Origin of the sequence: Chenggangzhangella methanolivorans, assembly GCF_019797865.1 — a bacterium.
GTDB lineage: Bacteria > Pseudomonadota > Alphaproteobacteria > Rhizobiales > Methylopilaceae > Methylopila > Methylopila methanolivorans.
Genome location: NZ_CP081869.1, coordinates 1,292,029 through 1,349,699, shown reverse-complemented (window position 1 = coordinate 1,349,699; position 57,671 = coordinate 1,292,029). Strand labels below are relative to the sequence as shown.

The window sequence follows — 57,671 nt, the reverse complement described above, 5'->3', positions numbered from 1 at the left end:
GGGCGAGCGCATCCGGGATAAGATCAGTGCCTCGAAGAAGCGCGGCATCTGGGTCGGTGGGGTCGTGCCGCTCGGCTATCGGGTCGAGGCGAAGAAGCTGGTGGTCGACGAAGCTGAAGCCGCGACCGTCAGACAAATTTTCGATCGCTATCTCGCGCTTGGATCGCTGAGCGCTCTCCAAAAGGAGCTTCGGGAGCAGGGCGTCGTCACGCGTCAGCGGATCCTTGCGTGCGGCAAGACGATCGGCGGCGTGCCACTGACAAATGGTCCGCTCGCGCATCTGCTGGCGAACCGGGTCTATCTTGGGGAGCTCAACCACAAAGGCATGAGCTATCCTGCCGAGCACCCAGCGATCATTACAACGTCACTGTTCCAATCGGTCGCAGCGAAGATCTCTGAGAACCGGAACGGCCATTGCACGAAGCGATCGAGCTCCGCCGCGCTGCTGGTCGGTCAGCTGTTCGACGATCGCGGGCATCCGATGACCCCAAGCGTCACAAACAGGAAGGGTGTTCGGTATCGCTACTATGTGTCCTGCGTCGTCGCGCAGGGGAGGGGAGATGAGGCCGGATCGATAAAGCGCATCTCAGCGCCGCAAATCGAAAACGCGATCATCGCGGCGCTTCGTGCGAGATCAGCCGAAAGCTTCGATGAGCGGGAACTGGTTGCTGAACATCTCAGCCGAGCGATCGTTGCTGCGGATGGCGTCGAGCTCACTCTCGCCAACGGTGACTCGATTCGCATCCCTTCGCCAAAACGATCAAGCGCCCAAAGCATTCTTGGGCTGGCGAACGACTCTGCTCTTCCGATGAAGGCGGAGGCGCGCGCCGTCCTGCTCAGGTGGATCGCGATCGGTCGGCAATGTGTCGCAGAGCTCGAGCGAGGCCGAACTATCGATCTCGATCAATTCGCCGAGCGTCGCGGATGCACCCGGCGTCACGTCGAGCGGATGATCGATTACGCCTTCCTGGCTCCTAGCCTTGTGAAGGCCATCGCGGATGGCCGTTTACCTCGCGGCGTCGCCGCCAAAGCGCTCGCCGACGCTCCGATGATCTGGTCGGAGCAGTGGCGGATGATCGGTTTCGAACAGCCCGCAGCCTGAGCTTCCTACGCTCGGTCAAATCCTGAAACCCAAGAAGTTTTCCACAGCCTGGCGAGCCGCGAGGTCGTCTGGCCGGCCAGTGCATCGTCGCGCGGGTACGACATGGCTTTGCAGGACCGGAGACCAGCGCGCTCGAAAGCGGATATCGCGGCTTATGACGACTTCTAGAGACCGGTAATGCGCCTCGATCGCCCGCTAAGTGGCGGGAACTGCGACGTTTTTCGTGCGACCGACAGAACCGAAATTTTCCGAGAAATGTTTGGTGGAGCCAGGCGGAATCGAACCGCCGACCTCTTGAATGCCATTCAAGCGCTCTCCCAACTGAGCTATGGCCCCACCCGGGGTGCGGTCCTTCGAAAGCGCGGGGCTTGGGATCCGCCGCGCGAAGAACCGGACATTTCTAACTCGCTTCTTTCGAAGCCTTCAGCCCGTCCGCGGCTGGCGCCGGGAGGGCTTGCGCCGCGTCGGGGTCCGTCGCGGCGCGTCTCTCAATCACAGTTCGCGGGGCTGTTCAAGCCTCGTCGTCTTTTTCTCTGTCGCCGATGATGTCGGTGACGTCGTCGTCGCCTTCGTCGTCGGCCTCGAGGAAGCTCTCGTCGTCGTCGTCCGAGTCGTCATCGTCGTCCGAATCGACGTCGACGTCCTCGTCGTCATCTTTTTTGGACGACGACTTCTTGGTCGCGCCGACGGTCTCCTCGTCGGCGTCCTCGAGCGAGATCGCCTCGGCGTCCTCCTCCTCGTCGACTTCCGGCTTCTCGACGTCGTCGTCATCGTCGATCGGCGCCGGCTTACGGCTTCGGCGCGCGCCGAACGGGCGACCGCGGCGGCCGAAAGCAGGCTCACGGCCACGAACGTCGCCCCGCATTTGGGACAGGTGATCGGGTCGCGCATCAGGTCGTAATATTTGGAGCCGCAGGACTGGCAAGTCCGCTTGGCTCCGAGTTCTGGCTTGGCCATTCAGTCGTTCCAGGATCTCGAAGCGAGGCGGTGGATTGACGTGGGCGGACCGGACTGTCAAGAGCCCACCGGCTTGCCCAAGGCGAAAGCCGCCGACGCGCCAGCCCATTTGGCCGGCCCCCCGAACGTCCAGCGGAAGAGCGAGAAATCTTGTCCTCCCTAGAGCCCGCACCTGCTCGCGCCCGCCGTTCCGGCGCGCTCACCGGCCGCGTCCGCGCCCCCGGCGACAAGTCGACGTCGCACCGCGCGCTGATTCTCGGCCTGCTCGCCGTCGGCGAAACCCGGGTGGAGGGGCTTCTGGAAGGCGACGACGTCATCGCGACGGCGCGCGCCGCCCGCGCGCTCGGCGCCGAGGTGGAGCGCCTCGCGGCCGGCCGCTGGCGGGTGAGGGGCGTGGGCGTCGGCGGACTGAAGAGCCCGGCCGGGACGCTCGACTTCGGCAACGCCGGCACCGGCTCCCGGCTGATGATGGGCGTGGTCGGCGGCTCGAACGTCGAGGCGACCTTCGACGGCGACGCCTCGCTGCGCTCGCGCCCGATGCGCCGGATCCTCGATCCGCTCGAGAAGATGGGCGCGACCGTGGTCTCCCAGGCCGAGGGCGGGCGCGTGCCGCTGACGATCCGCGGGCCTGAGCGCGCGATTCCCATCACCTACGAGACGCCGGCTCCGTCCGCTCAGATCAAGTCCGCGGTGCTTCTCGCCGGCCTCAACGCGCCGGGCGTCACCACGGTGATCGAGCGCGAGGCGACGCGCGACCACACCGAGCGGATGCTGCGCGCCTTCGGGGCGCAGGTGACGGTGGAGCCCCACGGGGCCCATGGCCGCGCGATCCGCCTCGTCGGCGAGCCCGAACTGAAGCCGACCGAAATCTCCGTGCCGGCCGATCCGTCGTCGGCGGCGTTTCCCCTCGTCGCGGCGCTGATCACGCCGGGCTCGGAGGTCGTGATCGAGGGCGTGATGACCAATCCGCTCCGTTCGGGCCTTCTGACGACGCTCATCGAAATGGGCGCGGACGTCGCCTTCTCGGAGGAGCGCGAAGAGGGCGGCGAGCAGGTCGCGGACCTCATCGTGAAGGCGAGCGCGCTCAGCGGCGTCGACGTGCCGGCCGAGCGCGCCCCGACCATGATCGACGAGTATCCGGTGCTCGCCGTCGCCGCGGCCTTCGCGACCGGCGAGACGCGGATGCGCGGCCTGCACGAACTGCGCGTGAAGGAAAGCGATCGGCTCGCGGCGGTCTATGCGGGCCTGGTAGCCTGCGGCGTCGAGGCGCGGATCGAGGGCGACGACCTGATCGTGACGGGGCAGGGCGGAGTCCGGGGCGGCGGCGAGCCGATCGCCACCCATCTCGACCATCGCATCGCCATGAGCTTCCTTGTGATGGGCTTCGCCTCCGACCAGCCGGTGGCCATCGACGACGCCGCCATGATCGCGACCTCGTTCCCGGACTTCATGCCGCTGATGCGCGGGCTCGGGGCGGCGATCGACGTCGGCGGGCCGGAGGGCGGGCGTGATCGTGGCGATCGACGGGCCGGCGGCCTCGGGCAAGGGCACGCTCGCGCGGCGCATCGCGGCGCATTACGGCCTGCCGCATCTCGACACCGGCCTGCTTTACCGGGCGGTCGCGGTGAAGCTCATCCACCGCACCATGCTCGACGACGCCGAAGCCGGCGCGGAAGAAGCCCGCCGGCTCGATCCGGCAGGGCTCAACGATCCGGAGCTTCGCAGCGAAGCCGCAGGGGCCGGCGCCTCGGTGGTGTCGGCCTATCCGCAGGTGCGCCAGGCGCTCGTCGAGTTCCAGCGCCGCTTCGCCGCGACGCCGCCCGGCGCGGTGCTCGACGGACGCGACATCGGCACGGTGATCTGCCCCGACGCCGAGGTGAAGCTCTATGTCACGGCCTCGGCCGAAGAGCGCGCCCGCCGGCGCGCGCTGGAGCTCCGCGCGCGCGGCGAGACCGTGGACGAGGCCGAGATCCTCGCCGACATTCGCGCCCGCGACGCCCGCGACATGGGCCGGACCTCCGCGCCGCTGAAGCCGGCCGAAGACGCGGTCCATCTCGACACGACGGAACTTGACGCCGACGCCGCCTTCGCCGCCGCGATCGCGATCGTCGAGCGGCGCACGAAGGCCGCGTGAGAACTGGCTGAGCAGGACAGGGGAGTTCCGACCACAGCGCCGTCCCGCTAGGGTTGAAGGGCTGACCTCAACCCGACGGCCGCTGAGAAATGCTCCCGAAGCTCTACGCCCATGTCTTTTCCTCCTACTCCCAGAAGGCCTTCATCGCCTTCTGCGAGAAGGACGAGCCGTTCGAGCTTCGTCATCTCGCGCCCGAAAATCCGTCCGCGGGCGAGGAATGGCTGAAACTCTGGCCGATCGCGAAGTTTCCGGTGCTCGAGCACGACGGCGAGACCGTCGTCGAGGCGAGTTCGATCATCGAGTGGCTGGAGCTGCGCCGCCCCGACGGACCGAAGATGATTCCCGACGATCCGCGCGCGGCGCTTCAGGCGCGGATGCGCGACCGGATCTTTGACGCTTACGTCATGGAGCCGATGCAGCGGATCGTGTTCGACCGGCTGCGTCCCGAGGGCGATCGCGATCCGCACGGCGTCGCCAAGGCGCATGAGATGCTGGGCAAGATCTACGACTGGCTCGACGGCGAGATGGCCGCGCGCGAGTGGGCGGCGGGCTCGGAGTTCGGGATCGGCGACTGCGCCGCCGCGCCCTCGCTGTTCTACGCCGACTGGGTGCAGCCTTTCGACGGGCGCAAGCACCTCATCGCCTATTACGAGCGGTTGCGCGCCCGGCCGAGCTTTGCGCGATGCGTCGAGGACGCGCGGGCGTGCCGCGACTTCTTCCCCGGCGGCGCGCCGAAGGACCGGGTGGGATAGGCAAGCAAGGCGCCCACGAATGTCGTCGAAGCTCTCCTCCTTCGTTGCGCGCCGTCCCCTGATCTGCTAACGACCGCGCGTCCGGAAAGGCGGGTCGCTCGCTTGGGCCGCGCGAGGTTTCGCGTCGCGGCCGCGAGGGGCCCGTTTCTTCGGATTGGTTCTTCGGACGCGCGCGTCCCGGCGCCGGCCTGCTTCCTTCGGGAGGCGGACACCGGACCGCGGCGGCCGACAGGGCCTCAAGATCAACCCGAACGCCGGCGCCGTCAGCCCGAAGAAGGGCACCAGGAGATTTAATGAACGCCACTGCTGCCGCGCCCTCGCGCGACGATTTCGCCGCGATGCTCGACGAGTCCTTCGAGCGCGCCGACTTTTCCGAAGGCTCCGTCGTCAAGGGCGTTGTCATCGCGATCGAGAAGGACATGGCCGTCATCGACGTCGGCCTGAAGACCGAAGGCCGCGTCGCCCTCAAGGAGTTCGGCGCCACGGGCCGCGAAAGCCCGCTGAAGCCCGGCGACGTCGTCGAGGTCTATCTCGAGCGCGTCGAGAACGCGATGGGCGAAGCCGTCCTGTCGCGCGACAAGGCCCGCCGCGAAGAGAGCTGGGTCAAGCTCGAGGTCGCCTTCAACGACAACCAGAAGGTCGAAGGCGTCATCTTCAACCAGGTCAAGGGCGGCTTCACGGTCGACCTCCAGGGCGCGACCGCGTTCCTGCCGCGCTCCCAGGTCGACATCCGCCCGGTGCGCGACGTCGGCCCGCTGATGGGCACGCCGCAGCCGTTCCAGATCCTCAAGATGGATCGCCGCCGCGGCAACATCGTCGTGTCGCGCCGCACCGTGCTCGAAGAGTCCCGCGCCGAGATGCGCCAGGAGCTGGTCCAGAACCTCGAAGAGGGCCAGGTCATCGAGGGCGTGGTCAAGAACATCACCGACTACGGCGCGTTCGTGGACCTCGGCGGCATCGACGGCCTGCTGCACGTCACCGACATCGCGTGGCGCCGCGTCAATCACCCGACCGAGCTGCTGCAGATCGGCCAGCAGGTGAAGGTCAAGATCATCAAGATCAACCACGAGACGCACCGCATCTCGCTCGGCATGAAGCAGCTGCTCGAAGATCCGTGGCAGGGCATCGAGGCCAAGTACCCGGCCGGCGCCAAGTTCGCGGGCCGCGTGACCAACATCACCGACTACGGCGCGTTCGTGGAGCTGGAGCCGGGCATCGAAGGCCTGATCCACGTCTCCGAGATGTCGTGGACCAAGAAGAACGTCCACCCGGGCAAGATCGTCGCCACTTCGCAGGAAGTGGAAGTGATGGTGCTCGAGGTCGATCCTGTGAAGCGCCGCATCTCGCTCGGCCTCAAGCAGACCATGCAGAACCCCTGGGAGGCGTTCCTCGAGAACCATCCGGTCGGCTCCGAGGTCGAGGGCGAAGTCAAGAACAAGACCGAGTTCGGTCTGTTCCTCGGCCTCGACAACGACGTCGACGGCATGGTCCACCTGTCGGATCTCGACTGGAACCGCGCCGGCGAAGTGGTCATCGAGGAGTTCAAGAAGGGCGACATCGTCCGCGCCCAGGTTCTCGACGTCGACGTCGAGAAGGAGCGGATCTCGCTCGGCGTGAAGCAGCTCGGCGGCGACCCGTTCGTCGACACCACCGGCGAGATGCGCAAGGGCTCCGTGGTGACCTGCGAGGTCATCGAGGTGAAGGAGGGCGGCCTCGAGGTGAAGATCTCCGAGACCGAGCTCACCGCCTTCATCCGTCGCGCCGACCTCGCCCGCGAGCGCGGCGACCAGCGTCCGGAGCGTTTCGCCGTCGGCGAGAAGTTCGACGCCCGCGTCACGCAGTTCGACAAGAAGGCGCACAAGATCGCCGTCTCCATCAAGGCGCTGGAAATCGCCGAGGAGAAGGAAGCGGTCGCGACCTACGGTTCGTCGGACTCGGGCGCTTCGCTCGGCGACATCCTCGGCGCCGCGCTCAAGAAGCGCGAAGGCGGCTCGGAAGACTGAGCTCTTTGAAACGCGGGGCGCTCCGGCGCCCCACATCGATCGATCAGAGGGCCCGCGCGGAGTTTCCGCGCGGGCCTTCGTCGTGTTAGGTCATCGTCTCGAAGCGTCCTGAGAGACGCGGTTTATCGCGAGACATGATCCGATGCCCCTCGACGCCGACGCCATCCTGGATCGCCGGGCGCTGCGACGGCGGCTCGCCTTCTGGCGCATCGGCGCGATCGCGCTCGTCGGCGTCGCGATCGTGGTCGGCGCGCTGGCTTACGGGGCCGGCGGCGAGCGGCGCGCGGGGCCCCGCGGAGCGCATATCGCCAAGGTCGCGATCTCGGGCGTCATCTTCGACGACGAGAAGCGCTCGAAGCTCCTCGCCGACCTCGCCAAGAGCGACGCCAAGGGCGTCATGCTGATGATCGACAGTCCCGGCGGCGGCGTCACGGCCTCCGAGGACATCTACGAGGCCGTGCGGCTGATCGCCAAGGATCGCCCGACGGTGGCCGTGGTGGGCACGCTCGCGGCCTCCGGGGGCTATGTCGCGGCGATCGCGAGCGACCACATCATCGCGCGCAAGACCTCGATCACCGGCTCCATCGGCGTGCTGGCGCAGTTCCCGAACTTCACCGGCCTCCTGAAGACCGTCGGCGTCGAGGTCGAGAGCGTGAAGTCCTCGCCGCTCAAGGCCGCGCCCTCGGGCGTCGAGCCCACGAGCCCGGAGGCGCGCAAGGCGCTCGAGGCGCTGATCCTCGACTCATACGCCTGGTTCAAGGGCGTGGTGGGCGAGCGGCGCGGCCTTCAGGGGCAGGCGCTCGCTTCGGTCTCGGACGGGCGCGTCTTCACCGGCCGCCAGGCGATCGATCTCAAGCTCGTCGACGAGATCGGCGGCGAGCCCGAGGCGCTGGCCTGGCTCGCCGGCAAGGGCGTCGACGCGTCGCTGCCGGTCAAGGAGTGGAAACCCAAGGGCGACGGCCCGTTTGGGCTCGGCGCCGCGGGCCTTGCGGCGGCTTTCGTCGACGCGCTCGGCTTCCCTGGCCTCGCCGCTTCTCTCCGTCGAACGGGGGAGGGCGTCGTCCTTGACGGTGTTTTGGCCATCTGGCACCCTGCGGCCTGATTTTCCGTACAAGTCCCTATACTTAGCGTCTCTGCACGAAACCTTCGCACTGCAGGGGAGCGGTGAATGATCAAATCAGAACTCGTCACCAAGATCGCGACGCTCAATCCGCATCTCTACCAGCGGGACGTCGAGAACATCGTCAACGCCATCCTCGACGAGATCGTCGACGCGCTCTCGCGCGGCGACCGGGTCGAGCTTCGCGGCTTCGGGGCCTTTTCGGTGAAGGCCCGTCCGGCCCGCGTCGGGAGGAACCCGCGCACCGGCGAGCACGTTCCGGTCGACGGCAAGGTCGTGCCGTTCTTCAAGACGGGCAAGGAGATGCGCGTGCGGCTCAACAAGGACGAACTCGAGGCGGGCGTGCCGGCATGAGGTTTCGGCGTTTTCTCGCCGGGCTGATCGGCATTCCGCTCGCTCTGTTCATCATCGTGTTCGCGGTGGCGAACCGGCAGTCCGTGACGGTCGGCTTCGATCCGTTCGCGCCGACGACGCCGGCCTTCTCGATCGACCTGCCGCTGTTCGCCGTGGTGCTCTTGTCGGTGATGCTCGGCGTGCTCGTCGGCGGGATCGCCTCCTGGGCGCGCCAAGGCAAGTGGCGCAAGGAGACCCGCCGCCGCCGCATCGAGGCCGAACGGCTCGAGGCGGAGACCGAACAGGCTCGCCGGGAAGCCGCCGCAGCGCGCCGTCAGGCCGCCGCGACCGCCGCGTTGCCCGCGCCGCAGAAGGCGGCGTGAGGGCGTCGAGCGTCATTCCTGTCGAAGCGAAGAGCCGGAACCATTTTTCGAGTGGGCGATTGAAGCGCCGCGCGTCGTCCCGGCCTTGAGCCGGGACCCAGAACCGACGCCGTCTGTCGGAATCCCGACGACCGCGCCTGATCCTGAAACTGCGGTGCTCATGGGTCCCGGCTCAAGGCCGGGACGACGCAGGGTGGTTCTCAAGCCAGTTTCTGCGCACGATCCCGGCTCGGCCTGCGACCGTCCGGGATGACGCGGCGGCTTCACCCGGCCTTGCCGCTCCCGACGTCCGGATCCATCCGCTCCACCACGATCTTGCCCACGATCGTCAGCAGCGCGATTCCGGCCAGAACCGTCGCGGCCGCGAAGGCGCCGGCGGCGTTGTAGTCCTGATAGAGCAGCTCGATCTGGAGCGGCGCCGTGTTGGTGACGCCGCGAATCGAGCCCGAGACCACCGAGACCGCGCCGAATTCGCCCATGACGCGGGCGTTGGTGAGCAGCACCCCATAGAACAGCGCCCAGCGGATGTTGGGCAGCGTCACCGAGAACAGCGTGCGCCAGCCGGACGCGCCGAGCGAAAGCGCCGCCTCCTCCTCGGTGGAGCCCTGCGCCTGCATCAGCGGCAGGATCTCGCGCGCGACGAACGGCGCGGTGACGAACAGGCTCGCGAGCACGATCGCCGGATAGGCGAACATGATCTTGATCCCGGCGTCCTGCAGGTAGGGCCCGAACCACCCTTGCGCGCCGTAGACGAAGAGATAGGCGACGCCGGCCACGATCGGCGAGATCGAGAACGGGAGCTCGACCAGCGCGGTGAGGAGGCCCTTGCCGCGGAATTCGAACTTGGCGATGGCGTAGGCGGCCGCGATCCCGAAGGCCGCGTTGATCGGCACCGCAAGGAGCGCGGTCGCCACCGTCAGCCAGATCGCGTGACGGGTGTCCGGCGTCGCGAGGTTGCGAGGTACGTCCCGACGCCGAGCTTGAGCGCCTCGTAAAAGATGACGGCGAGCGGCCCGACGATGACGAGCGCCGCCGTGACGATCACGAGACCGAGGATCAGCGGCTTGGCGATCGGGCCGTCGCCGACGCGGGGACGGCGGTTCATGGCGCGGCCGGCCATCACTGCCCCTCCCGCGCGTAGCGCAGATGCCAGAGCTGGATGGCGTTGACGACGAGCAGCATCACGAAGGCCGCGCCCAGCATCACCGAGGCGATCGCGGCGGCCGCCTGGTAGTCGTACTCCTCGAGCCGGATGAAGACGAGGAGCGCGGCGATCTCGGTCTTGAACGGCTGGTTGCCCGCGATGAAGATCACCGCGCCGAACTCGCCCAATGAGCGCGCGAACGCGAGACTGCAGCCGGCGAGGAACGCCGGGAAGATCGCGGGGAAGATCACGCTCCAGAAGGTGCGCAGCTGGCCGGCGCCGAGCGTCTCGGCGGCCTCCTCGGCCTCCGACGAGAGGTCGGCGAGCACCGGCTGCACCGAGCGCACCACGAAGGGAATGCTGGTGAAGGCCATCGCGCACATGATGCCGAGCGGCGCGTAGGCGACCTGAATCCCGAGGGGGGCGAGCGCCGCCCCGTACCAGCCGTTGGCGGCGAAGAGCGCGGTGAGCGCCACGCCCGCGACCGCGGTCGGCAGCGCGAACGGCACGTCGACCAGCGCGTCGAGCAGGCGCTTCCCCGGAAACTCGTAGCGCGTGAGCGCCCAGGCGAGGCCGAGGCCGAAGACGGCGTTGAAGACCGTCGCGCCGAACGCGGCGAGCACCGTGATCTGGAACGAGGCGAGCGAGCGCGGGCTCGTCACGACCGCGAGATAGCGCTCCCAGCCCATGCCGGAGGCCTGGGCGATGAGGGCCGCCAGCGGCAGCAGCACGATCAGCCCGAGATAGGCGAGCGTGAGCCCGAGCGCGAGGCGAAAGCCGGGGAGGGGGGAGCGGGACATCAAGGGCCGAACAAGCGTGATCCCGGACGGCGCGTCCGCGCCAGGCCGGGATCGTCAGAGTGAAGCGCCTTATACGGAACGCGATCCCGGATCGCGAGCCCGCTGCCTTGTCCCGGACTTGATCCGGGACCCAGACACGCTGACGTTTGCGAGATGAGCGGCGCCGTCGCAGCTCAATCGTGAGACCGGTTCGGTTCTGGGTCCCGGAGCTGATCCGGGACACTGGGTCCCGGATCAGCTCCGGGACAAGGGCGGCGTCACCGCCCCACGAACACCTGGTCGAGCTTGCCGCCGGACGCGAAGTGGGTCTCGCTCGCCTTCTTCCAGCCGCCGAACACCTTGTCGACGGTCAGAAGCTCGACGGCGGGGAAGCGGTCCTTGTTGGCTTCCATGATCTTCTCGTCCTGCACCCGGTTGTTGAAGGACGCGATGATCTCCTGCCCCTTCGGGCTGTAGAGATAGTTGAGGTAGTCGTTGGCGATCGCCGTCGACCCGCGGCGCGCCGCGACCTTCTCGACGACCGCCACCGGGAATTCGGCCAGAAGGCTCACGGGCGGCACCACGACGTCGACCTTGTCGGCGCCGTACTCCTTCTTCACCGCGGCCGTCTCCGCCTCGAAGGTCACGAGCACGTCGCCGATCTGGCGCTCCACGAAGGTGGTGGTCGAGCCGCGGCCGCCGGTGTCGAACACGGGCACGTTCGCCAGCAGCTTCTTCACGAAGGCGTCGGACTTGGCCTCGTCGCCCGCATAGGTCTTGAGCGCGAAGGCGTAGGCCGCGAGATAGGTGTAGCGCGCGTTGCCGGACGTCTTCGGATTCGGGAACACGACCTTGACGTCGTCGCGGATCAGGTCGTCCCAGTTCTTCACGCCCTTCGGGTTGCCGGCCCGCACCACGAAGGCCGGCAGCGAATAGTAGGGCGAAGCGTTGTTCGGGAACTTGGTCTTCCAGTCGGCCGCCACCAGGCCGCCCTTGTCGGCGAGGAACTGGACGTCGAGCTCCTGGTTGAAGGTCACGACGTCGGCCTCGAGCCCCTCGAGGATGGCGCGCGCCTGCTTGGAGGTGCCGCCATGGCTCTGATTGACGGTGATGTCCTTGCCGGACTTCGCCTTCACGTCGGCGGAGTACGCCTTGTCGATCGCGACGAAGAGCTCGCGGCCGATGTCGTAGGAGACGTTGAGGATGGCGTTCGGCTCCTCGGCGCGGACAGGCGCGGCGGCGAGCAAAGCGACGCCAAGGGCGAGGGCGGCGCGGCGGGAGAAGGCGGACATTTCTGGCTCCGGTCGTAAGGCGCGCTCGGGCGCCCGGAATTCAGGCGATATTTAGACCCGGCGCGAACGGCCCGCAATCCAAAACCGATATGTTCTATGGAATTTAGTAAAAACCAAAATTGACTTGTGTATTTGCGGCCGGGAGAGCCCTTCACCACATGGGATCGGCGACCTGCGCGCTTCGAGACGGCCGCGTGCGCGGCCACCTCACACTGAAGAACGTCCCGCCTGCCAGTCCAAGACCCTCCTCCTGCTGAGGAGGCTTCTGTAAGAAGTCGTCTCGAAGCACGCAGTTCGGCTTTGCAGAGCTCCAAATGACCGTCGCGATAAAAATCTGCGGGATTTCGACCGAGGACACGCTCGACGCCGCGCTCGACGCCGGGGCCGACGTGGTCGGCTTCGTGTCGTTTCCGAAAAGCCCGCGCCATGTCGAGCCGGACCGGTTGGCGGCGCTCGCGGCGAAGGTCGGCGGGCGGGCCAGGGTCGCGCTGTTGACCGTCGACGCCGACGACGCGCTGCTCACCGCGCTGACCGCGGTCGCCGCGCCCGACATCCTCCAGCTTCACGGGTCGGAGACGCCTGAGCGCGTGGCCGAGCTGAAGGAGCGCTACGGCCGCGAGATCTGGAAGGCGGTCGCGATCTCGGACGCCTCCGATCTCGCCCGCGCGGAGCCTTATTGGGCGGCGGCCGACCGGGTTCTGTTCGACGCCAAGCCGCCGAAGGGTTCTGTGCTTCCCGGCGGCAACGGCGTCGCCTTCGACTGGGGCCTGCTCGCCGGCCTTGACCCTAAGCGCCCTTCGTGCTTTCCGGGGGCCTCAACCCCGGCAACGTCGCGGAGGCGTTGCGCGCCACGGCCGCTCCAGTCCTCGACGTCTCGTCCGGCGTCGAAAGCGCGCCCGGCGTGAAGGATCCGGAGCGGATCGCGGCCTTCGTCATGGCCGCCCGCGCCGTCCCTGCCTGAAGAGTTCGAAAGGTCCGCCCGTGACGGCGCAGCCCGAGCCCAATTCCTTCCGCACCGGCGCCGACGAGCGCGGCCGCTTCGGCATCTATGGCGGCCGCTTCGTCGCCGAGACGCTGATGCCGCTGATCCTCGACCTCGAGAAGGCCTACGCCGAGGCGAAGGACGATCCCTCGTTTCTCGCCGAGATGCGGGCTCACCAGACCCATTACATCGGCCGCCCGAGTCCGCTGTATTTCGCCGAGCGGCTCACCGAGCATCTCGGCGGCGCGAAGGTGTATCTCAAGCGCGAGGAGCTGAATCACACCGGCTCCCACAAGGTGAACAACGTCCTCGGCCAGATCCTGCTGGCTAGGCGCATGGGCAAGAAGCGCATCATCGCCGAAACCGGCGCGGGCCAGCACGGCGTCGCGACCGCGACCCTCTGCGCGCGGTTTGGGCTCGAATGCGTGGTGTTCATGGGCGCGGTCGACGTCGCCCGGCAGGCCCCGAACGTGTTCCGCATGAAGATGCTGGGCGCGACCGTCGTTCCCGTGCAGTCCGGCGCCAAGACGCTCAAGGACGCCATGAACGAGGCGCTGCGCGACTGGGTCACCAACGTCGCCGACACCTTCTACTGCATCGGCACGGTGGCGGGCCCGCACCCCTATCCGACGATCGTGCGCGACCTGCAGTCGGTCATCGGCGACGAGACCAAGGCGCAGATGCAGGAGGCGGAAGGGCGCCTCCCCGACAGCCTGTTCGCCTGCGTGGGCGGCGGGTCCAACGCGATCGGCCTGTTCCATCCCTTCCTCGACGACCGCTCGGTCGAGATCTTCGGCGTCGAGGCCGCGGGCTTCGGCCTCGACAAGCTCAACGCCGCCTCCATCGCTGGCGGCCAGCCGGGCGTCCTGCACGGCAACCGCACCTATCTGCTGATGGACAAGGACGGGCAGATCGAGGAAGGCCATTCGATCTCGGCCGGCCTCGACTATCCGGGCATCGGGCCGGAGCACGCCTGGCTCAACGACGTCGGCCGCGTGACCTATCTCTCGGCGACCGACGAGGAGGCCGTGGAGGCCTTCCAGGTGCTGTCGAAGCTCGAGGGCATCATCCCCGCGCTCGAAAGCGCCCACGCCATCGCCAAGGTGCTGGAGCATGCGCCCAAGCGCCCGAAGGACCACCTGATGGTCGTCAACCTCTCCGGCCGCGGCGACAAGGACGTGCCGCAGATGGCCGATCGCCTGGGAATGCCGCTGTGACCGTCCGCATCGAAGCCCGTTTCGCGCAGGCCGCCGCCGAGAACCGCGCGGCGCTCGTGACCTTCGTCACGGCCGGCGATCCGACCACGCGACCTCGCTCGAGATCCTGAAGGCCCTGCCGGCCGCAGGCGCCGACGTGATCGAGCTCGGCATGCCGTTCACCGATCCGATGGCCGACGGCCCGGCGATCCAGGCCGGGGGCCTGCGGGCGCTCAAGGGCGGCGAGACGCTCGAGAAGACGCTTCATCTCGTGCGCGACTTCCGCGCCCATGACGCCGACACGCCCATCATCCTCATGGGCTACTACAATCCGATCTACATCTTCGGCGTCGAGCGCTTCCTCGCTGAGGCCAAGGACGCCGGCGTCGATGGGCTCATCGTGGTCGATCTGCCGCCGGAGGAGGACGACGAGCTCTGCCTGCCGGCGCTGAGCCAAGGCATCGCCTTCATCCGCCTCGCCACCCCGACCACCGACGACGCGCGGCTGCCGGCAGTGCTCAAGAACACCGCGGGCTTCGTCTATTACGTCTCCGTCACCGGCGTGACCGGCGTCGCCACGCCCGACTTCAACGTCGTGGCCTCCGCCGTTTCGCGGCTGAAGCGCCACACCAGCCTGCCCGTCGCGGTCGGCTTCGGCGTGAAGACGCCCGAGCACGCCGCCGCGATTGCGGCCGGCGCGGACGGCGTCGTGGTCGGCTCGGCGCTGGTCGAGGCCGTGCGCCAGAGCCTTGACGGCGAAGGCCGGGCGACCCCCGGAACGGTCAAGGCCGTCACCGATCTCGTTTCGGCGCTCGCCGCCGGCGTCAGGCGCGGCCGCGCGGCGGCTTGACGCCGCCCCGCCGTAAGCTCAAGGCTCTGCCCCCATGAACTGGCTCATCAACGTCGTCCGCCCCAAGATCAACAGCCTCTGGGAGCGCCGCGAGGCGCCCGCCGAGAATCTCTGGATCAAATGTCCCGAGACCGGCCAGCTCGTCTTCCACAAGGACGTCGAGGCCAACGACTGGGTGATCCCGGGCTCCGGCCATCACCTGCGCATGGGCGCCAAGCAGCGCCTCGCCGCGACCCTCGACGAGGGTTTCGAGGAGATCTCGCTCCCCGAGGTCGCCCACGACCCGCTGAAGTTCCGCGACGAGAAGAAATACGCCGACCGACTGAAGGACGCCCGCACCAAGACCTCGATGCAGGACGCGGTGAAGATCGCCGTGGGCGCGATCGACGGCGCGCCGGTCACGGTCGTGGTGCAGGACTTCGACTTCATGGGCGGCTCGCTCGGCATGGCGGCTGGCGAGGCCATCGTGAAGGGGCTCGAGACCGCCGCCGCGCGCGGCACGCCGCTGGTGCTGTTCGCCGCGTCCGGCTGGTTCGCGCGCCGGCAGGGCGCATCCGCATGCAGGAGGCCCATGCCGCGCACCCCCGCGGTTGCAGATGCTGCGCGAGGCCAAGAAGCCCTACATCGTCGTGCTGACGAATCCGACCACCGGCGGCGTCACGGCGTCCTACGCGATGCTCGGCGACGTCCACATCGCCGAGCCCGGCGCGCTGATCGGCTTCGCGGGCCCGCGCGTCATCGAGCAGACGATCCGCGAGAAGCTGCCGGCCGGCTTCCAGCGCTCGGAATATCTGAAGGACCACGGCATGGTCGACATGGTCGTGCACCGCAAGGACATGCGCGCGACGCTCGCCAGGCTCTGCCGGCTGCTGTCGGGCGGCGCCGTCGCCAAGGCGCCGCATGACGACCAGGCGTCGGAGGAGGCGCAGGCGACGGCCGCCCACGCGTGAGCGCGGCGCGTTCTGAACCTGCGGTCGAGCCCATGGGCGGCAGCGACGCGTATCTGGAGCGCTTCCTCGCGCTTCATCCCAAGGAAATCGACCTCTCGCTCGGCCGCATCGAAGAGCTGCTGAGCGAGCTCGGCGGCCCGCATCGCGCGATGCCGCCCGCGATCCAGATCGCCGGCACCAACGGCAAGGGCTCCACGACCGCGTTCCTGCGGGCGATGCTGGAGGCGTCCGGCCGCCGCGTCCACGTCTACACCTCGCCTCATCTGGTGCGGTTCCACGAGCGCATCCGGCTCGCCGGAACCTATGTGGACGGGACCGTCTGGCCGCGACCTTCGAGGAGGTCGAGCGGGTGAATGGCGGACGGCCCATCACGCTGTTCGAGATCACCACCGCGGCCGCGATGCTGCTCTACGCACGCGAGCCCGCCGACGTTCTGCTGCTCGAGGTCGGCCTCGGGGGGCGTTTCGACGCCACCAACGTCGTCGAGAAGCTGCTCGCCAGCGTCATCACGCCGGTGAGCCTCGACCACCAGAAGTTCCTGGGCGACGACATCGCCCAGATCGCCCATGAGAAAGCCGGCATCCTGAAGAGCCTCCCCCGCGGTGATCTCGCGTCAGGAGGGCGCGGCGCTCGAGGCGATCGAGCGCGAGGCCGCCCGCGTCGGCGCGCCGCTGTCGATCTCGGGACAGGACTGGCAGGCCCGCGAGGAACGCGGCCGCCTCGTCTTCGAGGACGGCGACGGTCTGCTCGACCTGCCGCTGCCGCGCCTCGTCGGCCGCCACCAGATCGAGAACGCTGGCGCGGCGATCGCGGCGCTCAGGGCGTCGTCCGCGCTGAAGACCGAGACCGCGGCCATCGAGACGGGCCTCGGCTCCGTCGACTGGCCGGCGCGCATGCAGCGCCTCGCCTCGGGACGCCTGCCGACGCTCCTGCCTGCCGGGTCCGAGCTCTGGCTCGACGGCGGCCACAATCCCGACGGCGGCCGTGCGATCGCCTCCACCCTCGCCGAGCTGGACGAGCGCTCTCCCAAGCCGATCGTGATGGTGGTGGGGATGCTCAACACCAAGGACTCCGACGGCTTCCTCGAGGCCTTTGCGGGCCTTGCGGGGAGGGTCTACGGCGTGCCGATCGGCTCGTCGACGGCCGCCCGTTCTCCCGATGAGGTCACGAGCGCGGCCGAGCGCGCGGGGCTTGCGGCCGAATCCTGCGGGTCTGTCGAGGAAGCGCTCGCGCGCATCAGTCGCGCCGCCGGCCCGACGCCGCCGCGCGTGTTGATCACCGGCTCGCTCTACCTCGCCGGCGAGGCGCTTGCGGCGAACGGGACCTGGCCAGGCTGATCCCAGCTCGAGCCTCGCCGTCATGCCCGGCGAAGCCGGGTATCCACGACATTCTTGCCGCGCCGCTCTCCGATCACGTCGTGGATGCCCGCGCGAAGGCGCGGGCATGACGGTGGAAGCGACCGCGTCTCAATTTCGGTCATGCTGAGCCCGCCTCATCCTGAATGGGACCCCGGCTCGCGCGTCGCTCCTGCCGCCGTGGCGCGGGCCTCAAACAAAAAGCCCCCGGATCGCTCCGAGGGCCTTTCAGACGCCGTCTCCGGACACGCCGGTGGTGGGATCAGCTCAAACCGAGGTCTCGATCCAGCTGACGAGCTTGGACTTCGGAGCCGCGCCGCGCTGGGTCGCGACATGCTCGCCGCCCTTGAACATCATCAGCATCGGGATTGCCGAGATGCCGAACCGCGTCGCGGTCTCGGGATTCTCGTCGACATTGAGCTTCACGATCTTCACCTTGCCGGCCATCTCCTCGGAGATTTCCTCAAGCGCCGGGCCGATCGCGCGGCAGGGGCCGCACCACTCGGCCCAGAAATCCACCACGACGGGTTCGGCGGACTTCAGGACGTCGTTCTCGAAGCTGGCGTCGGAGACTTTCGCGGTCGCCATGGGGGCACCTTTCTCATAAAACGGGCGAGCCGACCCCGACACCCGGGGCGGGCCCGCCGCTGCGTTGCCCAAAACGTATGGACGCCCCCAAGGGCCGTCAAGGAAGCGCGACGTCGATCCGATCAAGCCTGGGGACGACGGTCCACAGGATCGCGGCGCGCACGGGGCGGTTGGGCCAGATCGCGGCCAGAAGCTCGGCGTAGGCCTTGAGCTGCGCCGCATAGGCCTCGGGCGCCGGCGCGCCGTCTTCCGGCGGCTTGCGGTCGGTCTTGTAGTCCACCACCAGAACCTCGCTGTCCGTCACCGCCAGCCGGTCGACGCGGCCGGAAACCGGACGGCCGTCCGCGAGTCGCCCGATGATCGGCACCTCTCCGCGTCCCTCCGGGGCGAACACTGCGGCGAAGGCGGGGTCGTCGACGATCGCGAGCGCGGCGCGGCGAACCGCCTCCGCCGCCTCGGCGTCGAGCGCCGCCGCCCCGCGCGCGACGATCCGCGTCGCAGCCTCCGCGCGGCGCTCCGGCGCGATCTCGGGCAAGGCCTTCAGAAGCCTGTGGAGAAGCACGCCGCGCGCGCGGCCGGCGTCGGCGCCGGGCGATCTGGCGAAGGCGCGCGCGGTCTCGTCCTCCGCCACCAGCGCCGAGGGCGACAGCGGCCGGCCGGGCGCAGGCTCGAACGCCGCGGCCTCGCCGAGCCAGGCGGGCGGCGGCGCTTTTTCTTCCACGGCTTTCGGAAGCGGCGCGAGGTCGAGCGCGAGCTGCGGCGCCGAGCCGGATCGCAGCCGCAGGATCGGGCCCGCCTCGGTCTCCAGCGTCTCGACCCCGGCCGCGGCCGCAAGCCCCTCGCGCACGAGGTCGTACCAGGCGCCCTCGGGCCGCGCCCGCCGATGTCGTGGCCGCAGACGACCAGCCGGTCCTTGGCGCGCGTCATCGCGACATAGAGCAGGCGGCGATGCTCCTCCTCGGCGCGGCGGGCGCGCTCGGCCCGGGCGGCCTCGAGCGCGGGCGGATCGTCGTCCTTGCGTCCGGCCCAGACCGGGATCGGCGGCGCGTCGTGGCCGGCGTGGAGGCGGGGCGCTGCGAGCAGCGCCGATCCGCGTCCGGAACTCGCCGGGCCGCAGGTGTCGGCCCAGCACAACGAATTCGGCCTCCAGTCCCTTGGCGCCGTGCACAGTCATCACCCGCACCTCGCCGGACGAGACGTCGAGGTCGCGCTTGATCTCGGCCGGCGCCGCCCGCATCCAGCGCAGGAACCCGGCAAGCGTCGGAGGATTGGACCGGGAGAACGCCTCGGCGAGGTCGAGGAACGCGTCGAGCGGATCATCCACCTCCGGTCCGAGCCGGGCGCGGAAGGCGCGCCGCCCGCCGGCGCTCGCCAGCAGGAAGGCGAAGAAATCGAAGGGCGATCGTTTGCGCGCCTCGGCCGCGAAGCGCCGCACCCTCTCGGCCGCCGCCTGCGCGCGCGCCGCTCCCTCTCCGAGCGCGTCGAGCAGCCGCGCGCCGCCGCGTTCGGGCGCGACCGCCATCAGGTCGTCGTCGTCGAGGCCGAACAGAGGGCTCTTGAGCGCGCAGGCGAGCGCAAGGTCGTCGTCGGGCGTGACGATGGCGTCGCCGAGCGCGAGCAGATCCATGACCGCGATGTGCTCGCCGACGACCAGCCGGTCCGCGCCCGCGACCGGCACGCCGAGCCGCTTGAGCGCCCGCAGCACCGCTTCGAACAACGCCTTGCGCTGGCGGACGAGCACGAGGATCTCGCCCGGCGCCGTCTCGCCGGCGTCGATCGCGCGGCGGATCTCGGCCGCGATCTGCTCGGCGAGCCGCACCACGGCGCTCGTCGGGTTCACGCGGTCGAAGGGGGCGTCCCAGGCCTCCTTGGCGCGCTCGGCCTCCTCTGCGACCACGATCGGCCAGAGCTCGACCGAGCCGAGCGCGGACACGCGCGTCGTTTCGTGATGTGTGCCCACCCCCTCGTCGGAGGAGAGACCGGCGAACGCCTCCTTGCGGGCGAACACGGCGTCGACGGCGTCGAGAACGGCCTTGGCCGAGCGGAAGCTCTCCTGAAGCCGCACGTCGTGGAAGGCGCGATCCACGCCGATGTGCGAGACCTCGTAGGCCTTGCGGGTCGCGCCGAAGGCGGCGGGCTCGGCCCCCTGGAACGAGAAGATCGACTGCTTCTCGTCCCCGACCGCGAACACCGTCCGCTCGACCGCCTCGCGGGCGCTCGATCCAGACAGGAAGTCCTCGGTGAGCTTGCGGACGATGTCCCACTGCTCGGGCGCGGTGTCCTGCGCCTCGTCGACGAGGATGTGGTCGAGGCCGCCGTCGAGCTTGAACAGCACCCAGGCGGCGTCCGCGCGCGACAGCAGCGCGCGGGCCCGCAGGATGAGGTCGGCGTAGTCGAGCAGGCCGCGGGCGGACTTGCGCGCCCCATAGGCGCCGATCGCCGCGTCCGCGAGGGTGAGCAGCGCGTGGGTGCGCTCGACGATGACGGCGGCGCGGACGCGCTTCACGAGCTCGGCCACGCGCAGGAGTTCAGCGTCGAGCAGGGCCGCCAGCCCGGGCTCGGCCTTGCGGGTCGCGGCGGTCACGAAGGCGCGTTGCGCGCGCGGCTGGCCAGAGCCGGTGAGGAAGACCGAGAGATAGGCGGCGCGCCGGTCCTTCTCCGCCTCGGCCGCCGCCGCGCGGGTGAAACAGTCCGCGAGCTTCACGTCATTGGCCGACCCCTGCGCAAGCGCCGCTGCGATCGAGGGCCATTCCGACGAAGACAGGCCGCCGGCGAGGATCTCGCGTTCGAGCGCGTCCGCGCTGTCGGTCGGAGCGAGGCCGAACATGACGCGCAGCTCCTTCGCCGCGCCGTCGGCGTCGTCGAGACCGCCCTCGACGAACAGCCGCGCGATCGCGTCGCGGCGCGCCACCCGCCTCGGCGAGCGCCTCGTCGATCGTTCCTTCCGCATGGCGCGCCACGAGGCTTGCGAGCGCCCGCCCGATCGGCCGGTCGGGATCGCGCGCGGCCTTGGCGAGGGTCGCGGCGCGCGCCTCCGCCATCAGTTCGGCCTGGTCGCGTTCGTCGAGCTCGGAAAAGCCCGCCGGCACGTTCGCCTCGAACGGGAACTGGTGCAGCAGGCGGCCGCAGAAGGCGTGGATCGTGTAGATCTTCAGCCCGCCCGGGGTCTCGAGCGCCCGCGCGAACAGCTTTCGGGCGCTGGCGAGCCGTCCGGGCGAGGGCCGCGCGCCCTCGACGCCGGCGATCTCGGCCGCGAGCGTCTCGTCGTCGACGGTCGCCCAGCCGCGAAGCCGCGCCACGACCCGGTTCTGCATGTTGGCGGCGGCGGCCTTGGTGAAGGTGAGGCAGAGGATCCGCGAAGGGTCCGCGCCCGCAAGCAACAGCCGCACCACGCGCTGGACCAGCACGTAGGTCTTGCCCGAGCCGGCGTTCGCCGACACCCAGGCCGAGCTCGCGGGGTCGGAAGCGAGCGCCTGCCGTTCGAGCGTCTTCGCCGAGGGGCCGCTCATTCCGCCTCGCCCTCCGCCGCGCCGCCGGTCGCCGACCATTCCTTCACGCGCGCAAGATGGGCGTAAGGCCCGTCCGGACGCCGCAGGAACTGGGGGTGGGACAGCGAGCGGTAGGGCTCGCGCGGATCCTCGAAGCGGTTCACCACCGCCTTGAAGCGCGCCAGCGCCTCGATCGCGACGGCGTCGGGCGAGAGCTCCTTGGACCGCAGTTCGACGGTTTCGCCCGCGGGATCGCGGCCCGCGAGCTTGATCAGGCTCAGTTCGCCGATCGGACTTCCGGCGTGGGTGACCGTCGCAAAGCCGCCCTCGCGCAGGATCGCGCCTTCGAGCGGAAGCTGCGGGGCGAAGCCGGCGAGCGCCTGCTTCGCGGTCGGGACAGCGCCGGTTTTGTAGTCGAGCACCGAAAACGTCCCGTCGGCGAAGGCCTCGATGCGGTCGGCGCGGGCGGTGAGCTCGAACGTCCGCCCGCCCACGGTCTCGAAGCGGTAGGCTCCGTCGCGCTCGACGAAGACCTCCGTGACCTGGGCCGCTCGGGCGCGGTGGAAGCCGAGCGCCCAGTCGGCGACGGCGACGAAGCGCGGCCACCAGAGCGTTCGCGCGTCGTCGCGCTCCAGGAGATCGCCGAACGCGTCGACGCCGAAGGCGAGCAGCCGGTCGAGCGCCTGCGGATCGTCGAGCGGGACGGCCTCCTTCACGAAAGTCTCGAGCGCCTTGTGGATCACGTTTCCGAGGTCGCCGGGACCGGGTTCTGGTCCGACCGGCTGCAGCTCCTCGAGCCTCAGGATGTGGCGGGCGTAGATCGAATAGGGGTCGCGCAGCCAGGTCTCGACCGCCGTGACGCTCAGGCGGCGCGGCCGGGCCGCGAGCGGCGGCCGGGGCTCCGGCGGCCGCGGGGCGGGCTCCCGCTCGGCGTCGTCGAGCCGTTCGGCGAATGCGAGCAGGCGGCGTCCTCTGGCCAGCGCCGCCTCATGCGCCGGACCCGCGGCGACGGCCGCCAGCCGCTGCAGCCAGCGCGCCGGGATGGTGGGCGCGCCTCCGACCTTGGCGGCCCGGGTCAGCACGACTTCCGGAGCGCCGAGCCCTTGCGAGAAGTCGTGCGCCGAGAGGCCGATCCGCCGCTCTGGCGGGGCGAGGCCGAGCGCGGCCCGCAGGGGGCGGTTGATCCAGGGGTCGGCCTGCGGCACGGGCGGCCAGACGCCTTCGTTCAGTCCGCCCAGGATCACGAGGTCGAAGCTCAGGAGTCGCGCCTCGAGCGGCCCGAGGATCCGCAGGCGCGGATGGCGGTCGCGCGGCGGTCGCAGCGCCCGGCCGGCGAGCAGCGCCTCGAGGACGCCCGGAAAGGCGAGGGGAGCGATCGGGTCGGCCTCGGCCGCGCCGCCGCGCAGCTCGTCGAGCGTCTCGTGGACGGCCTCGACATCCTCGCCCTCGGTCCCGGCCAGCGCTTCGAAGGCGCCCGACAGCGCGCCCACAAGCCGTTCGAGCGGAGCCTCCGCCTCCGCCGCGACTCCCGCGAGAGGGGCGAGCGCGGTTTCAAGGCGTTCGACCAGCGAGGCGGCCGCGGCGAGGTCGTCGGGTCCGAACCGGCGCGCGACGCCGCGCCGACGGGGCGGGGCGTCGTCGGCGGCGTCTGCGGGCTGCGACGACAGCGCTGCGAGCGCGGCCCGAAGTCCTTTGAGGCCGGTCGCCGGCCACATCGCGCGGAAGACCGCGACGTCGAGCGCGTCGACGGCCCGCGGCGCCTCGGAGGCGAGGCGGCAGGCCGGCGCGCGCAGCAGCGCGAGCAGGGCCGCGGGCGTCGGCGCGAGCGCGGCCTCGGCCGCAAGCCGCAGCAGCGCGCCGGCGGGCGTCGAGGCGAGAGGACGGCCGGCGCTGTCGTCGACCAGGACGCTCCAGCGCTCGAGCTCGGCGGCGACGCGCGCCGCAAGGGCCCGGTCCGGCGTGACGAGCGCCGCGGTCTTGCCGGGCGTCGCGACCGCCTCGCGCAGCGCCACCGCGATCGCGGCGGCCTCCGCGCGGAACGTCGGCGCCTCGACGATCGACACGCCGTCGAGCGCCGCCGCGACATCCGCCGGCGAGAAGCGCCGCGTCGCCCAGGCGTCGGTCGTCTCGGCCGGCCGCAGCGCGTCGGCCGCAAGCCGCGCCCTGAGGCCGAGCGCCGCCGCGGCGCCGCCAAGCTCCCGGACGTCCTCGCGGCGGATCTCTAGCGTCTCGAGCAGCTGCGCGAGCCCGCGCTGGGGATGGCCGTAGAGGCCCGGCCCGCGCCCGGAAACGAGCTCGCGCCAGGCCGCGTCTTCGAGCCCGTCGCGGTCGAGGCCCGGCAGCACCACGGCGCCCATGGGGTGGGTCGAGATCGCCCTCATCAGCCGCCGCACCGCGGGCGCGGAGCCGGTGGAGCCCGCGGCGATCACAGGTCCGCGGGAGGCTGCCACGCGACGGGTCGCGGCCTCGATCTGGAGGCGGCGGCGCGCGCTCGGATCGAGTTCTCCGCGCTCGGCGAGGTGCTCGGGCCAGCGCGCCAGCGCGACCCGCAGGAACGCCTGGGTGATGGCCCAGTACTGGTCGTGCTCACCCGGAATCAGGGCGTCGAGCGCGCGGGCGTCGACCTCCTCGGTCTCGATCGCGTCGATCAGGCTTTCGAGGTCGCCGGCGAGGTGGATGGCGTCGGCGGCGGTCGAGGGCACCAGCGGCCCGTCCTCGGGGCGCAAACGCAGGACCGAGCGGTCGAGCGCGCCGGCGAAAGCCTTCACGAGCCGCGCGAGCGCGAGCCGCCGCGCGAAGGGTTGCGCGGCGGAGGGGAGGTCTCCCTCCGCCTCCTCGAGCGGCTCGACCACGTCGGCGTCCTCGTCGACGTCTCCAAGCGGGGCGATGCGCGGAAGCAGCGTCGCGCGGCCGTCGAGCGCCTCGAGAAACGCGTCGCGCAAGGCGCGGGCGGCGCGCCGGGTCGGCAGGAAGACGGTGGCGTCGGCGAGCGCGATGGGGTGGTGGCGCGGCGCGAAGCCCGGCACGAGCGCGCCGTCCAGCAGCCCGGCGACGAGCGTCGGCAGGAACGCCGCGCCCGGCGCGATCGTCAGGACGTTGGCGCGGGGAGAATCGACCGGCATGGCGCGCAGCATAGCGCGGGCGCGGGGCGTTTTGAGAGGGCGCAGGCCTCTTGTCCCGGGCTCGAGCCGGAATCCGGACGCGCTAACGGAAACCGGAAGAAAAGTCGGCGAAGTTGGAGATCTTTAGCGGAAGGCGTCTCGGTTCTGGGTCCCGGCTCAAGGCCGGGACGAAGGCGGCGCGCTTAAGCCGCCGACGCCGCGATCGCCTCCTCGGCTTCCAGGATCGCCTGCGGCGTGCCGACATGCAGCCACAGGCCGTCGAGCCTGAGGCCGAACAGGCGGTCGGCCTCGATCGCCTCGTTCCAGAGACGGTTCAACGAGAACGGACCTTCCGGCGCATTGGCGAAGGCCGCGCGGCTCATGATGGCGACGCCCGCATAGGCGAAGGGCGTGACCTCGCGCTCGGGCCGGCGCCTCAGCCGCCCGTCTTGCGACAGGAAGAAGTCGCCGGCGCCGTCGAAACCGACGCTCGCGGTTAGCGCCGCGACGAGGAGGAGGGCGTCCATGCGCGCCGGGTCCCAGACTTCCCGCATCCGCTCGACGTTCTGGCTGGCGCCGTCGAGCCAGAAGGTGTCGGCGTTCAGGATGAAGACCGCGTCGCCGGCAAGGCGCGGCAGCGCCTTGACCACGCCGCCGCCGGAGTCGAGCAGCCTGTCGCGCTCGTCCGAGATCTCGATCGCCGGAGAGGTCCGGCCGGCGAGATGGGCCTCCATCTGGTCGGCGTGGTGGTGGACGTTCACGACGGCCTTGGCGATCCCGCCTTCGGCGAGCTTGTCTAGCACATGGTCGACGAGCGTCTTGCCGCCGACCTCGACAAGCGGCTTCGGCTTGCTGTCCGTGATCGGCCGCATGCGGGTGCCGAGGCCCGCGGCCAGCACCATGGCGTCGGTGGGAGCGCTCACGCCGGTTGATCCGCAGGCGGCATGCGCTCGGCGTACCAGGCCGCGAGCGGGGCGAGGTCGGGATGCGCGAGGTTGGCGTCGAGCGCGCGGCGCAGGCGCGGCAGGTGGCGCAGATAGCCGGGCTTTCCGTCGCGTTCGGCCAGACGGACGAAGATGCCGAGGATCTTGGTCGCGCGCTGGGCCCCGAGCGTCGCATAGGCGCGGGCGAAGTCGCGCGGCTCGAAGCTCGGGTCGGCTTTGCGGCGCGCCGCGAGATAGCGGGCGGCGAGCTGCATCTCGAGCTCATCGGGAAGGTCGACGCGCGCATCTTGGAGCAGCGAGACGACGTCATAGGCGGGCGGGCCCATGCAGGCGTCCTGGAAGTCGATGACGCCGAGGCGGAGGATGCCCTCGCGGTCGTCGCGCCAGGTGAGGTTCGGCGAATGGTAGTCGCGCAGCACCCAGGTGCGGCCCATGGCGAGCACGGGCTCCAGCGCCTGCCGCCACAGTCCGCGGAACGCTTCGCGCGCTTCCGGATCCGGCGAGACGCCGGTCATGCGCGGCAGATACCAGTCGCAGAGCAGCTCGCATTCGATCAGGAAGGCTGGCGCGTCGTAGTCCGGCAGGCGGTAGAGCTCGCCGCCCACGGGGGTCTCGGCGGGAACGGCCTTGGCGTGGAGATCGGCGAGCAGGTCGGTCGCCGCCTCGTAGCGGCTCGCGATCGGCGAACCGAGAGCGACCACCGGCTCGACGCCGACGTCCTCGACCAGCAGGAAGCCGGTCGTGAGGTCCGCGGCGTAGATCTCCGGCGCGCCGTAGCCGAGCGCGCGCAGGCCGTCGGCGATGGCGACGAAGGGTTTTGAGTCGAGCGCGAGCTTGGCGAGCTCCGAATAGCTCCTGCCGTCGCGGATCGCGACGCCCGGCGCCCTGGCGGGCGCGTCCATCAGGATCGCGGAGCGGTCGCCGAGCGTCAGGCGCTCATAGAGGCGCGTCGAGGCGTCGCCCTGGATGTGGTCGCGCCGCGCCGCGCCCCAGCCGGCCCTGTCGAGGAAACGCTGGCCGTCGCGCAGGCGCTTCAGCCGCTCGACGAAACGCCCGTGGCCGGTGATGGCCGCGGTGCGCGCGGTCGGCTGGTCGGCGAGGCTGAGCTCGATCTGGAGGCGGTCGGGCGGCAGCACGGGCCCGAGCCGGTCCGGCCATTCGACGAGCACGATGGCGTCGTCGCCGGCCTCGTCCCAGCCGAGTTCCTCCAGCTCGTCCGGCCCGGAGAGCCGGTAGAGGTCGGCGTGGACGATCGGGCCGCGCGGCAGGTCGTAGGTCTGGAGCAGCGTGAAGGTCGGGCTCGGGGCTTCGAGCTCCGGATCGCCGGCGCGGGCGCGCACGAGCGCGCGGGCGAAGGTGGTCTTGCCGACGCCGAGCTCGCCGCCGAGCGTCACGAGGTCCCCGGGCTTGAGCGCGCGCGCGATGAGATCCGCGAGCGCCTGGGTCGCGGCCTCGTCGGGAAGCGGCAGCTTCCATTCCGGCGACGCGGCGGCCTCCGCCGCGCGGGCGGCCGCGGTCGCGGCTTGCGTTCTGGCGGCGGGACCCTTCATCGGACGGCCTTGATCGCGGCGCCGCCAACGGGAAAGCGGCAGGTTACGACGGTGCCCTCGCCGGGCGCCGACTGCAAGGCGACCGTGCCGCCATGAAGCTCGACGAGCGAGCGGACGATCGAGAGCCCGAGGCCGACGCCGCGGGCATGGCTGCCCGCCGACTGGCTTTCGAACCGGTCGAACACGCGCTCGAGACGCTCGGGCGGGATGCCGGCGCCGCGATCGGCGACGCGCAGCACGACTTCGTTGTTCTCGCGCATGGCGCTCACAAGCACCGCGACGCCGGGCTTGGAGAAGCCGATGGCGTTGGCGAGCAGGTTGAACAGGATCTGGCGCACGCGCTTTGGGTCGCCCTCGAAGGTTCCGACATTCGGCGCGACCTCGATCTCAAGCCCGAGGCCGGCTTCCGCGAGGCGGTCGCGGACGCCCTCCACGGCCGCGTCGATCGCGGCGCGCGGATCGACCGGCGAGCGGTCGAGCTCCATCGCGCCGGCGTCGATGGTGGCGAGGTCGAGGATGTCGTTGATGATGGCGAGCAGAGCGGAGGCCGACGACACGATGTGGTCGACATACTCCTTCTGCTTGGTGTTGAGCTCGCCCATGCGCGGGTCGCCCAGAAGCTGGCCGAAGCCGATCGTGTTGGTGAGCGGCGCGCGCAGCTCGTAGGACACGTTCTTGACGAAGTCGTCCTTGAGGCGGTCGGCGGCCTCGAGCGCTTCGGCGCGGTCGCGCAGCGCGCGCTCGACGTTCACCGAAGCCGAGACGTCCGTGAAGGTGGTGAGCGTGCCGCCGTCCGGCAGGGGAAGGGTGACCACGTCGACGATCGCGCCATCGTCGAGATCGATGCGCGCGGCGACGGGCTTGCGCTCCTCCGGCATCGCGGTCATCGCCATCTTGAGCCGGCTCCACAAGGCGGGATCGGCGTGGCGTGCGCCGCAGGCGCCCAGCACCTGCTCGGCGTGTGGCCGGTCTTCCAGCGCCGCTGGAGACAGCTTCCACAGCGTCTCGAAGGCGGGGTTGTGGAGCCGCAGCCGTCCGTCCGAGCCGAACACCGCGACCGCCTCCTTGAGGTGGTCGATGGTCTCGCTCTGGACCTTCAGAAGCGCGTTGAAGCGGCTTTCGAGCGCGAGACGCTCGGTGACGTCGTCGAAGAGATAGGTGACGCCGCCCTGCGGGTTCGGGGCCGCGACCACGCGGATCGTGCGGCGGTCGGGCAAGTGCCACCAGTGCTCCCGCGCCTCGATGGCCTGATAGGCTTGGTGGAGGGCCGCCTTCCAGGTGCGGAAGTCGGCTTCCTCGGGCAGCTTGCGGTCGGCGCGCAGGCGATCCAGCACGGCGGCGTCGGACGGGCCGCTTTCGAGAAAAGCAGGATCGAGCGCCCAGAGCTGCGCGAAGGCCTGATTGTGGAAGGCGAGCGCGCCGTTCGCCCGGAAGATCGCGACCGCGGTGGTGAGCTCGTCGAGCGTGCGGCGGTGCGCGTCCATCTGGCGCGACAGGTCCGCTCGCACGTCCTCGAGCTCCGACACGTCGACCGCGATGGCGGCCGAGCCGCCCTCCGAAGGGGCCTCGACGACGTCGAAGATGCGGCGCTGGCCGGCGAAGACCGCGGGCGCGCGCTTGCGGAACACATGGCCGGCCTCGACTGTCCGTCGCGCGGCGGCGCGGTCGGCCTGATCGAGGAACTCCGCCTGGGCGTCGGTCGCCGCGACCCCGTCCTTGGCCTCCACCGCGCGGGCGTAGGCCTCGTTGGCGTAGACCAGCCGGCCGCGATCGTCGCGCAGCCACACGGGCTGGATCAGCGCTTCCACCAATGCGGTGAGGCGGGCGAGCGCGCCGCGCAGCTCCGCGTTGTCGGCCTCGATCTCGGCCCGCGCGAGGCGCTCGCCCGTGACGTCGCGCAGGCGCAGCGTGACGGCCGCGCCGATCGGCCGTCCATCGGCCTCAAGATGGCCGCCCTCGACGGTCGGAAGCATCAGCCTAAAGGGTTCGCCGCGCTCGCGCAGCGCCGCGATGCGGTCTTCGAGGGCGTTGGCGACCTTCGGGTCGAGCCATGCGCCGAAGGCGAGGAGCCGGCGGCCGGCGGTGAGGCCCGCGATGCGAGAGGCGTCGCCGACCACGACCGGTTCGGTCGCGCCCGCGGCCCAGGTGACGGTGACGCGGTCGTCGGCGGCGAGCTCGGCTTCGGCGCGGTCGAGCCGTGAGCGCAGGTCTCGCTCGGCGAGCGCGGTGGAGTCGGAGAGCGTCGCGAGGCGGTGGCGGGCTCGCAGCAGGAGCACGGACGCCGTGACGGCGACGAAGATCGCGCCGAGGAACAGCGACAGCGCCGCGGCTTCCGAGGCGCCGAGCGCCGCGGCCTGCGCCGGGCTGCTGGCGAGCGCCACGCCCGCGGCCGCCGCCGCGAAAGCCGGCGGCGCCGTCCTCGACCTCGAGCGTGCGGACATTCGCGTCTTGAAGCCCCCTCGGCCGGCGTGCGTCACCGAACGCCGCCGGCTTGCCGCGCGCGGCGTCCCCGAATCGGTCCGACGATACTGGCTCGGGACTCCCGCCGACAGAGGCGCGCGCGCCACGGAGCCGTCAAAATTCACCCTGTGGAAAAGAGCTTTCGCACGATCGGGGGCGGGCGCGAAACGAAAACGCCCCGGCCGTCCAAAGGGGAGGGCCGGGGGCGCGGTCAGACGTCAGGGACGCGGGCGCGCGGAAGGCGCGCCCGCGCGAGATCAGTAGCGGTAGGTCTCGGGCTTGAAGGGGCCCGCCTGCGGCACGCCGATATAGGACGACTGCTTGTCCGAGAGCTTGGAGAGCTTCACGCCGATCTTGTCGAGGTGCAGCGCCGCGACCTTCTCGTCGAGAGTCTTGGGGAGCACGTAGACCTGGCGCTCGTACTTGCCGTCCTTGTTGTTCGCCCAGAGCTCGATCTGCGCGAGCGTCTGGTTGGTGAACGACGCCGACATCACGAAGGAGGGGTGGCCGGTCGCGTTGCCGAGGTTCACGAGGCGCCCCTCGGACAGCACGATGATCTTCTTGCCGTCCGGGAACTCGACCTCGTCGACCTGCGGCTTGATGTTGTCCCACTTGAAGTTCTTCAGCGCGCCGATCTGAATCTCGCTGTCGAAGTGGCCGATGTTGCAGACGATCGCCCGGTCCTTCATGTCGCGCATGTGATCGACGGTGATGACGTCGACGTTGCCCGTCGCGGTCACGAAGATGTCGGCGCGCTTGGTCGCCTCCTCCATCGTGACGACCTCGTAGCCTTCCATCGCGGCCTGAAGCGCGCAGATCGGATCGACCTCCGAGACCAGCACGCGGCAGCCGGCCTGGCGGAGCGAGGCGGCCGAGCCCTTGCCGACGTCGCCGAAGCCCGCGACCATCGCGACCTTGCCCGACATCATGACGTCGGTGCCGCGGCGGATGGCGTCGACCAGCGATTCACGGCAGCCGTAGAGGTTGTCGAACTTCGACTTGGTGACGCTGTCGTTGACGTTGATGGCCGGGAACAGCAGCTCGCCCTTCTTGGCGAACTCGTACAGGCGATGGACGCCGGTCGTGGTCTCTTCGGTCACGCCCTGGATGGCGTCGGCGTTCTTCGTGTACCAGCCCGGATGGGTGCCGAGGCGCTTCTTGATGGCGGCGAAGAGGATGGTCTCCTCCTCGTTGGTCGCGCCTTCGAGGAACGCGACGTCGCCGGCCTCGGCGCGCTTGCCGAGGTGGAGGAGCAGCGTGGCGTCGCCGCCGTCGTCCAGGATCATGTTCGGGGTGCCGCCGTCGGCCCACTCGAAGATCTTGTGGGTGTACTCCCAGTACTCCTCGAGCGTCTCGCCCTTCACGGCGAACACCGGGGTGCCGTTCGCGGCGATCGCGGCGGCGGCGTGGTCCTGGGTCGAGTAGATGTTGCACGAGGCCCAGCGGACGTCGGCGCCGAGGGCTTTAAGCGTCTCGATCAGCATCGCGGTCTGGATTGTCATGTGCAGCGAGCCGGCGATGCGCGCGCCCTTCAGCGGCTGCGACGGACCGAACTCCTTGCGGCAGGACATCAGGCCCGGCATCTCGGTCTCGGCGATCGCGAGCTCCTTGCGGCCCCAGTCGGCGAGCGAGATGTCCTTGACGATGTAGTCGACGGCGGCGGTCATGAGCGCTCCTTGGTGGATCGACAGGCCGGCGCGCTGAAGCCGACCCTCGGGGATGAGGTCGGCGACCTCGTAGCACGCCCGTGACGCCCATTCAATAAAGACATAAAGAAGTCTTTATGTCGGATCGGCGACGGGACTTTTGCGCCGGACGAGCGACGACGCGCCCTTCGCGTGGAGACGAAGGGCGAGGAGCAGTTGGAAAAGGCGATGTTCGGGACTGAAGCGGCGGGCGCCGGTCCGACGGTCGTCGACCGAAGATTCAGTCGCCGAGGGAAAGATTGAGCGCGACGCGCGAGGGGCCCTCGATCGGCCCTTGCGCGAACCGCGTGGGTTCGGCGGCGGCGCGGGCGACGTCGAGCGTCGCATAGGCGAGGCCGTCGCGGCCATAGCGCACGAAGCCGCCGAAAGCCTCGCCGACGCGCCCCTCGGCGTCGACCGGCGCGTCGCCGGCTCCCGCCGCGAGCCTGTCGCGGTCGATCCGCTCGGCGATCACGAGCGCCTCGGGAGCAAGCTGCGAGGAGTCGGAGACGTCCTCGAACAGATAGGCGTCGTCCGGGCCGAAGGCGGCCGACGCATGCGCCGACGCCCAGGGGGCGAAGCCGATGAGGCCGACGCTTTCGACGCCGCTCGACTGCGCGAACGCGGTCCCCGGACCGATCGCGAGCAGGGCGGCGAAGAGGGCGGTGCGGATCAAACGCGAATCTCGGCAGGCGAAGTCGTTGAACCTCTCTTAAGACGAAGGTCGCGTCAGGTTCGAGACAGAATGCGTCATCTGGGTCGGTTCGCCGCGGACGTGACATTTGGGCCGCATCCGGGCGGATCCGCGGCGACGTCGCGGCGAGTTGACCGTGGCCACGACAACGTGAGGCCGCTCGGCCTTCCCGGGCGGCCCGCAGTGGTGACAAAGCTCGGGCGCCTGACCATCTAAGGTGCGCCCGCGTGATGCGGGAGCCGACACGAAGGGATCCGATGCGCCACGCTTCCGTCTCCATCCGCCGTGCGTTCGCCGTGTTCGCGGCGGTCGTTCTTGTGGGCGCGACCCTCGTGCCGGAAGACGCCGATGCTCGCGCCGGCCGCAGCGGCAGCATGGGCAGCCGCGGCTCTCGCACCTTTGACGCCGCGCCGCCGACCGCGACCGCTCCGGGCGCGCAGCAGATGCAGCGCTCCGCCACCCAGCCTGGCCAGCCCGGCGGAATGCAGAACAACGCCGCCGGCCGTCCCGCCCAGGCGCCGGGACGCGGCATGTTCGGCGGTGGTCTCGCCGCTGGCCTCATGGGCGGCCTGCTTGGCGCAGGCCTGTTCGGTCTGCTCTCTGGATCCGGCCTGTTCGGCGGCCTCGGCTCGATGGCCTCGATCCTCGGCCTTATCATCCAGATCGGCCTGATCTTCCTCGTCGTGAGGCTTGTGATGAACTGGATGCGCCGCCGCAACGAGCCGCAGGCGGCCTCGGCGGGCGCAAACGCCGGCGCGTCGCCTTACTCCGCGAGCCGGCCCCAGCCGCAGTCCGTCTCACGTGACGGCGCGTCTTATGGCGGCGGTTCGTACGGATCGGGCTCCGGCGGGGGCTTCGGTTTCGGCCAGACTTCTGGCCAGAGCGCCGACCGCGGCATCGATATCGAGCTTGAACCGCAGGACTTCGAAGTCTTCGAGCGGATGCTGAGCGAAGTCCAGGAAGCTTGGTCCAATCAGGACATGGCTCGCCTGCGCGGCCTTGCGACGCCCGAGATGATGGAGATGTTCGGCAACGACCTCGACGAGGACGCCAGCCGCGGCGTCATCAACAAGGTCAGCGGCGTGAAGCTTCTGCAGGGCGATCTCGCCGAGAGCTGGCGCGAGGGCTCGCGCGACTACGCCACTGTCGCCATGCGCTACGAACTGATCGACGTCACCGAGGAGGTCTCCACCGGCCGCGTGGTCGAGGGCAACCCGAGCCGTACCGAAGAAGCCACCGAGCTCTGGACCTTCGTCCGAGTGCTCAATGGCGGACGTTGGATGCTCTCGGCGATCCAGCAGTCGGAATGAGGGGGGCGGGCCTGTCGGGCCCGCTTTCTCGCCGATGAAAAAAAAAAGGCCGCGGACGCTTCAGGCGTCCGCGGCCTTTTTTATTCCTCTTCGCCGAACTTGTCGGCGACGAGCGCCGCGAGCGCCTCGACGGCGGCCTCGGCGTCCGCGCCCTCGGCCTCGACATGGATGGTCGTTCCGGGCCCGGCGGCGAGCATCATCAGCCCCATGATCGAGGTGCCGACCACGGTCTCGCCGGCGCGGCTCACATGCACGGTCGCGCCGAACTTCTCGACGGTCTGAACGAATTTCGCGGAGGCGCGGGCGTGCAGTCCGCGCTTGTTGATGATGGCGAGTTCGCGGGCCGGGCGCGCGTCCGTCATGGCCAATACGCCGCGCGGCGGTCGGTTCGGGCGAGTGCGGTCATTTCACCGAAAGGACCTGGCTCGCCACATTGATGTATTTCCTGCCGGCTTCCTGGGCCTGCGTCACCGCGGCTTCGAGCGGAAGATTGGGCCGCACGGTCGCGAGCTTGATCAGCATCGGCAGGTTGATGCCGGCGATCACCTCGACCTTGCGGCCGTCCATGCAGGATATGGCGAGGTTGGAGGGCGTGCCGCCGAACATGTCGGTCAGCACCGCGACCCCGTCGCCCCTGTCGACCTCGCGCACCGCCGCCAGGATGTCGCCGCGGCGCACCTCCATGTCGTCTTCCGGATCGATCGTGATCGTCGCGATCTGATCCTGCCGACCCACGACATGTTCGAGGGCTGCGCGAAACTCACAGGCGAGCCGCCCGTGAGTGACTAGTACGAGGCCAATCATGCAGTCTCCGCGCAAAACTCATTGCGCTCCATGCAGGACCGACGCGCGCCGCCATTGCGCGGCCGCAGGGGCGTCGGCGACGTCTCAGGACGCCGATCGCGCGATCTTTTCATGTTGCGGCGCGAACGCAAGGGCGAAACGGTCACAGTTCGGCATGTTGAGTCCCGGTTCGAGACTCCGCAATGCGTGTCCGGGGGCTTCCGGGTCGCGTGGGTCGAGGGCGAGCGCGGGGAGCCTGACGCCTTCGATCTCCCGGAACATCGCTTCCGGCGCTGGCAGCCTCTCGGCCTCAGGATCGAGTTCGATCACGAGCCTGACGACCGTCGCGGCGAGATGCGGTTCGCCCACGATCCCGAGGCCGCGCCGCTCCATCAGGCCTGCGAGCGCCGGGTGGGGCCGGGCGATCAACCTGCCGTGAGCCGCCGAGAGCAGGACGCGGTCGTCCGCGACGAGCCGCGCGAACCGCCCCGCGGCGCGGGCGCGGGCGAGAAGCGCGGCTGAGAACCCCGACTTTCCCGCTCCCGAAGCGCCGAAGACCAGGATCCCGCGCTCCCCGCACACGACGCAGTTGGCGTGGATGGACGGAGACCGGCTCACGCCGTCGCCGCCGGAAGGCGGACGGTGAAGCGCGCGCCCAGCACCTTGGCGTCGCCGTCCGCCGTTTTGGTGCGGTTCTCCGCCGTGATGCGGCCGTTGTGGGCCTCCACGATCTGCTTGGAGATCGACAGGCCAAGGCCCGAATTCTGGCCGAAGCCCTGCTCGGGGCGGTCGGTGTAGAAACGCTCGAAGATCTTCTCCAGCGCGTCCTCGCGGATGCCGGGGCCTGAGTCGTCGACGACGATCTCCACGAATTTGCGCGTGCGCCGGCAGGCGACCGTCACCGCGGCGCCGTCGGGGGAGAACGAGCGGGCGTTGTCGATCAGGTTCGTGATGACCTGGGCGAGGCGGCTGTCGTGGCCGAGGACCAGGAAGGCGTCGCGGCCCTGGGCGGGGTCGGACACGTTGAGCTTCACCGTCACCCCGTTGTCGCGCGGCGCGCCGTTCTGCATGTCGATGACGGTGCTGAGCAGTTTCACGACGTCGACCGGCTCGGCGTCCTGGCGCTGGAGCTCGGCGTCGAGGCGGCTCGCGTCGGAGATGTCGGAGATCAGCCGGTCGAGGCGCTTCACGTCGTGCTGGATGACCTCGAGCAGGCGCGCGCGCGACTCGTCGCTTTTGGCGAGCGGCATGGTCTCGACCGCCGATCTGAGCGAGGTCAGCGGGTTCTTGAGCTCGTGCGCGACGTCCGCCGCGAAGCGCTCGATGCCCTCGATGCGGGCATAGAGCGCGTTGGTCATGTCGCGGAGCGCCCCCGACAGATGGCCGATCTCGTCGGTGCGGCTGGTGAAGTCGGGGATCTCGGCGCGGTGCGACACGCGGTGGCGGACCCGCTCCGCGCCGTCGGCGAGCTTGCGCACTGGGCCTGCGATGGTGCTTGCGAGCAGGAGCGACAGCACGATCATGACGCCGGCGGCGACCAAGAAGACACGCAGGATGCCCATGCGCTCGGCGCGCACGATCGAATCGATGTCGCCGCCTTGCGTGGAGAGCAGCAGCGCGCCCGTGACCGCGCGGAAGCGCTGGATCGGCACCGCGACCGAAACGATGATCTCGCCGGCGTCGTTGACGCGCACGATGCTGCCGGGCGAGCCCGACAGCGCCTTCGACACCTCCGGATAGCCGCGCCCGTTGGCGGCGCCGAGCTCGGGATAGAGCGGCAGGTCGGTCCGGCGGAACAGCCCCGTCAGGAAGTGGCCCGCGCGTTCGAGAAAACTCGGCTCCCGGGTGGTGGGCGGCGGCAGGTCGAAGCGCAGGATGTCGCCGCGGGCGTAGAGCGAGCGGCTGTCCAGCAGCAGCGCGCCGTCGCGATCGTAGATGCGCGCGCGGGTGCGGGTCGGCGTCACGAGGCGCCGCAGCACCGGCGCGACCCGCTCCGGATTGATCGGGAATTCGAGGCTCTGCAGCCCTTCCTCGCCGGGCGAGGCGGTCTGGCCGAGCTGAAGCTCGAGCAGCTTGTCGGGGTCGACGTAGAGCTGGTTGGTCTCGACCGTCGCCGAGGAGGCGATCGCGCCGGCGATGATCTCGCCCTGGATCAGCAGGCTCTGGACGCGGGCGTCGATGAGGCCTGCGCGGAACTGGTTGAGGTAGAGGATCCCCGAGACCAGCGCGACGAGGCCGGCGAGGTTCAGCACCAGGATACGCCGCGTGAGGCTGGAGAAGCCGACGAGCCGGGCGGCCGTCAGCCAGCCGCGGACGCGCCGGCCGAGCGGCTCCTTGCGGACCTCGTCCTCGCTCTCCGTCTGGGGAATCTCGTCGGCGCGCTCGGCTTCGACGCTCATGGGCTTATCGACGTTCGACGCTGCGGAACCGGACGAGGTGCTTCGAGACGCCCGCCAGCGGCGCGCTCCTCAGCATGAGGACCGTGGGAGTATCGGATAGCACAAAAAGTTCTCATGCCGAGGACGCCCGGCAGGGGCGCCTCGAAACACGCAGTCCGGTTCCACATGGCGATACGGATCGCGCTTCAGGTCTCCTTGAAGCGGTAGCCGACGCCGTAGAGCGTCTCGATCATGTCGAAGTCGTCGTCGACCGCCTTGAACTTCTTGCGCAGCCGCTTGATGTGGCTGTCGATGGTGCGGTCGTCGACATAGACCTGGTCGTCATAAGCCGCGTCCATCAGGGCGTTGCGGCTCTTCACGACGCCCGGGCGCATGGCGAGCGCCTGCAGAATCAGGAACTCGGTGACGGTGAGCGTCACCGCCTCGCCCTTCCAGGTGCAGGTGTGGCGCTCGGGGTCCATCATCAGCTGGCCGCGCTCGAGGGCCTTGGAGTCCGGGCCCTTGACCGCGCCGCCGGGGGCCGTCGGATCCTTGGCGCTCGCGCGCCGCAGCACCGCCTTGACGCGCTCGACCAGGAGGCGCTGCGAGAACGGCTTCCGGATGAAGTCGTCCGCGCCCATCTTGAGGCCGAACAGCTCGTCGATCTCCTCGTCCTTCGAGGTGAGGAAGATCACCGGCAGCTCGGACTTCTGGCGCAGGCGCCGCAGAAGCTCCATCCCGTCCATGCGCGGCATCTTGATGTCGAAGATGGCGAGATCCGGCGGGGTCGAGCGAAGACCTTCGAGCGCGGTCGCGCCGTCATTGTAGGTCTGTATCCTGTAACCCTCGGCTTCAAGCGCGATGGAGACGGACGTGAGGATGTTTCGGTCGTCGTCGACCAGGGCGATCGTCGGCATGGCGCCTTCTTCTATAGCATAGACTGTGCGGCTTGAACCGGGCCGGCGTGGCTGAAATGTGACGCTCGGGCGTTCGCCCCAAGAAATTCAGGCGGTTCCCTCGATTTTGACAGGGGCCGGCATCCGAAGGACCGATCCATGACTGAGTTGAACGTCGCGCAGCCGTCGTCCCCTGCGGCGCCGGCTTTCGATCCTGTGGCCTCCGCGCGCGCGCTGCTGCGTTCCGCCAGGCGCGCGAGCCTTGCGACCGTCGACGCCGGGACCGGGCGACCTTACGTCTCTCTCGTCGCAATGGCGACCGCCCCGGACGGCGCGCCGCTTTTGCTCGTCTCGGATCTCGCGCGCCACACGCGAAACCTGAAGGCCGATCCGCGCGCGAGCGTGCTGTGCGCCGACGTGGGGCAGGGCGATCCGCTCGCCCACCCGCGCGTGACGCTGTTCGGCGTCTGCGAGGCGATCGACAAGGAAGGCCACCGCGCGCGCTGGCTCGCGCGTCAGCCCGAGAGCGGCGGCTATTTCGACTTCGACGACTTCCACATGCTGCGCCTTTCCCCCGAAGGCGCGCATCTCGTCGCCGGCTTCGGACGGATCGTCGATCTCAACTGGGATCGGCTGCGGACCGAGACCTCGGGGGCTGCGTCGCTCCTCGAGGCGGAGGCGGGCATCGTCGAGCACATGAACGAGGATCACACCGACGCGACGCGGCTCTACGCCACCGCGCTCCTCGGCGCGGCCGACGGCGCATGGCGCTTCGAGGGCTGCGATCCGCTCGGCTGCGAGATCGGCCTGGCGGGCGAGGCCCGCTACCTGCCGTTCCCGTCTCCCGCCGCCACCGCCGGCGACGTCCGCAAGGCGCTGGTGGCGCTTGTGGGCGAGGCGAGGGCGAAGACGGCGGCCGGATGACGCGCCGGCGACGCGGCGGCGGAGACGCCGTTGCGGCTCCTCTCGCCGGCGACGATCGATAAAATTCACCGCCTCATACGAAAAGCCGATGACGCTATGGTTGTTCATCGGTATTAAATGCGCCTGTCAGGCGGATTGAATGATAGGGCAGGGATGCTGACGCGATTTTAGCGTCGCGGAGGCCCAAAAGGGCATTTTGGTCCGCCGTCGCCCACCGCTTCATGACGTCTTGTCATGATCGCGCCGATTTTCGCTGTTTCGTGAGGATGACCCGAAATGACTTCTGCCACCGCGAACGAGTTCGGCGGCGTCCACACGGAGGACTTGGAATTGCGACAGACGGGCGTATGGAACGCGTCGCACGGCGCCGAAGCCTTCGGCTTCGAGAAGCTGGGCGGCGTGAACTGGAACCTGCCTGCGGCGGTCCTCGTGGAGCGCGCGGTGCGTCGTGGCGAAGCGCAGCTTTCGGCCTCTGGCGCGTTGACGGCCGAGACGGGCGTCCACACCGGCCGCTCGCCCAAGGACAAGTTCGTGGTGCGCGACGAGTCGACCGAGAACGAGGTCGAGTGGACCACCAACGCGTCGATGACGCCCGAGCAGTTCGAGAACCTGCGGCAGGACTTCCTGGCCCATGCTCAGGGCCGGGAGCTCTTCGCCCAGGATCTCTATGGCGGCGCTGACGCCGGGCATCGTCTGCCCGTGCGCGTCTACACCGAATACGCCTGGCACTCGATGTTCATCGCCACGATGCTCATCCAGCCCAAGCGCGACGAACTCGAGGGTTTCGTTCCGAAGCTCACGATCCTCGACTTCCCGAGCTTCACCGCTGATCCCGCCCGGCACGGCTCGCGCGGCGGCACGATCATCGCGGTCGACTTCACGCAGGGGATCGTGCTGATCGGCGGCACCTCCTACGCTGGCGAGATGAAGAAGTCGGTCTTCACCTTCCTGAACTACCTGCTGCCGAAGAAGGGCGTCATGCCGATGCACTGCTCGGCGAATGTCGGCGAGGACGGCTCGAGCGCCGTGTTCTTCGGCCTTTCGGGAACGGGCAAGACGACGCTCTCGGCCGATCCCGCCCGCGCGCTCGTCGGCGACGACGAGCATGGCTGGGGCCCGGAGGGCATCTTCAACTTCGAGGGCGGCTGCTACGCGAAGACGATCCGCCTCACGGCCGAGTCCGAGCCCGAGATCTTCGCGGCCGCGCATCGTTTCGGCGCGATCCTCGAGAACGTGCCGCTCTCGGCCGACACGCGCGAGCCCGACTTCGACGACGTCTCGAAGACCGAAAACACCCGCGTCGCCTATCCGCTCAAGTTCATCCCGAACGCGAACGAGACGGGCAAGGCCGGCCATCCGAAGAACATCGTGATGCTGACCTGCGACGCTTTCGGCGTGCTGCCGCCGATCTCGAAGCTCACGCCCGCGCAGGCGATGTACCACTTCCTCTCGGGCTACACCGCCAAGGTCGCGGGCACCGAGAAGGGGGTGACCGAGCCGCAGGCGACGTTCTCCACCTGCTTCGGCGCGCCCTTCATGCCCCGCAACGCCGCGGTCTATGGCGAGCTGCTCAAGAGCCTGATCGCCGAACACGGCGTCGATTGCTGGCTGGTCAACACCGGCTGGACCGGCGGCGGCTTCGGCTCGGGCAAGCGCATCTCGCTCAAGGCGACGCGCGCGCTGCTGACGGCTGCGCTCGACGGCTCGCTTAAGGACGCCGAGTTCCGCGCCGAGCGTTTCTTCGGCCTCGAGGTTCCGAACGAGGTCGAGGGCGTCGACGCGTCGATCCTGCGGCCGCGCCGCACCTGGGCCGACAAGGCGGCCTATGACGCGGCGGCCGCCAAGCTTCGCGGCATGTTCCAAGCGAACTTCCGCACCTATGAGGGCCATGTGGACGACGAGGTCCGCGCCGCCGGCCCGCAGGAGTTCCGCGAAGCCGCGGAGTGACGCTTTCGGGGGCCGCGTCCGCGCGGCCCTAGATCTTCTGGAGCCTACTTCTGGCCCCCGGCTCCCTCCGGGGGCTTTTTTCGTTCAGTCCACGAGGCGCGCGATCGCCGCGTCGACGACCGCGTCGCGATCCTTGGCCGGCGGGAAGCCGAGCACCCGCGGCCAGAACAGCGCTTCCTTGACCATGCCGAGAAACTGCACGGCGCGCGCCTCGGCGGTCAGCCCGAGCGCGTCGGCCTTGCCCTCGAAATAGCCGGTCAGCTCCGCGACCGCCGGAGCCTTGCCGGCCTGGTAGTAGATGTCCGACAGCTCCGGAAAGCGCGTTCCCTCGGCGATGAGCAGGCGCAGGAACGGCAGAACGTCGGGATGGCGCCAATGCTCCTCGAGCCGGGCCACATAGCCGCGCAGCGTGTCGCGGACGTCGTCCTCGGGGCGGACCGGCGGAGCTTCGGACAGATTCGCCCAGGAGATCCGCAGCACGGCGAGAAACAGCGCCTGCTTGCTCTCGAAGTGATTGTAGAGCGTGCGCTTGGAGACCGGCGCGTCGCGCGCGACCGCGTCCATGCTGGTCGCGCCGTAGCCGTGCGCAAGGAAGAGCTCGCGCGCCGCCGCGACGATCTGGTCGCGCTTTGAGGCGCGGCCGGGACCCGTGGGCGCGGCCGGCGGGCCCGCCTCGTTCGCCCCGCGATCTCCGGATTCCATGACGCTACGCCTTGACGTGTGTAAACGGTACGGTGTAGTTTACACCTGCCGCCGGTCGGATGGAAGTTTTTCGTCTCCGCCCGGTTTCCCCCAAACTACTCGACAGGCAGCTCAGATGAAACAGCGTCCGCTCGGCCGCACGGGCCGACTCGTCTCCGAAATTGGCCTCGGCTGCATGGGCATGTCCGAATTCTACGGCGTTCGCGACGACCATGAGAGCATGGAGACCCTGCACGCCGCAGCCGACTATGGCGTCACCTTCTTCGACACCGCCGACATGTATGGCGCGGGACACAACGAAGAGCTGGTGGGTCGGTTCCTGAAAGAACGCGCCGACGACCTTCTGGTCGCAACAAAGTTCGCGATCGTGCGCGGCGCGAACCCGGCGGACCGCCGGATCGACAATTCGCCCGCCTATATCAAACAGGCCTGCGAGGCGTCGCTGAAGCGGCTCGGCGTCGAGGCCATCGACCTCTATTACTGCCACCGCTTCACCGGCGAGACGCCGATCGACGACGTCGTCGGCGCGATGGCCGAACTCGTCTGGGACGGCAAGGTCAAGGCGATCGGCCTCTCGGAAGTGACCTCCGCGACGCTGCGCCGGGCCTGCGAGACCCACCACGTCGCTGCGCTTCAAACCGAGTATTCGCTCTGGGCGCGCGATCCCGAGAGCGACCAGATCGCGACCTGCCGCGAGCTCGGCGTGACCTTCGTGCCCTATTCGCCGCTTGGCCGCGGTTTCCTCACGGGCTCGGTCCCGCAGCGGGGCGACCTCGCGGCGGGCGACTTTCGCCTCATCGATCCGCGCTTCTACGGCGAGGCCGGGGAGGCGAACGCCGAACTCGTCGAACGCGTGAAGGATCTGGCCGCCGAACGGGAGTGCGAACCGGCGCAGATCGCGCTTGCCTGGGTTCTGGCCAAGCAGCCGGACGCGATCCCGATCCCCGGCACCAAGCGCCGCACATGGCTGATGCAGAACATCGACGCCGCCAAGGTCGAGCTGACGCCCGACGAAGTCGCGGTCCTCGACGTCGCCTTCGACCCGTCGAAGGTCATCGGAGCCCGCTACCCGCAGGCCTCGATGACGGGCATCAACGCTTAGAGCGTCAGAGGAAGAACAGCCAGGTCGCGAGCAGGAAGCACGGGCCGAGGACGCCGAAGCTCCAGGCCATGTAGCCGAAGAAGCTCGGCATCTTCACGCCGCGGTTCCGCGCGATCGCCAGCACCATGAAGTTGGGGGCGTTGCCGATATAGGTCAGCGCCCCCATGAACACCGCGCCGCTCGACACCGCGGCGAGGGTGGACGCCAGCGGGCCCATCAGCTCCTGCGCGTTTCCGCCCGCGAGGTTGAAGAACACGAGATAGGTGGGGGCGTTGTCGAGCACGCTCGACAGAAGGCCCGTCATCCAGAAATAGATTTCGTCGCGCGGGCTCCCGCTCTCGTCGGACACGAGCGCGACCAGCGGCGCGGCGGCGCCTTCCGTCCCGGCTTTGAGGATCAGCAGAGCCGGAATGAGCGTCGCGAAGATGCCCGCGAACAGCTTCGCTACCTCCTTGATCGGCTCCCAGTCGAAGCCGTTCGCCTCGCGCACCTCCGTCGGGGTGATCTTCAGCGAGATGAGCGCGAGCGCGATCAGGATCGCGTCGCGAACCAGCGACTGCAGCCCGACATGCGTGCCCCAGAGATCGAGCTCGATCCCCGGTTTCCAAACTCCGCTCATCAGGATCGCGGCGACGACGCCGGCCAGCAGCGGCAGGTTCTGGAGGCCGACGAGCCGCACCCGGCTGTCCGGCGTGGGATCGGGCTTCGGCGCGTGCTCCTCGCGACCGTAGAGCCAGCGGTCGAGCAGATAGAAGATGACGAGCAGCGTCACGACCATGAAGCCGGTCTCGGCGGCGAGATGCGTCGTGGTCCAGAAGAACGAGACCCCCTGCAGGAAGCCGAGAAACAGCGGCGGGTCGCCGAGCGGCGTCAGCGAGCCGCCGATGTTCGACACGAGGAAAATGAAGAACACCACGACATGGACGTTGTGGCGGCGATTGTCGTTGGCGCGCAGCAGCGGGCGGATCAGCACCATGGACGCGCCGGTGGTGCCGATGACGCTCGCAAGCAGGGTGCCGATCGCCAGCAGCCCGGCGTTCACCGCCGGCGAGCCGTGGATGTTGCCCTTCACCAGAAGGCCGCCCGAAATCGTGAAGAGCGAGAACAGCAACACGATGAAGGGGATGTATTCGAGCGCGGCGGCGTGAACGACTTCCGACGCCACCGCGCCGGGGCCCTGGGTCGCGGCGAAGGGGATCAGCAGCGCCAGCGCCCAGAAGGCCGAGACCTTGCCGTAATGGTGGTGCCAGAAGTGGGGCGCCGCGAGCGGCAGGACGGCGATCGATCCCAGCATTCCGACGAGCGGCAGCGCCCAGATCGGCGAGAGCCCACGGCCATCGACATGGCCATGAACCAATGGCCGGACGAGCGGATCGATCACGGAAACCAACAGGGCGACCGCGACGACGGCGCCCACGACCCAAATGAGCGGCGACGGACGTGTGCGGCCGGACTCCAAGCTCGTCATGACGCCTTCCAAAACCGACGAAGGCCCCGCGGCGGAGCCTCGAAAGTGTTAGGCCGCGCGCGGCCGACGGCCAAGGCCTTTGGAGCGGAACCGTGTGGACCGCGCGCGAAGCGCCGCCCGACATGCGGCGGAAATCAGGTGGTCGTCCGACCAGAATGTGTCTGTTCAAGTCGAGACGTACGTGCGACGTTTTGTCCGTGAGAGGGCGAACAACGCCCCCCGGGAGGAAACGATGAAGCATTCGGTAGGAGTTCGACTTCGTTCATTGCTTTGCGCGGCGGCCCTCGGCGCGACGCTTGGCGCCGCGCCGGTCGAGGCGCAGGAGGCGCGCTGGTTCGCCACCTGGTCGGCGAGCCCCGGCTGGGGACAGCCGGAGGCCGACACGCCGACCGGCGGGCTCGACGGAGACACCGTCCGCACCGTCCTTCAGACCAGCCTTGCGGGCGACGCCGCGCAGCTGCGGATCTCCAACCTCTATGGCGACCGGCCGCTCAAGATCGGCCGCGCCACCATCGGCCGCGCGGGTTCGGGCGGATCGGTCGAGGGCGGCGTGGTCGAGGCGCGGTTCAACGGCGGGAAGGGGATCCTCATCCAGCCGGGCGGCTCGGCGATCAGCGACCCCGTCGCGTTCGACGTGCCGGCGCGTCAGGACCTCGCGGTGAGCCTGTTCCTCGAAGACGCCGAAGGTCCGGCGACCGCCCATGACCTGGGCGTCCAGACCTCCTACGTCGCGGCCGGCGACCAGACGGGAGCGTCCGCGCTCAACGGCGCCGCCACGACCGCGAGCCGCTACTTCCTCACCGGCGTCGACGTGCTCTCCCGCAAGGGGCGCGGCACGATCGTGGCCTTCGGCGACTCGATCACCGACGGCTACATGATCACGCTCGACAGCGACAAGCGCTGGCCGGACCTGCTGGCCAAGCGCCTCGCGCGCGCCGGCATGCCGTTCGCCGTCGCCAACGCCGGCATCAGCGGCAACGGCCATGTGGTCGAGAGCCTGCCCCAGTTCGGCGACAATGCGCAGGAGCGCTTCGACCGCGACGTGCTGAGCCTGCCGAACGTCACGCACATGATCGTTCTGCTCGGCATCAACGACATCGGCCAGCCGGGCGGGGAGGGCGAGCCGCCCACCAAGGCCAAGCTGATCATCGACAGCCTCGCCCAGCTCGCGGCGCGCGCCCGCTCCCACGGGATCAAGGTGTTCGGCGCGACCCTGACCCCGTTCGAGGGCACGGTTTTCCCGGGCTACTACACCGAGGAGGGCGAGGTCGTGCGCCAGAAGGTCAACGCCTGGATCCGCTCGACCGACGCCTTCGACGGCGTGGTGGACTTCGAGACGGCGCTCGCCGATCCGAAGAACCCGACCAGGATCCGGCCGGCCTACGACTATGGCGACCGGCTGCACCCGAACGACAAGGGCTTCGCCGCGATGGCGGAGGCGATCGACCTCGGGCTGTTCCGCTGAATGACGGCCGGCGGGGCGGTCGGGCGTGGTCCCGTCCGTCCCTCCGGCCTATGGTCGGCCCTTCTCGGAACGGAGGGCGCGGCCGTGGACGTCATCTGGAAGGGCGCGCTCGGCGGCCTCGTGACCGCGCTGATCGTGCTGGCTTCGAAGAAGGGAGACGTGCTGCCGGGCATCCTGCCGCTCGCGCCGACCTTCGCGTTGATCGCGCTGCTGGCCGTCGGCTCGAAGGGAGACCCGGAAGGATTTCGGACCGCGTGCCTCGCCGGGGCGAAAACGATCCCGGCCTATCTCGCCTTCCTCGGCGCCTGCTGGCTGCTCATCGGAAAGCTGGACTACCGGCTCGCGGTGCTGGGCGGGCTCGCGGCCTGGCTCGTGGTCGCGCTCGCGATCTTCGTCTTGCCGCAGCGCGGCTGAGGCCGTCTCAGGGCTTGAGATTCATCGGCACGACGCCCGGCGCCGCGGTCAGCGAGATCGTCACGCGGCGGTTGGCGGCGATCTGCGGGGCGTCGGGGAACATCGGCTCGGTCGACGAGCGCCCGACGACGCTGCGGAAGCGCGCGTCCGGAACGCCGGCCGAGGCGAGCAGGCCGCGCACCGCGCTCGCCCGGTCGGCCGAGAGCTTCCACGGGTCGACGTTGGAGGCTTCCGAGACGCCGGCGGCGGTGTGGCCCGAGATCGCGATCGGATAGTTCAGCGCGCGCAGCGACGGCGCGACGGCGGCGAGCGCGTCGACGACCCGGCGGGACGGCGTCGAGGAGCCGGCGGGGAACATCGACCGTCCGTCCTCGTCCACGATCGCGATCGAGACGCCGTCGGTCGAGCTTTCGACGACGATCTGGCTCGACATGTCGGCGATTTCGGGCATGGAGCGCAGCGCCTGGCGCAGCGTCGCGGCGGCGCGGGCGTAGCCGCGGGCCGCGGCCTCGGTGTCGGCGCGGCTCGCCGAGAGCGGCCCGGCGAGGTCGGAGGTCTCTTCCGGGCTCCGCGCCTCGTTGTATTTGAGCTCGGTGCGGGCCGGCGAGCCGCCGATGTCGATGATGCCGTCGGCGATGATCGTTTTCTGGGTGCCGAAGGCCTCGCGCATCGAGCCGGCGACGATCGACATTTTCTTTTTGTCCTGCGTCGAGAAGGCGACGAGCACGACGAAGAAGGCCATCAGCAGACCCATGAGGTCGGCGAAGGTCACGAACCAGCCGTGGCCGCCGCCGTGGTCGGCGTGTTTCTTCTTGGCCATTTCAGGCGGCCGCTTCCATCAGGTCGGCGCGTTGCTTCTCGGGCAGGTAGGCGATCAGCATTTCCTTGATGACGGCGGGGCTCTTCCCGGCGCGCAGCTGCAGCACGCCGTCGATGACGAGCGTCTGGTTCAGCTCCTCATGGGCGAACTTGATGTTCAGCTTGTCGGCGATCGGGAGGAAGAAGAAGTTGCCCACGACCGCGCCGTAAAGCGTCGCGAGCAGCGCGATGGCCATGAACACGCCGAGCTTCGACGGGTCCGACATTTCGGCGAACATCTGCACCATGCCGATGAGCGTTCCGATCATGCCGAACGCCGGGGCGCAGTCGCCGATGCCGCGGAACACCTTGCCGGCCATCTCGACGCGGTGGAGGTGAAGGTCGCGCTCGCGCTCGAGCGTCTCGCGGATGAAGTTCTCGTCGAACCCGTCGGCGACGTAGCGCACGCCCTTGGCCAGGAACTTGTCGTGCGGCGTCGCCTTGTCGAGGCCGACCGGGCCGGACTTGCGCACGATGTTCGCCATGTCGGCGATTTCGGCGATCAGGTCGCGCGGATTGGCGTGGCTGCCGCCGAAGCCGAACACGGTCTTGAGCGCGGTGGGGAACGAGGACAGGAAGGCGCCGAGCTCGAAGCGGATCAGCGTGGCGGTGATCGAGCCGCCGAAAATCACGATCACGGCGTGTTCGGAGTAATAGCGCTCGAGGCCGCCGCCCTCGTGGATCAGGAAGGACAGCACGCCGATGCCGCCCACGAAGCCAATTATAGTGGCGAAATCCATGTCCGGTCCTCAAGGCGCGCTCGGGTGCGAGGCGGCCGTCGGGCGGCATGGTGAAGATTTGGAGTTAAGGCCCGGTGAAGCGCGCAGGTTCGCGCGCTTCACCGCCGCTCAGGCGATCCCGAGCTTCAGCAGGTCGTGGATGTGGACGAGGCCGACCGGGCGGCCGTTCTCCACCACGAACAGCGCGGTGATCGCGCGGCCCTGAAGCTCGCTCATCGCGCCGGCCGCGAGGTCGTCGGGCGCGATCGTATGGGGGGAGCGGCTCATGACCTCGTCGACGCGGGCCTCGATCAGCCGCGGGCCCATGTGGCGGCGCAGGTCGCCGTCGGTGACGATGCCGAGAAGCGCTCCGGTCTCGTCCGTCACGCCCACGCAGCCGAAGCTCTTCTGCGACATGACGATGAGCGCCTCGGACATCTTCGTGCCGGCGCCGACCAGCGGGACCGCCGGGCCGACATGCATGACGTCGCGCACGAAGGCGAGCACGGCGCCGAGCTTGCCGCCGGGGTGGAAGCGCTTGAAGTCGCCGGGCGTGAACTGGCGGCCCTCGAGCAGCGCCACGGACAGCGCGTCGCCGAGCGCGAGCTGCATGGTGGTCGAGGTGGTGGGAGCAAGGCCGTGCGGGCAGGCTTCGCCGACGCGCGGCAGGATCAGCACGACGTCGGCGGCGCGGCCGAGCGCGCTGTCGACCTTCGAGGTGACGGCGACGACGGGCACGCGGAAGCGGGTGGCGTAGTGCAGCATGTCGCGCAGCTCGGCCGTCTCGCCCGACCAGGACAGGGCCAGCACGACGTCGTCGGACGTGATCATGCCGAGGTCGCCATGGCTCGCCTCGGCCGGATGCACGAAGAAGGCCGGCGTGCCGGTGGAGGCGAGCGTGGCGGCGATCTTGCGCCCGACATGGCCGCCTTTCCTTGCCGCTGACGATCACCCGGCCGTTCGAGCCGGCGATGATCTCGACGGCGGCCGCGAAGGAGACGCCGAGCGCGCCCTTCAAAGCGCCGCCGAGGCTCGCCAGGCCTGCCTGCTCGATCTCGATCGTGCGGACCGCCGACGCGATCGCCTCGACCCGCGCGCGCGTCGCGTCGGCGCTGCGGAAGTGCGTCGGAGCGGCGGGCGCGTCGGCCGGCTGGCGAAGCGGCTGGTTCATGGACGGTGGTGCTCCCGAAAAACAATCGCGCGAAAGGCGTCGCGAGGGTTGTACCACACGACGTCTCGCCCGCGCATCCGTGCGCCCACATACGACGCCGCATGGCGGCCCCGCAAAGGCATGACGCGAAAGGGAATATTAACCACGTCCGGCGAGGATCGTTAACCATGCCGCATCGCGCCGGCCGGCGCAGCCGTCCCCGCGAACAGTCAAGGACGTCATGTCGCGCCGGGCGATCTTCCGCGCCGTTCTCCTCGCTTCGGCCGTCGCGGTCGTCGGGGACGCGCGCGCGCAGAGTTCTGGAGAGCCGTTGCGCCGTCTCGACGAGCGTACGCTCGGTCTGCCGGTGCAGGGCGGACGACCCGCGGCCGGAGGCCGCTCCACGCCCCAGGCCGCGACGCAGGACGGGCTGGCGGGCGGCGACTACGGTCAGACCCCCGCCTCGCCGACCCCGCTCGCGGGCGGGGATTTCGGCGTCGAACCTGCAGATCCCGGAACGCTTGCGGGCGGCGGCTATGGCGAGCCCGCGACGCCCGAGGGCGAAGGCGAACGCACGGCCCCGATCGCCCCGTCCTATCTCGCCGATCCGCTCGCCGCGGGTCCTGGCGGCTTCGACCGCACGCGCCTGCGTCGCCCGGCCTCGCCCGTCGACGACGCCTATGCGCCGACGGGGGTGACGGCCGGCGCCTTCACGCTGCGGCCGAGCCTCGAGACCGCCGCCGGATACGACGACAACCCGAACCGCGTCGACGGGAGCGCAAAGGGGTCGGGGTTCGTCCGCCTGAAGGGCGAGCTCGACGCGCAGTCGAATTGGTCGCGTCACGCGCTCGACTTCGAATCGAGCGCCCAGATCCGCAGATATGAAAGCGTCCGGCCGGGCTACGAGCCGGACCTGAACGCCGCGCTGTCGGGACGGCTCGACATCAGCGAGCGCACCCAGATCAACGCGCAGTTGCGCGGCTCCGTCATCGCCTCGCAGCCTGGCGACCCTGAGACGAGCGGCATCAAGGGCGACGAGATCTCGCGCTCCGTCGGCGCGACGCTCGGCGTCGCCCAGCGCTTCAACCGGCTGAGCCTCCGGCTCGACGGCCTGGTCGACCGGTACACGGTCAAGGATTCCAAGCTCACCAATCCGGACCCGGTCACCGGCGACGACATGCGCGACAATTCCGATCGCGCCTACAACAGCTATCAGGCGCGGCTGCGCGCCTCCTACGACCTGTCGCCGAAGCTGCAGCCCTTCGTGGAGACCTCGGTCGACACCCGCGACTACGACCAGAAGATCGACAACACCGGTCTGCGCCACCTCGGCTCGGACGGCTTCGCGGTCGGCGGCGCGCAGTTCGAGGCCGGGCGGCTGGTCACGGGCGAGCTCGGCCTCGGCTATGGCCGCCAGACGCCCAAGGACGGCGGGCTGAAGCCCGTCGAGGGCGTGCTGATCGACGGCAACGTCGCCTGGACCCCGACCGCACTCACCACCGTTCGGGGAACCGTGCGGACGAGCCTGCAGGAGACCAGTCTCGTCAATTCGAGCGGCATCCTCGACCGCAGCGGCGAGCTGTCGATCGAGCACCAGTTTCGCCGGAACTTCATCGGAACCGCCCGGCTCGCGTTCGACCGCGCTGAATACAAGGGCGGCGCGAAGCTGACGCAGGACCAGCTCACCGCCGGCCTCGGCTTCGAATACAAGATCAACCGCAACGTCGCGTTGACCGGCAAATTCGATCGCGTCTGGATGGACAGCACCGCCCAGGGCGCCGACTATGTCGCCTCGATCGTCGAGTTCGGGCTTAAGTTCCGGCGCTGAACGCCGGGCTCCAGCGCCCGGCGCCGTCGCGGGTTCGAGCGTCAGCCCTTCAGCAGCGCTTCGATCTCGGCCCGGAAATCGGCCGAAACCTCTTCGCGCGCGAGGCCGTAGGCGACGTTGGCGGCGAGGAAGCCGAGCTTCGAGCCGGTGTCGAACACCTTTCCGGAGAACTGGAAGCCTGAGAAGGGCTGGGCGTCGGCGAGCTTCAGCATCGAGTCGGTGAGCTGGATCTCGCCGCCGGCGCCCGGCTCCTGCTTCGACAGCAGGTCGAAGATCTCGGGCTGGAGAATGTAACGGCCGGAGATCGCCAGATTCGACTGGGCCGTGCCTTTCTTGGGCTTCTCGACCATCGAGGTCATGGCGAAGCCCTTGCCGACGTCCTCGCCCCGGCCGACGATCCCGTACTGATGGGTCTGGTCGTCCGGCACCTCGTAGACCGCCACGACATTTCCGCCGCCGGCCTCGTCATAGACGTCGATCATCTCGGCGAGGCAGCTCTTCTTGGCGAGATGCAGCATGTCGGGGAGGATCAGCGCGAAGGGCTCGTCGCCCACGATGTCGCGCGCGCACCAGACTGCGTGGCCGAGGCCGAGCGGCTCCTGCTGGCGGGTGAAGCTCGTCGTGCCGGCCGCCGGAAGCTGCTCCTTCAGGATCGCGATCGCCTCCTTCTTGTCGCGGCGCGCGAGCGTGTCGTCGAGCTCGTAGTTCTTGTCGAAATGATCCTCGATCACGCCCTTGCCGCGGCCGGTGACGAACACGAAGTGCTCGATGCCTGCGGCCTTCGCCTCGTCGACCACATGCTGGATGACGGGTCGGTCGACGACGGTCAGCATTTCCTTCGGGGTCGCCTTGGTGGCGGGCAGGAAACGCGTGCCGAGGCCGGCGACGGGAAACACGGCCTTGCGGATCTTCTTGGCAGGCATCGGGGCTCCGGGGATCGGCGGCCGTATATTGGCCGTCATGGACACGTAGTTTGGGGGCGTATGTGGGAGGCTTCGGCCCGTCGTAAAGCCCACGCGTCCGTGAAGCCTTGGTTAACCGAAAGCTAACTTCCGCGCGTATCCTTGGTTAATTCGATGCTAACCCGCCGCGAGAGCGTCGGCCTCGAAGGAGACGCCAAATGACCTTCCGGCTCCGGTCCGTGCTTGCGATCGCCGCGGCGAGCCTCGCCCTTGCGGCGAGCGCGCCCGCGTCGGCTTTCGCGCAATCGTCGCAGGCGCGCTTCGACGCCTACGTGCAGCGACTGAAGCCGGAAGCCATGAAGGCGGGCGTGTCGTCCGCGCTCTACGACCGGGCCTTCCGTGGGCTCAAGGTCGACCAGGAGGCGATCGACAAGTCCAACACTCAGCTCGAGTTCAAGCAGTCGATCGCGGTCTATATCGACACGCAGGTCTCCGACACCCGCGTCGCCAACGGCAAGGCGAACGCGGCGAAATACGCCGACCTGCTCGCCCGCATCGAGCGGACCTACGGGGTCGACCGCTATGTCGTGCTCGGCGTCTGGGGCATGGAGACCAACTACGGTTCCTCGATGGGCGGCCACAACGTCATCGAGGCGCTGGCGACGCTCGCCTGCTGCGCGACGCGGCGGCCGGAGTTCTTCCGCAAGGAGCTAATCGCCGCGCTGCAGATCCTCCAGCAGGGCAACGTCGCGCCGGAGAACATGATCGGCTCCTGGGCCGGCGCCATGGGCCAGACCCAGTTCATGCCGACGAGCTTCAAGGCCTACGCGGCCGACGGCGACGGCGACGGCAAGCGCGACATCTGGGGCTCGACCGCCGACGCGCTCGCCTCGACGGCGAACTATCTCAGAAAGCACGGCTGGAAGTCGGGCGTCCGCTGGGGCCAGGAGGTCACCGGCGGGGGCGGGGAGGGCAAGCTGTTCCGCCCCGGCGGGCCGAACGGGCCGGCCTTCATGACGACGTCGAACTACCGCGTCATCAAGCGCTACAACAACGCGGACAGCTACGCGCTCGCGGTCGCGCATCTCTCCGACCGCATCCGGGGCGGCGGCCCGATCCAGACGCCCTGGCCGAACCACGACAAGCCGCTCGACGAGCCCGGCCGCTTCGAGCTTCAGGCGCTGCTCGCCCGGCGCGGCTACGACGTCGGCGAGCCGGACGGCAAGATCGGACCGGCGACCCGCACCGCGATCATTTCCTACCAGCGCCAGCAGGGCATCCTGCCGGACGGCTACGCCAGCGTCTCGCTGCTGCGCCGGATGAAGTCCGGCCGTTGACCGTCTTCCCGCCTCGGTGGCCCGCGGCGCGGGGCCGTGTTATCGTTTGAAGATGACACGGCTCGCTCTCGGCGCGATCGCGGCGTTCATGCTGGCGGCCCTCTTCGCAGGGTCCGGCGGGGAAGCGCGCGCCCAAGGGTATTCCCAGCGCTATTACGAAGCCGCGCCGCGCGAGCGCGTCTATCGCGAGCGTCGGGTCTACGACGAGGACGACGACGCCTATTTCGAGCGACGCCAGCGCTACTACAGCCGTGACGCCGTCGCGCGCCGCAACGCCCAGCGCCGGATGCGCGAGGTCGAGGTGGAGCGGCCGAGAAGCCTGAACTTCTTCCAGCGCCTTTTCGGAGGCGGCTCCGCCGACACAGACCAGCGCTCCGACCAGGGCGCGGTCGAGGTCAGGCCGGCCAAGCGTCCCCCGCGTCGTCGTCCCGCAGTCGCCGCCCGACCGCCTGCTCCGATCCCGGCCGATCCAGGCGCCGCCGCGGCCGCCGCCGCTGCTGGGGCGAGCGTCGGAGCCGCCGCGGCGCTTCAGCCGGGAGCCGCGCCCGCGCCGGCGCCCGTCCAGCCCACAACCTTCGTGGCCGTCGTCGGCGACAGCATCGCGGACCAGCTCGCGGTCGGCTTGCAGGAGGGCTTTGCAGACGCGCCCGAGCTTGCGGTGAAGCGCATCGTGAAGCCGAATTCCGGGCTGGTGCGCGACGACTATTTCGACGTCGTGGCCGAGGCCCGGAAAGTTCTCGACCAGGGTCCGTTGACCTACGCCGTCTTCGAAGCGGGCGTGAACGACCGACAGCCCTTCCTCGACATGCGAAAGGAGCCGCCCCTCTCCGACGCCTGGCGCAAGCGCTATGCCGAGCGGATCGACGCGGTGCTCGCGCCCTTCAAGGAGCGCAAGATCCCGATCTTCTGGACGGGCCTCACGGCGAGCGAGTCGACGCGCGCCACCGCCGACCACGTCGCGATCAACGCCATCGCCCGCGAGCGCGTCGAGGCGGCGGGCGGGACCTACGTGGACGTGTGGGAGGGCTTCGTCGACGAGGACGGCCTTTACATGGAGAGCGGGCCGATGCTCGACGGCCAGATCGGCCGTCTCCGGCTCGACGACGGCGTGCATTTCTCGAAGGCGGGCGCGCGCAAGCTCGCCCATTACGTCGAGCAGGAGATCCGCAAGGTTTTCCAGCCGAAGTCAGTCCAGCCCGACGCTGTGATGGCGGCGATCGCCCCGGAAGCGGGCGCGACCGCGATCCAGCCGGCGCCGACCGCGGAGCAGCCGCGGCCGATCTCCAGCCCGCTCATGGTTCTCACGGCTCCGCGCCGGAGCCAGGGCGGCGCGCTCGCCGCCGCCACGCCGATGCCGATCCCGGCGCGCGACGCCTCGCAGTCGGCCGCGAAGGTGCTGGTCAACGGCGAAGGCATGGAGGCGGACGCCGGCCGCATGGACGACCACCGCTGGCCGGGCGCGGAGCAGCCTGCGCCCGCAGGTCCGAAGACGACCGAGATCAAGGCCTCTCCGGCCGCGCAGACGGCGCAGCCCGCGACGCTGATCGACCCACGCCCGGTCGAACAGCAGGGACGGTAGCCGGGGCGGTCATCCCGGGCTGAGCGCCGGGGTCAATCTCAGGAAGAAGCTCGTCATGCCCCGGACGATCCGAGGCATGACGGAGCAAGGTTCGAGCGTCTCTACCGACCCGTGATCCCGGCTTTCGCCGCGCTTCGCCGAGGGCCGATCACCTCGGCAGCGTCGTCGATCCCATCAGAAAGATGTCGATCGCGTGCGCGGCCTGCCGGCCCTCGCGGATCGCCCATACGACGAGCGACTGGCCGCGGCGCATGTCGCCGGCCGCGAACACCTTCGGGTTCGACGTCACGTAGCTCTGCTCGTCGGCGAGAACGGCGCCGCGCTTGTCGAGCGCCACGCCCGACTCCTGCACCAGGCCCTCGAGCAACGGCCCGCGGAAGCCGAGCGCGATGAAGACGAGGTCGGCCTTGAGGATGAACTCCGAGCCCGGGACCGGCTGGCGCTTGGCGTCGGCGCGGGCGCATTTGATGCCCGTGACGCGGCCCTTCGCGCCCTCGATGCCGAGCGTCACGGCCGCGAATTCGCGTTCCGCGCCCTCGGCCTGGGACGACGAGGTGCGGAACTTCATCGGCCAATAGGGCCAGGTGAGGAGCTTGTCCTCGATCTTCGGCGGCACCGGGCGGATGTCGATCTGCGTGACCGTGATCGCGCCCTGGCGGAACGAGGTGCCAACGCAGTCGCTGGCCGTGTCGCCGCCGCCGATGACCACGACGTGCTTGCCTGCGGCGCTCACCGGCGCCTCGGGGATCGAGCGTTCGTCGCCGACGCGGCGGTTCTGCTGAACGAGGAACGGCATCGCGTAATGGACGCCGGTAAGCTCCTGACCGGGAAGCGAAGGATTGCGCGGATCCTCGGCGCCGCCGGCGAACAGCACGGCGTCGTGGCCGTCGACGAGCTCCTGCACCGGCGTCGTGACGCCGACGTTCACGCCGTAGTGGAACGTGACGCCCTCGGCCTCCATCTGCTTCACGCGGAAGTCGATGTGGCCCTTCTCCATCTTGAAGTCGGGAATGCCGTAGCGCATCAGGCCGCCGGCCTTTGGCTCGCGCTCATAGACATGGACGTCGTGGCCGGCGCGCGCGAGCTGCTGGGCCGCCGCCATGCCGGCGGGGCCGGAGCCCACCACCGCGACGCGCTTGCCCGTCTTGGTCTCCGGCGGCTCGGGCTTCACCCAGCCCGCAGCGATCGCCTTGTCGGCGATCGCCTGCTCGACCGTCTTGATCGCGACCGGCGTGTTCTCGAGGTTCAGCGTGCAGGCTTCCTCGCAAGGCGCGGGACAGATGCGGCCGGTGAACTCCGGAAAATTGTTGGTCGAATGCAGGTTGCGCGCGGCCTCCTGCCAGTCGTCGGCGTAGACGAGATCGTTCCAGTCCGGGATCTGGTTGTTGACCGGGCAGCCCTGCGGCCCATGGCAGAACGGAATGCCGCAATCCATGCAGCGCGCGGCCTGCTTGGCGACCTCGGCGTCCGACAGCGGGAGGGTGAACTCCCGGAAATGACGGATGCGGTCGGAGGCGGGCTGATAGCGCGCTTCCTGCCGTTCGATCTCAAGAAAACCAGTGACCTTGCCCATTTTGGTCTCCGCCGGAGGCCCTTTGCAACGCACGGCCTCAGGCCGGCGTCGACGCGGTCCACCCGAAAGCGGACGCGCCGATGACGAATTAGATCATTTCTGAAGACGTGTCCCGCAGGGCCTCCATAGGCCCTGCGGAAATGCTGCGCCAGTGGGCGTTCCGCCTCACTCAGCCGCCTGCAGCGCGCGCGCCTTCTCCATCTCGCGCAGCGCCTTGCGGTACTCGACCGGCATCACCTTGACGAACTTCGACCGGTAGTCGGCCCAGTTGTCGAGGATCTGCTTGGCGCGGGTCGACTCGGTGTGGACGTGGTGCGCGGTGATCAGCTGCTTCAGCCGGTCCTCGTCGTGGCGCGTCATGTCCGGGTCGACCTCGATACGGCCCTTGAACTCGAGGTCGCCGCCGTGGTGGTGGAGCTCCTGCATGAGCTCCTCCTCCTCCGGCACCGGCTCGAGATCGACCATCGAGAGGTTGCAGCGCGCGGCGAAGTCGCCGGCCTCGTCGAGCACATAGGCGACGCCGCCCGACATGCCCGCCGCGAAGTTGCGGCCGGTCTTGCCGAGCACCACGACCACGCCGCCGGTCATGTATTCGCAGCCATGGTCGCCGGAGCCCTCGACGACCGCGATCGCGCCGGAGTTGCGGACAGCGAAGCGCTCGCCGGCGACGCCGCGGAAGTAGCACTCGCCCTCGATCGCGCCGTAGAGCACCGTGTTGCCGACGATGATCGACTCCTCGGCCACGATGCCGGCGTTCTTGGCCGGCCGCACGATGATGCGGCCGCCCGAGAGGCCCTTGCCGACATAGTCGTTGGCTTCGCCCGTGAGGTCAAAGGTCACGCCCGCGGCGAGGAACGCGCCGAACGACTGGCCGGCGGTGCCGGTCAGCTTCACCGTGATGGTGTCGTCCGGCAGACCTGCCGATCCGTAGGCCTTGGCGACCGCGCCGGACAGCATGGCGCCGGCCGAGCGGTTGCGGCTCGCGATGGTTCGCTCGATCGTCACCGGCTCGCCGCGCTCGATCGCGGGCGCGGCGGCGGCGATCAGGTCGCGGTCGAGCACGCTCTCGAGATGGTGGTCCTGCGTCTCCGCATGGCGGATCGCGACGTCGGCCCCGACCACGGGCTTGGCGAACAGCTTCGAGAAGTCGAGGCCGCGCGCCTTCCAGTGGTTGATCGCCTCGCGCTTGTCGAGCAGGTCCGAGCGGCCGATGACGTCGTCGAGCTTCGAGAAGCCCATCTCGGCCAGAAGCCCGCGGACCTCTTCGGCCACGAAGAACAGATAGTCGATGACGTTCTCGGGCGTGCCCTTGAAGCGCTTGCGCAGCACCGGATCCTGCGTGGCGATGCCCACCGGACAGGTGTTGAGGTGGCACTTGCGCATCATCAGGCAGCCGGCCGCGATCAGCGGCGCGGTGGAGAAGCCGAACTCGTCGGCCCCGAGCAGCGCGCCGATCAGCACATCGCGCCCCGTGCGCAGTCCGCCGTCGACCTGCAGCCGGACGCGGCCGCGCAGCTTGTTCATGACGAGCGTCTGCTGGGTCTCGGCGAGGCCGGTCTCCCAGGGGCCGCCCGCATGCTTCAGCGAGGTCAGCGGGCTCGCGCCGGTGCCGCCCTCGAAGCCCGAGATCGTGATGTGGTCCGCGCGCGCCTTGGCGACGCCGGCCGCCACCGTGCCGACGCCGACTTCCGAGACGAGCTTCACCGAGATGTCGGACGCCGGATTGACGTTCTTCAGGTCGTAGATGAGCTGCGCCAGATCCTCGATCGAGTAGATGTCGTGGTGCGGGGGCGGCGAGATGAGACCCACGCCTTGGGTCGAGCGGCGCACCTTGGCGATCGCGGCGTCGACCTTGTGGCCGGGCAGCTGCCCGCCTTCGCCGGGCTTGGCGCCCTGCGCGACCTTGATCTGGATCATGTCGGCGTTGACCAGGTACTCGGCGGTCACGCCGAAGCGGCCCGAGGCCACCTGCTTGATGGCCGAGCGCTTCGAGTCGCCGTTCGCGAGCGGAACGAAGCGCTCCGGCTCCTCGCCGCCCTCGCCGGTGTTCGACTTGCCGCCGATCCGGTTCATGGCGATGGCGAGCGACTCATGCGCCTCGCGGCTGATCGAGCCGAACGACATCGCCCCGGTGACGAACCGCTTCACGATCTCGGCCGCCGGCTCGACGTCGTCGACGGCGACGGGATCGCGGCCGCGCTCCTTGGCGTTCTTCACGCGGAACAGGCCGCGCAGCGTCAAGAGCTTCTCGGACTGTTCGTTGAGGTCGCGGGCGAACTCCTCGTACTTGGCGTAGGAGCGCGTGCGCACCGCGTGCTGAAGGTTAGCGACCGAGTTCGGCGTCCAGGCGTGGTCCTCGCCGCGGATGCGGTAGGCGTACTCGCCGCCGACGTCGAGCGCCGATCGCAGGATCGGAACGTCCGAGAAGGCGAGCGTGTGACGGCGCACCGTCTCTTCCGCGACCTCTGCGAGGCCGACGCCGCCGACCGGCGTC

41 protein-coding genes, 1 tRNA gene and 9 pseudogenes (2 of these 51 only partly in view) are annotated in these 57,671 nt (G+C 69.5%); 22 read left to right on the top strand and 29 right to left on the bottom strand.

The window, feature by feature from the left end:
- Positions 1-1,102, top strand: the 3' portion of a protein-coding gene (locus tag K6K41_RS07110; protein ID WP_261404472.1) for a recombinase family protein. It extends 443 nt beyond the left edge of the window; only the last 1,102 of its 1,545 coding nucleotides appear in the window; the start codon falls outside the window, past its left edge; the stop codon is at positions 1,100-1,102.
- Positions 1,103-1,362: 260 nt separating this feature from the next.
- On the opposite strand, the gene K6K41_RS07105 is transcribed toward K6K41_RS07110, so the two are convergent.
- Positions 1,363-1,438, bottom strand: a tRNA-Ala gene (locus K6K41_RS07105).
- A 156-nt stretch (positions 1,439-1,594) separates the two neighbouring features.
- A complete protein-coding gene (locus K6K41_RS07100) occupies positions 1,595-2,059 on the bottom strand; it encodes a TIGR02300 family protein (protein WP_261404471.1) in 465 nt (154 codons plus the stop codon).
- 147 nt (positions 2,060-2,206) lie between these two features.
- On the opposite strand from K6K41_RS07100, the pseudogene aroA reads away from it, so the two are divergent.
- The 7 genes and pseudogenes from aroA to K6K41_RS07065 form a co-directional block, all read left to right on the top strand.
- Positions 2,207-3,544: pseudogene (gene aroA, locus K6K41_RS07095) on the top strand (3-phosphoshikimate 1-carboxyvinyltransferase); the annotation flags it as partial.
- Between the two features lie 22 nt (positions 3,545-3,566).
- The gene (cmk, locus tag K6K41_RS07090; RefSeq protein WP_261405671.1) at positions 3,567-4,193 is read left to right on the top strand and encodes a (d)CMP kinase; all 627 of its coding nucleotides are present in this window, start codon (positions 3,567-3,569) and stop codon (positions 4,191-4,193) included.
- An 89-nt stretch (positions 4,194-4,282) separates the two neighbouring features.
- Positions 4,283-4,945: a glutathione S-transferase family protein gene (locus K6K41_RS07085; RefSeq protein WP_261404470.1), complete on the top strand. Its 663-nt coding sequence runs from the start codon at positions 4,283-4,285 to the stop codon at positions 4,943-4,945.
- A gap of 293 nt (positions 4,946-5,238) precedes the next feature.
- Positions 5,239-6,948 (top strand): 30S ribosomal protein S1, encoded by a 1,710-nt coding sequence (gene rpsA, locus K6K41_RS07080; RefSeq protein ID WP_261404469.1) that lies wholly within the window; start codon positions 5,239-5,241, stop codon positions 6,946-6,948.
- Between the two features lie 142 nt (positions 6,949-7,090).
- On the top strand, positions 7,091-8,050 hold the full coding sequence (gene sppA, locus K6K41_RS07075; RefSeq protein ID WP_261404468.1) for a signal peptide peptidase SppA: 960 nt from the start codon (positions 7,091-7,093) through the stop codon (positions 8,048-8,050).
- Between the two features lie 66 nt (positions 8,051-8,116).
- A complete protein-coding gene (locus K6K41_RS07070) occupies positions 8,117-8,422 on the top strand; it encodes an integration host factor subunit beta (RefSeq protein WP_261404467.1) in 306 nt (101 codons plus the stop codon).
- Entirely contained in the window at positions 8,419-8,784 is a 366-nt protein-coding gene (locus tag K6K41_RS07065; protein WP_261404466.1) for a LapA family protein, read from the top strand. Before K6K41_RS07070 ends, K6K41_RS07065 begins: the two co-directional genes overlap by 4 nt.
- 263 nt (positions 8,785-9,047) lie before the next feature.
- Here K6K41_RS07065 and cysW read toward each other — a convergent pair.
- From cysW to cysP, 3 genes and pseudogenes are all read right to left on the bottom strand, one after another.
- Positions 9,048-9,889 (bottom strand): annotated as a pseudogene (gene cysW, locus K6K41_RS07060) (sulfate ABC transporter permease subunit CysW).
- A gap of 14 nt (positions 9,890-9,903) precedes the next feature.
- Entirely contained in the window at positions 9,904-10,728 is an 825-nt protein-coding gene (cysT, locus tag K6K41_RS07055; RefSeq protein ID WP_261404465.1) for a sulfate ABC transporter permease subunit CysT, read from the bottom strand.
- Between the two features lie 257 nt (positions 10,729-10,985).
- The gene (cysP, locus tag K6K41_RS07050) at positions 10,986-11,999 is read right to left on the bottom strand and encodes a thiosulfate ABC transporter substrate-binding protein CysP (protein WP_261404464.1); all 1,014 of its coding nucleotides are present in this window, start codon (positions 11,997-11,999) and stop codon (positions 10,986-10,988) included.
- Positions 12,000-12,313: 314 nt separating this feature from the next.
- On the opposite strand from cysP, the pseudogene K6K41_RS07045 reads away from it, so the two are divergent.
- From K6K41_RS07045 to K6K41_RS07025, 5 genes and pseudogenes are all read left to right on the top strand, one after another.
- A pseudogene (locus K6K41_RS07045) lies at positions 12,314-12,960 on the top strand (phosphoribosylanthranilate isomerase).
- A 20-nt stretch (positions 12,961-12,980) separates the two neighbouring features.
- Positions 12,981-14,198 carry a tryptophan synthase subunit beta gene (gene trpB, locus K6K41_RS07040; RefSeq protein WP_261404463.1) on the top strand — a complete coding sequence of 406 codons (1,218 nt, stop codon included), beginning with the start codon at positions 12,981-12,983 and terminating at the stop codon, positions 14,196-14,198.
- A pseudogene (gene trpA / locus K6K41_RS07035) lies at positions 14,195-15,027 on the top strand (tryptophan synthase subunit alpha). The gene trpB and the pseudogene trpA overlap by 4 nt, the downstream one beginning before the upstream one ends.
- 34 nt (positions 15,028-15,061) lie before the next feature.
- A pseudogene (locus tag K6K41_RS07030) lies at positions 15,062-15,977 on the top strand (acetyl-CoA carboxylase carboxyltransferase subunit beta).
- 32 nt (positions 15,978-16,009) lie between these two features.
- Positions 16,010-17,314 (top strand): annotated as a pseudogene (locus K6K41_RS07025) (bifunctional folylpolyglutamate synthase/dihydrofolate synthase).
- Between the two features lie 285 nt (positions 17,315-17,599).
- Here the strand turns inward: K6K41_RS07025 and trxA are convergent.
- The 11 genes and pseudogenes from trxA to K6K41_RS06970 form a co-directional block, all read right to left on the bottom strand.
- On the bottom strand, positions 17,600-17,920 hold the full coding sequence (gene trxA, locus K6K41_RS07020; protein ID WP_261404462.1) for a thioredoxin: 321 nt from the start codon (positions 17,918-17,920) through the stop codon (positions 17,600-17,602).
- Positions 17,921-18,017: 97 nt separating this feature from the next.
- A pseudogene (locus K6K41_RS07015) lies at positions 18,018-18,446 on the bottom strand (PD-(D/E)XK nuclease family protein); the annotation flags it as partial.
- Positions 18,447-18,460: 14 nt separating this feature from the next.
- Positions 18,461-19,054: a 3'-5' exonuclease gene (locus K6K41_RS07010; RefSeq protein ID WP_261405669.1), complete on the bottom strand. Its 594-nt coding sequence runs from the start codon at positions 19,052-19,054 to the stop codon at positions 18,461-18,463.
- 1,033 nt (positions 19,055-20,087) lie between these two features.
- Positions 20,088-20,426: pseudogene (locus K6K41_RS07005) on the bottom strand (UvrD-helicase domain-containing protein); the annotation flags it as partial.
- Positions 20,427-20,625: 199 nt separating this feature from the next.
- Positions 20,626-21,429 carry a UvrD-helicase domain-containing protein gene (locus tag K6K41_RS07000; RefSeq protein WP_261404461.1) on the bottom strand — a complete coding sequence of 268 codons (804 nt, stop codon included), beginning with the start codon at positions 21,427-21,429 and terminating at the stop codon, positions 20,626-20,628.
- The gene (addB, locus tag K6K41_RS06995) at positions 21,426-24,530 is read right to left on the bottom strand and encodes a double-strand break repair protein AddB (protein ID WP_261404460.1); all 3,105 of its coding nucleotides are present in this window, start codon (positions 24,528-24,530) and stop codon (positions 21,426-21,428) included. The genes K6K41_RS07000 and addB overlap by 4 nt, the downstream gene beginning before the upstream one ends.
- 182 nt (positions 24,531-24,712) lie before the next feature.
- Complete coding sequence (locus K6K41_RS06990; protein ID WP_261405668.1) at positions 24,713-25,411, bottom strand: nucleotidyltransferase family protein; 699 nt, start codon at positions 25,409-25,411, stop codon at positions 24,713-24,715.
- A gap of 17 nt (positions 25,412-25,428) precedes the next feature.
- Entirely contained in the window at positions 25,429-27,003 is a 1,575-nt protein-coding gene (gene tsaE, locus K6K41_RS06985) for a tRNA (adenosine(37)-N6)-threonylcarbamoyltransferase complex ATPase subunit type 1 TsaE (protein ID WP_261404459.1), read from the bottom strand.
- Positions 27,000-29,444, bottom strand: a complete 2,445-nt coding sequence (locus K6K41_RS06980; RefSeq protein ID WP_261404458.1) for a PAS domain-containing sensor histidine kinase — start codon at positions 29,442-29,444, stop codon at positions 27,000-27,002. The genes tsaE and K6K41_RS06980 overlap by 4 nt, the downstream gene beginning before the upstream one ends.
- A gap of 276 nt (positions 29,445-29,720) precedes the next feature.
- Complete coding sequence (gene ahcY, locus K6K41_RS06975; RefSeq protein WP_261404457.1) at positions 29,721-31,130, bottom strand: adenosylhomocysteinase; 1,410 nt, start codon at positions 31,128-31,130, stop codon at positions 29,721-29,723.
- Between the two features lie 259 nt (positions 31,131-31,389).
- A complete protein-coding gene (locus K6K41_RS06970) occupies positions 31,390-31,824 on the bottom strand; it encodes a hypothetical protein (RefSeq protein WP_261404456.1) in 435 nt (144 codons plus the stop codon).
- Positions 31,825-32,099: 275 nt separating this feature from the next.
- On the opposite strand from K6K41_RS06970, the gene K6K41_RS06965 reads away from it, so the two are divergent.
- Positions 32,100-33,152: a Tim44 domain-containing protein gene (locus K6K41_RS06965; RefSeq protein WP_261404455.1), complete on the top strand. Its 1,053-nt coding sequence runs from the start codon at positions 32,100-32,102 to the stop codon at positions 33,150-33,152.
- Positions 33,153-33,232: 80 nt separating this feature from the next.
- Here K6K41_RS06965 and K6K41_RS06960 read toward each other — a convergent pair whose 3' ends face one another.
- The 5 genes from K6K41_RS06960 to K6K41_RS06940 form a co-directional block, all read right to left on the bottom strand.
- The gene (locus tag K6K41_RS06960) at positions 33,233-33,514 is read right to left on the bottom strand and encodes an HPr family phosphocarrier protein (RefSeq protein ID WP_261404454.1); all 282 of its coding nucleotides are present in this window, start codon (positions 33,512-33,514) and stop codon (positions 33,233-33,235) included.
- A gap of 40 nt (positions 33,515-33,554) precedes the next feature.
- Positions 33,555-33,956 (bottom strand): PTS sugar transporter subunit IIA, encoded by a 402-nt coding sequence (locus tag K6K41_RS06955; RefSeq protein WP_261404453.1) that lies wholly within the window; start codon positions 33,954-33,956, stop codon positions 33,555-33,557.
- Positions 33,957-34,040: 84 nt separating this feature from the next.
- A complete protein-coding gene (locus K6K41_RS06950) occupies positions 34,041-34,553 on the bottom strand; it encodes an HPr kinase/phosphorylase (RefSeq protein WP_261404452.1) in 513 nt (170 codons plus the stop codon).
- Complete coding sequence (locus K6K41_RS06945) at positions 34,550-36,334, bottom strand: sensor histidine kinase (RefSeq protein ID WP_261404451.1); 1,785 nt, start codon at positions 36,332-36,334, stop codon at positions 34,550-34,552. Before K6K41_RS06945 ends, K6K41_RS06950 begins: the two co-directional genes overlap by 4 nt.
- 185 nt (positions 36,335-36,519) lie before the next feature.
- On the bottom strand, positions 36,520-37,230 hold the full coding sequence (locus tag K6K41_RS06940) for a response regulator transcription factor (RefSeq protein WP_261404450.1): 711 nt from the start codon (positions 37,228-37,230) through the stop codon (positions 36,520-36,522).
- Positions 37,231-37,368: 138 nt separating this feature from the next.
- Between K6K41_RS06940 and K6K41_RS06935 the strand changes: the two genes are divergently transcribed.
- Both K6K41_RS06935 and K6K41_RS06930 read left to right on the top strand, forming a co-directional pair.
- The gene (locus K6K41_RS06935; RefSeq protein WP_261404449.1) at positions 37,369-38,133 is read left to right on the top strand and encodes a HugZ family pyridoxamine 5'-phosphate oxidase; all 765 of its coding nucleotides are present in this window, start codon (positions 37,369-37,371) and stop codon (positions 38,131-38,133) included.
- A 330-nt stretch (positions 38,134-38,463) separates the two neighbouring features.
- On the top strand, positions 38,464-40,080 hold the full coding sequence (locus K6K41_RS06930) for a phosphoenolpyruvate carboxykinase (protein ID WP_261405667.1): 1,617 nt from the start codon (positions 38,464-38,466) through the stop codon (positions 40,078-40,080).
- Positions 40,081-40,164: 84 nt separating this feature from the next.
- On the opposite strand, the gene K6K41_RS06925 is transcribed toward K6K41_RS06930, so the two are convergent.
- Positions 40,165-40,782, bottom strand: a complete 618-nt coding sequence (locus K6K41_RS06925; protein WP_261404448.1) for a TetR/AcrR family transcriptional regulator — start codon at positions 40,780-40,782, stop codon at positions 40,165-40,167.
- 115 nt (positions 40,783-40,897) lie between these two features.
- Here K6K41_RS06925 and K6K41_RS06920 point away from each other — a divergent pair, with 115 nt between their 5' ends.
- A complete protein-coding gene (locus K6K41_RS06920; protein ID WP_261404447.1) occupies positions 40,898-41,884 on the top strand; it encodes an aldo/keto reductase in 987 nt (328 codons plus the stop codon).
- A 4-nt stretch (positions 41,885-41,888) separates the two neighbouring features.
- On the opposite strand, the gene K6K41_RS06915 is transcribed toward K6K41_RS06920, so the two are convergent.
- Positions 41,889-43,352 carry a sodium:proton antiporter gene (locus tag K6K41_RS06915; protein ID WP_378148992.1) on the bottom strand — a complete coding sequence of 488 codons (1,464 nt, stop codon included), beginning with the start codon at positions 43,350-43,352 and terminating at the stop codon, positions 41,889-41,891.
- Between the two features lie 232 nt (positions 43,353-43,584).
- Here K6K41_RS06915 and K6K41_RS06910 point away from each other — a divergent pair, with 232 nt between their 5' ends.
- Positions 43,585-44,817, top strand: coding sequence for an SGNH/GDSL hydrolase family protein (locus tag K6K41_RS06910; protein ID WP_261404446.1), 1,233 nt, complete (start codon positions 43,585-43,587; stop codon positions 44,815-44,817).
- Positions 44,818-44,901: 84 nt separating this feature from the next.
- Positions 44,902-45,231 (top strand): GlpM family protein, encoded by a 330-nt coding sequence (locus tag K6K41_RS06905; RefSeq protein WP_261404445.1) that lies wholly within the window; start codon positions 44,902-44,904, stop codon positions 45,229-45,231.
- A 7-nt stretch (positions 45,232-45,238) separates the two neighbouring features.
- Here K6K41_RS06905 and K6K41_RS06900 read toward each other — a convergent pair whose 3' ends face one another.
- The 3 genes and pseudogenes from K6K41_RS06900 to K6K41_RS06890 all read right to left on the bottom strand — a co-directional run bounded on the left by K6K41_RS06900 (position 45,239) and on the right by K6K41_RS06890 (position 47,862).
- The gene (locus K6K41_RS06900; RefSeq protein ID WP_261404444.1) at positions 45,239-46,051 is read right to left on the bottom strand and encodes an OmpA/MotB family protein; all 813 of its coding nucleotides are present in this window, start codon (positions 46,049-46,051) and stop codon (positions 45,239-45,241) included.
- A gap of 1 nt (position 46,052) precedes the next feature.
- Entirely contained in the window at positions 46,053-46,829 is a 777-nt protein-coding gene (locus K6K41_RS06895) for a motility protein A (RefSeq protein WP_261404443.1), read from the bottom strand.
- A 108-nt stretch (positions 46,830-46,937) separates the two neighbouring features.
- Positions 46,938-47,862 (bottom strand): annotated as a pseudogene (locus tag K6K41_RS06890) (KpsF/GutQ family sugar-phosphate isomerase).
- A gap of 337 nt (positions 47,863-48,199) precedes the next feature.
- Between K6K41_RS06890 and K6K41_RS06885 the strand changes: the two are divergent.
- A complete protein-coding gene (locus K6K41_RS06885) occupies positions 48,200-49,786 on the top strand; it encodes an outer membrane beta-barrel protein (protein ID WP_261404442.1) in 1,587 nt (528 codons plus the stop codon).
- Positions 49,787-49,827: 41 nt separating this feature from the next.
- Here K6K41_RS06885 and K6K41_RS06880 read toward each other — a convergent pair whose 3' ends face one another.
- Positions 49,828-50,709: a UTP--glucose-1-phosphate uridylyltransferase gene (locus K6K41_RS06880; protein WP_261404441.1), complete on the bottom strand. Its 882-nt coding sequence runs from the start codon at positions 50,707-50,709 to the stop codon at positions 49,828-49,830.
- A 197-nt stretch (positions 50,710-50,906) separates the two neighbouring features.
- Here K6K41_RS06880 and K6K41_RS06875 point away from each other — a divergent pair, with 197 nt between their 5' ends.
- Together K6K41_RS06875 and K6K41_RS06870 are read left to right on the top strand one after the other, a co-directional pair.
- Positions 50,907-52,025 (top strand): lytic murein transglycosylase, encoded by a 1,119-nt coding sequence (locus K6K41_RS06875; RefSeq protein ID WP_261404440.1) that lies wholly within the window; start codon positions 50,907-50,909, stop codon positions 52,023-52,025.
- A gap of 52 nt (positions 52,026-52,077) precedes the next feature.
- Entirely contained in the window at positions 52,078-53,604 is a 1,527-nt protein-coding gene (locus tag K6K41_RS06870; RefSeq protein ID WP_261404439.1) for an SGNH/GDSL hydrolase family protein, read from the top strand.
- Positions 53,605-53,752: 148 nt separating this feature from the next.
- Here K6K41_RS06870 and K6K41_RS06865 read toward each other — a convergent pair whose 3' ends face one another.
- Both K6K41_RS06865 and gltB read right to left on the bottom strand, forming a co-directional pair.
- Positions 53,753-55,177 (bottom strand): glutamate synthase subunit beta, encoded by a 1,425-nt coding sequence (locus K6K41_RS06865; RefSeq protein ID WP_261404438.1) that lies wholly within the window; start codon positions 55,175-55,177, stop codon positions 53,753-53,755.
- A gap of 165 nt (positions 55,178-55,342) precedes the next feature.
- A protein-coding gene (gene gltB / locus K6K41_RS06860; RefSeq protein WP_261404437.1) for a glutamate synthase large subunit crosses the window boundary here: on the bottom strand, positions 55,343-57,671 show its end. The gene runs 2,393 nt beyond the window's last position; 2,329 of the gene's 4,722 nt are visible here — the last part of the coding sequence; its start codon lies beyond the right edge, outside the window; the stop codon is at positions 55,343-55,345.

Excerpts from the sequence above, each read along its gene's own strand:
- K6K41_RS07085 (WP_261404470.1), top strand. The coding sequence starts at position 4,283 with ATGCTCCCGAAGCTCTACGCCCATGTCTTTTCCTCCTACTCCCAGAAG.
- trxA (WP_261404462.1), bottom strand. The coding sequence starts at position 17,920 with ATGGCGACCGCGAAAGTCTCCGACGCCAGCTTCGAGAACGACGTCCTG.
- K6K41_RS06980 (WP_261404458.1), bottom strand. The coding sequence starts at position 29,444 with ATGTCCGCACGCTCGAGGTCGAGGACGGCGCCGCCGGCTTTCGCGGCG.
- cysT (WP_261404465.1), bottom strand. The coding sequence starts at position 10,728 with ATGTCCCGCTCCCCCCTCCCCGGCTTTCGCCTCGCGCTCGGGCTCACG.
- K6K41_RS06935 (WP_261404449.1), top strand. The coding sequence starts at position 37,369 with ATGACTGAGTTGAACGTCGCGCAGCCGTCGTCCCCTGCGGCGCCGGCT.
- K6K41_RS06895 (WP_261404443.1), bottom strand. The coding sequence starts at position 46,829 with ATGGATTTCGCCACTATAATTGGCTTCGTGGGCGGCATCGGCGTGCTG.
- ahcY (WP_261404457.1), bottom strand. The coding sequence starts at position 31,130 with ATGACCGCCGCCGTCGACTACATCGTCAAGGACATCTCGCTCGCCGAC.
- K6K41_RS07000 (WP_261404461.1), bottom strand. The coding sequence starts at position 21,429 with ATGAGCGGCCCCTCGGCGAAGACGCTCGAACGGCAGGCGCTCGCTTCC.
- tsaE (WP_261404459.1), bottom strand. The coding sequence starts at position 27,003 with ATGAAGGGTCCCGCCGCCAGAACGCAAGCCGCGACCGCGGCCGCCCGC.
- K6K41_RS06875 (WP_261404440.1), top strand. The coding sequence starts at position 50,907 with ATGACCTTCCGGCTCCGGTCCGTGCTTGCGATCGCCGCGGCGAGCCTC.
- K6K41_RS06915 (WP_378148992.1), bottom strand. The coding sequence starts at position 43,352 with ATGACGAGCTTGGAGTCCGGCCGCACACGTCCGTCGCCGCTCATTTGG.
- K6K41_RS06965 (WP_261404455.1), top strand. The coding sequence starts at position 32,100 with ATGCGCCACGCTTCCGTCTCCATCCGCCGTGCGTTCGCCGTGTTCGCG.
- K6K41_RS06990 (WP_261405668.1), bottom strand. The coding sequence starts at position 25,411 with ATGGTGCTGGCCGCGGGCCTCGGCACCCGCATGCGGCCGATCACGGAC.
- K6K41_RS06870 (WP_261404439.1), top strand. The coding sequence starts at position 52,078 with ATGACACGGCTCGCTCTCGGCGCGATCGCGGCGTTCATGCTGGCGGCC.
- K6K41_RS06940 (WP_261404450.1), bottom strand. The coding sequence starts at position 37,230 with ATGCCGACGATCGCCCTGGTCGACGACGACCGAAACATCCTCACGTCC.
- K6K41_RS06910 (WP_261404446.1), top strand. The coding sequence starts at position 43,585 with ATGAAGCATTCGGTAGGAGTTCGACTTCGTTCATTGCTTTGCGCGGCG.
- K6K41_RS06900 (WP_261404444.1), bottom strand. The coding sequence starts at position 46,051 with ATGGCCAAGAAGAAACACGCCGACCACGGCGGCGGCCACGGCTGGTTC.
- K6K41_RS06945 (WP_261404451.1), bottom strand. The coding sequence starts at position 36,334 with ATGAGCGTCGAAGCCGAGCGCGCCGACGAGATTCCCCAGACGGAGAGC.
- rpsA (WP_261404469.1), top strand. The coding sequence starts at position 5,239 with ATGAACGCCACTGCTGCCGCGCCCTCGCGCGACGATTTCGCCGCGATG.
- cysP (WP_261404464.1), bottom strand. The coding sequence starts at position 11,999 with ATGTCCGCCTTCTCCCGCCGCGCCGCCCTCGCCCTTGGCGTCGCTTTG.
- K6K41_RS06955 (WP_261404453.1), bottom strand. The coding sequence starts at position 33,956 with ATGATTGGCCTCGTACTAGTCACTCACGGGCGGCTCGCCTGTGAGTTT.
- K6K41_RS07070 (WP_261404467.1), top strand. The coding sequence starts at position 8,117 with ATGATCAAATCAGAACTCGTCACCAAGATCGCGACGCTCAATCCGCAT.
- K6K41_RS06925 (WP_261404448.1), bottom strand. The coding sequence starts at position 40,782 with ATGGAATCCGGAGATCGCGGGGCGAACGAGGCGGGCCCGCCGGCCGCG.
- K6K41_RS06920 (WP_261404447.1), top strand. The coding sequence starts at position 40,898 with ATGAAACAGCGTCCGCTCGGCCGCACGGGCCGACTCGTCTCCGAAATT.
- K6K41_RS06885 (WP_261404442.1), top strand. The coding sequence starts at position 48,200 with ATGTCGCGCCGGGCGATCTTCCGCGCCGTTCTCCTCGCTTCGGCCGTC.
- addB (WP_261404460.1), bottom strand. The coding sequence starts at position 24,530 with ATGCCGGTCGATTCTCCCCGCGCCAACGTCCTGACGATCGCGCCGGGC.
- K6K41_RS06960 (WP_261404454.1), bottom strand. The coding sequence starts at position 33,514 with ATGACGGACGCGCGCCCGGCCCGCGAACTCGCCATCATCAACAAGCGC.
- K6K41_RS07100 (WP_261404471.1), bottom strand. The coding sequence starts at position 2,059 with ATGGCCAAGCCAGAACTCGGAGCCAAGCGGACTTGCCAGTCCTGCGGC.
- K6K41_RS06880 (WP_261404441.1), bottom strand. The coding sequence starts at position 50,709 with ATGCCTGCCAAGAAGATCCGCAAGGCCGTGTTTCCCGTCGCCGGCCTC.
- K6K41_RS07065 (WP_261404466.1), top strand. The coding sequence starts at position 8,419 with ATGAGGTTTCGGCGTTTTCTCGCCGGGCTGATCGGCATTCCGCTCGCT.
- sppA (WP_261404468.1), top strand. The coding sequence starts at position 7,091 with ATGCCCCTCGACGCCGACGCCATCCTGGATCGCCGGGCGCTGCGACGG.
- K6K41_RS06865 (WP_261404438.1), bottom strand. The coding sequence starts at position 55,177 with ATGGGCAAGGTCACTGGTTTTCTTGAGATCGAACGGCAGGAAGCGCGC.